Here is a 55,914-nt window from a genome sequence, read left to right as displayed (position 1 = left end):
TGCGGGGTTTCCGTACGTGGCTGAAGACGAACGACTCCAAGCGTGACGACGCCCTGGCGGGCCACGCCCTGAATGTCCGCCTCGACTACCGCTCCGGCGAGGGCGCGGGCGTCGTCGAGGTCCTCACCGACTACGGCCCCTGGGGCGAGGCGGAGGACCAAGTCGGCCCGCTGGCCCAGGCGTTCACGCAGTGGTGGGACGGCGATCCGGCGGCCGGGAGCGCGCACTTCCTCGGCCAGGGCGGAAAGACGGCGAAGAAGACGACGCTGTACGACGGCGATGAACCCTCCAACCTCCTGACGGACTTCCGCTCCTGGACCGCCGCCCACACCCCGGACGGCAAACGCCTCGCCCCGCACGTCACCGGAGTCACCATCGGATACGGGTCGAAGGGCTCCGGCGCCGTCACCGTCTCGACCGACTACCGCACGCACGAGGACGAGGGCACCCAGAAGAACGTCGACGCTCTCGGCACGGCGTTCGCCGACTGGTGGGACGGCGACGAGGGCGCGGCGACCGTCACGGTGACCAGCGAGGACCAGGGCAGCAGCGCGGAGCGGAAGCTGGCCTCGCCTCGACGCGGCTGACCCGACCCGGCTGACCCGACCCGATTGACCTCGACCTGATTGACCTCGACGCGGTTGACCTTGACACGGTGACAACCCCTTCACTGGAGCCGAGGAGGTGGTCCCCATGGCCATGTCGATGCAGGACACCGAGGTGGTACGAGGCCTCAAGGGGCTGGCGGACAGGCGCGCGTCGGCGCGCCTCCGGGCGGCGCTGGCGATCGGCACGACCCCCGACACGAGGTTCCTCGACGAGCTCGTCGAACGGTGCGCGGTCGAGCCCGACTTCTCCGTACGCGAAATGCTGACCTGGGCCCTCACCCGCCACCCACCGGCCATGACGGTCCCGCGGCTGCTCGAAGAAGTCCGCTCGGCCCGGGCGCAAGCGCGCAGCCAGGCCTTGCACACGCTGTCCAAGACCGGGGACCGGCGGGCGTGGCCGGCCATCACCCCGGCGCTGCTGTCCGACGCCGACGACGAGGTGGCGCGCAGCGCCTGGCGGGCGGCGGTCGTGCTGGTGCCCGCGGGGGAAGAGCCCGAGCTGGCGGCGGCGTTGGCGACCCAGCTCGGACGCGGCGGACGGGAGACGCAGCTGAGCCTCAGCCGCGCCCTGATCGCGCTCGGCGAGGCGATGGAGCCGACGCTGTGCGCGGCGAAGGCGGACGCCGACCCGCGCGTACGCACGCACGCCATCGCCACGGAACGGCTGTTGCGCGACCCCGACGCCGGATTCGAGTCCGCGATCGAAGAGGCGAAACGCGTCGTGCTCCTCGGCGGGCCGGGCCGGGAAGGATGACAAGCCGTGCTGATCGGTGAGGTGGCGCGGAGGTCCGGGGTCAGCGCCCGCATGCTCCGGCACTACGAGTCGCTCGGCCTGGTACGGCCGACGGGCCGCACCGGCGGCGGCTACCGTGAATACTCCGACGACGACATCCGGCGGATCTTCCACGTCGAGAGCCTGCGCTCCCTGGGGCTCTCGCTGCGCGACGTCGGGCGCGCGCTCGACGACCCCGGTTTCGCGCCCCCGGAACTCGTCGACGACCTGATCCGCCGGACCCGGGAGCGCATCGCGGTCGAGACGGAGCTGCTCACCCGGCTCCGGCGGATCGACGCGGCGGAACCCGCGGGCTGGCAGGACGTCCTGCGGACCGTCGCACTCCTTCAGGCACTGGGTTCACCGAGCGCGGGCAAGCGCCAACGCGCGGCCCTCTCCTCGGTCGACGCGGTTCCGGTGCCCGTGGAAGCACTGGTCGAGGCGGTCCTGAACGAGACGGACCCGAATGTCGCCGGAGCCCTCCGGTGGGCCCTCGCCCGCTCGGGCGGCGGCGGATGGGAGTCGCTGGCGCGGGGACTCGGCTCCGCGTCGGCCGAGGTGCGCCGACGCGCCGTCCAGTCCCTCGCCGAGATCCCGGACGACGAGGCGACCGCACTGCTGCGGGACGCGCTCACGCACGCCGACGCGGTGGTCCGCCGGTACGCGGCCCTCGCGCTCGGCGCCCGTGGAGTCGCCGACGCCGTCCCGACCCTCATCGACATGGTCGTCCACAAGACGCACGACGTCGACGCGGCCGACGCGCTGAGCGCGCTGGCGGGCAGTTCCGCGCTTGAGCACCGGATCGCCGCCGGGCTCGTCGACCGCCTCGCAGACGGCACCCTGGACCCGTCCGCGCGCCGCCGGCTCACGGAGGCGCTCGCGGACATCCCCGGAACCACGGCGGCCCGCGCACTCGTGGAGTTGTCGCACGACGAAGACCGGGCCGTCGCCCACACCGCGACGTACGTCCTCGGGATCCGCGACGCGAGGTGAGGGGCCCGAGGGACCGTATACCGCCGTACACCTGCCTCTCAGGGGCGGACCGTCTCGCCCGAGGGCCGTCTCGCCACCGGGGAGGGGAGCCGGGTGGCCAGTGCCGCGGTGTGCGCCAGGGGTGGGGTCATGATTCCGGCGACGCTGGTGCAGCCCGCGATGTAGGCGTCCGGGCGCCGCCAGGCCGGGGGCGGCCCGGCCCGCGAACTCGCCCGAGCGCAGGGCGTAGGAGATGCCTTCACTGGACCAGTGGTCAACGAGGACGGCGGCGTCCCCGGCGATCAGCACGCGTCCGCGCGCCAGCGGGGAGTCTGAGTGACGGCACCGGGTGAGGTGGCCGGTGTCGTGCAGGGGGCGGGGGCCGAGGTGTCCGTGGCGGCGGAGGAAGTCCTCCCTGTAGGCGCGCAGGGCGACCGGGTTGCCGCGGGCGGCCGCGACCCCGGCGGTGCACGCATCCCTCTTGGGAAAGAACCACCCGAAGGAGCTGGGCAACGGCCCCACCCCATCAGGGCGCGCCCCCGCCACCGGTCGGCCGTCCGTTCGTCGACCGGCACCTCCACCTCCAGAGCGAGGCCGACCTGCGCGCACCGCACCCCCACGTACCGGCTGACCGGGCCGGCGCTCCCGTCGGCGCCGGTGACGGCCCGGGCGCGCAGGGTGTCGCCGCGGTTGGTCCTCACGGTGACCGTGTCACCCTGCTGTTCCAGGGCGGTGAGCGCGGTGCCGTCGCGGACCTCCGCGTTCGCCGCGGCGGCGGCTTCGGGCAGCGCCGCGGCGAGTTCGCTGCGGCAGACCATCGCGCAGGCCGAGTCCAGTGAGGCGAGGGTGCGTTCTCTGCGGCCGTCGAGAAGGAACGTGAACCGCTCGGCGGTGTTGTAGACCTCCAGGGGCAGGCTGGGAGGCAGGGCGGCGAGGGAGGCGCCGATCAGACCTCCGCCGCAGGTCTTGCGGCGGGGGGTGCCCGGCCCTTGCCGTAGACCGCGGCCACCGCGCCGAACTCGATGGGGTCGCCCACTGCTGTGCCCGGCCCGTGCGCCATGCCGACGTCTGAGGGCTGGGCGAGTGGGCGATCCAACCGGGCGCGCGCCAACGGCCATGCCCTCAGGCCGTGGAGACTCGTCTGCACCACCACGAACGGCGGGCCGCTCGACCCCGCCGCCGTCCGCTGACGTTGCCGTCAAACAGCATGAGGCCCTCCCGAAAATACTCGAGAAGGCCTCATTCCGATGACTACTAAATTTCAGTCAGCCATTCCCATTCCCCGGGCCTGGCGCGCAGTCGTGTGAACCCTTGCTCCAGGCAGCCGCTAAGGCTGGAAGATTCGGCACGGATAAACCCCTGCTCGCCTAGGTCCGGCCCCGACATTACCAACGTCCAAGGCTCGCCACCTTCCGCCATTCTCTCATCATCCACCTTTAGGATCACGGTGATGCCAGGGCGGCCCAATTTCTCCATGAGCTGCTCGATATCCATCTCTTTCACTCCCATCAATGACCCCTCAAGGCTGCCAAGATGTCACTTACGTCATGCAGTTGACCTTTGCCTACCCTGTCGACGACACCTCGGAGGTCAGCGAAAGTGGGGCCGCTCGTGACACCGTTCCGTTGCATCAACTGCTCAACGGTAGCTTGGAGCGGTTCGTTTATTTACGTTGTTGAACATGTGACTTCCCGCAATATCCCTGATCACGGCTGCCGACTTATCCCAGAAGCTGTTATAGCGACTGGCGTTAGCCAGGGTGTTTGCTGGCGATCCGCTCAACAACGTCTCCCCACCGAAACCGCGGTTAATATCAGCGATCTCGTCCGGGCTGACGCCAACCTTGAACCCACCAGTCGGACAGTTGGAATTGTGAACCAGAATCAGGGTCTGACCCGTTAGCACATAGTGCGTGTGCTAAGCGAAGCCCTCGACCTGCTTTTCGCAGGTCAAGTGCGGTTTGCTGGTCCGGTGACGTGCGTGGGCGTCCGTGGTTGTGCGGGGGTGTTGCCGTCGCTACTGCCGTCAGGCGGTTCAACCCAGGTACGGCTTCTCGCGCTGTTCCAGGAAGTGCTGGAGCCTGAGTCGTTGGGTGTGGTGCATGGGCAGCTGCTCGATCTCGTCCGGCGGCACGAACCGGAGTTCGGTGGACTCGTCGGAGATCTCCAGCCTGCCGCCGGTGATGCGGGCGGTGAAGCAGACGTTGAACTGGCGGCGGACCTCGCCGTCGGTGTAGGCGATGATGTGTTTCGGGTCGGTGTAGGTGCCTACCAGGCCGGTGATCTCGACGTCGAGGCCGGTTTCTTCCTTGACCTCGCGGACGGCCGTGCCGGACAGGGAGTCGGTGAGGTCCATGCCGCCTCCGGGCAGGGCCCATAGGTCGTTGTCGCGGCGGCGCTGGAGGAGGATGCGGCCGTGGTCGTCGGTGACGACGGCGGAGGCGGCGACGACCATGCTGTTCGGCTTGGGGGCGTTCGGGTCGTCGTAGTACTCGGCGCGGGCCACGGTCAGCCTTCCTCTCGTACGGGGGTTGCCGTCGTCCACACGGCGTCGAAGCTCTCGGCGTAGGTGTCGAACATGCCGCCTCCCTCGTGTCGGCGAAGATGCCACAAGGGAGCGGCGTACGCATTGACGCCCCAGACATGGGCGTTGACGAGTTGCTGGTCGTCAACGCGGTAGAGGGAGTTGTAGAGCGTGGTTTCGTGGGTGCGGACTTCGATACCCGGGGTGCTGGCGAGGGGTCTGTAATGCATGAGGGCGAGGCGGCAGCGCGATTCGATGCCGTGGCCGAACCGCTCCTCCTGGCCGCGGGCTTGGACAGTGTCGCTGTCGGCGTCCCCGATCGCGATGCGGACGGTGCAGCCTTCGGCGGCACGTTCGCTGAGGAGTTCGTTCAGCCGCGGGTACGCCTCGTGGAGGAAGACGGCCGCGTAGACGAGGATGTCGATCCGTTCCCGGGCCTGGGCCATCAGGTCGGTGAACGTCGAGACGGGGAGGTCGGCCCGCTGCTCGTAGAGCGCGACCAGTTCGGGGCTGATGGCGCGGGCGGGGCGGGCCTGGCGGAGCGCCGGCCAGAGTGCGTGCACGTCTTCTCCCAGAGCTTTGGCCGCCTGGAGGGCGGTGGCACGACGTGGGACACGCCCGAGGTTCACCCAGCGCTCGACCGACTTGGGATCGACCTCAACCGCCTGGGCAAGGGTCGCGTACGTCCAGCCTCCCGCCGCCATGACGGCTCGTAGTCTCTCGTTCGGCACGAATCTCCCCCTTCGTCTCAGGACGGCACCAGGGACGTTCTACACGGTGCGGGACGTCCCGAAGTGGGGTTCGGTGGAGGTTCCTTCGTCCCGGTGACCGGCGTGAGGATCGGTGTCGACCCTGCGGCACCAACAGGCCCAGGGGCACGCATCAACGCCGCCGAGGAGCGTCACCGTGCGAAAGAGCGCCACCGCATGTGTTCCCGCCCTGCGACTGGACGCCCGGTCGCGCACCGCCTCGCCGGGGGTGGTCACGATGACGGCCCCCACCCCTGATGCCGACGGGCAGACCGTCTCGCCCGATGCCGGCGCCCTGGTGGTCGATCGGCGGAGCGGCAAGGTGGGCGTGGTGATGGGGCGTGTGGGGCCGTACGTGCAGCTTCGACCGCCGCGTGGTGGGCGGGAGTGGGACGTGCCGCCCGAGGACGTACGTACGCCGACTCCGGCGGAGGAGTTGAGCGCGAAGGTGGCCGTGGCCAACCGGAGGTGGAGACGGTGACCCCGCGCTCGGTCCTGCGCTACGAGACCTGGACGCTCCAGCCAGACCGCGAGCCGGACGCGGAGCCGGTCCTGTACGCGATGCAGTGCGCCGTGGACGGAGAGACCTCACCGATGAGCGAGGACTTCGCCGAACCGCAGAACTGGGTGCTGCGGCACTGCGGCCAGAACCCGTCCCACCACACCTACCGGGAGATCATCACCCGCCCCTGGCGGACCTGGCGCCAGACGTGACCCACCCCGCTCGCCCAGGCGCCGCACCGCGCTGACCCACCCGACTCCCGTCCCTGCCGGGCGCAGCCGATCGAGGCTTCCCCGCACTCGTCAGCCCCGGCAGGGACGGGCCCTCACGTGCGTGCCGGTCCCATGGTCATGAGCACTCAAGTCCGCCCTGGAACACGCAGTCCGCGAGGACGAGCTGCCGCGCAACGTCGACCGGAACGTCAAGACGACCACGCCCCGCCCCAGGCGTTTCCAGCCCCTCACCGCCGCCGAAGCCCCGCGATTCCTTCATGCGGCCAACAGCGACCGGCTTCACGCCCTGTATGAACTCGCCCTGCGCGCCGGACTCCACAAGGGCGAACTCCTCGGCCTCCAGTGGGAAGACCTCGCTCTCGACGACGGAACACCGCCACCATTCACCGCTCCCTCCAGCGGACCCGCAGCCAGGGCCTGACCGTCCTGAACACCAAGACCCTGGCCTCCGAAAGGCGCATCGCCCTCCCCACCGAATGCAGCAACTCCTTCAAGAATCACCAGGAACGGCAGCAGGAAGAACGCCAAGCGGCCGGAACGAGCTGGACGGACAACGGCCTCGTCTTCACCACCACGAAGGGCAAGCCACTCGACCCCACCGACCACCCACCGCTTCCGCCGCCTCCTCCACAGCGCGGAACTCCGGACGACCCGCTTCCACGACCTCCGGCACTCGCCTGCGCCCCTGCTCCTGGAACAGGGCGTCGATCTCGTCGTCATCAAGGAACTCCTCGGCCACGCCCACATCGGCGTCATCGTCGGCGTCTACGCCCACGTACGACTCCGCCTCCAGCGCCAAGCCATCGACACCCTCGGCACCATCCTCGGCCTGGCCGACGCCCCGGACGGCCCGCCTACCGCAGCCGTCGTCCGCTGACGTTGTCGTCAGCGTTGCCGTCAAACGACCGCAGAGGCCCCGCTGGAACACTCCAGCGGGGCCTCTGCATTTCATTCTTCATTCTCTCCGAGACAGGCGGCCTACTCCGGAGGAATTCGCTGAATAACTGGATTCGCAGACAATCCGGGAATTTCAGTGATCAGCCGAGAATGCGCCGCTCTCAGGAAAATGAGAATCTCTCGTACGAGTTCCTCGCGACCCACGGACGCCTGCACTGGACGCTTCGATGAGCTCACTGCGATGAGATCACCATCCTGGCGCAGGCGAATAACCTCATCGCTTTCCGTAAATCCAAACGCGGCATCCTCGCCCAACGAGATTCGCTTCGCCGCACCCGAAAGGGACAAGGCCAGGTCGACGAGCGTCACAAATCTCTTCCTTGAGACGACCTCGGTGCCATCAACCGCCAGTTCGAAGTTCACCCCGAAGTACTTGTAACGGAGGTCCATCTCCGTGGCAGCAGCAGGATCGCCCTGCTTGGCGGCGTCCCAGGTCCTAATCCAGGCTGAACCCGGCTCCGGGAGATGGAAGGAGAGATGAATCACGTTTTTCCTCACTTGCTGCACACCTAGTACGGAAACGCCGTTACGACCTTTCCGTCGTTAACGATTACGCGGACGCCAGTTAGCTCGCCGCCGCCATTTGCCGAACCAGCCCTCCCGACAGGGGTTCCGAAATCCCACTCGTAGATCTGGCCAGGGCGCGATGCACCTGTAACAGGATCCGGAGTATTGGGCTTAGGTGTTCCGCGGTTGATTGTGTCGGCTATTCGTCGGCGAACATGCTTCGCCTTGCCGGTAAAGATTCCAGCCGCGTCGTCGACCAGTCCACCTCCGGGCCGGTGACGGTCAACGATGTGCTGCCAGTCTCCATTATCCAGAGCTGCGGTTCCGCACAAGCCATTCGAGTTATGCACCAGTACCGGCGTGGTCCCCGCCAGCACATAGTACGTGTGCAGGCCCTCGATGGTGAGGTTATAGGTGCGCTGGTGGTCCAGGTACTGACGGGTGGCGGTCACGGCGACAGTGCGGTCGTCGTCCGTGCGTAGGGTCGTGCCGAGCTTGAGGTCTCCAGCCTTGACCCAGGCCTTCTGGTCGACCGACCAGAAGGGATGCTCGTAGGTGGCGGTCAGCTTTTCGGGGCCATCAGGCGTGGCGATGGTGAGTTCGGTGAACTGCTTGTCGTCGTCCGTGACGATGGCCGCGGTGACTTCACGTTCGCTGGTCTCGCCGGTTTCCGGGTCAGCGGCCAGGACCTTGTCGCCGAGTTCGACATCCTCGATCTTCTTGGTTGAGCCGTCGGCCATGAGGACGCCGGTACCGGCCAGGAAGCACTTGCAGCCGGAAGGCGTGCCCTTCCGTGCCTTGCCTGTTGCTTCCTCTCCCTTTTCCGCTTTCTTGAGGCCCTTAGCTATTTTCTCGAGTGGTTTGAGGATCTTTCCCCACGGGAGAAGATCCATTCCCGTCTCGGCGCATTCGACGGTGACCCCGGGGTGTGACCCGCAGGTTTTCCACGAGTTGAAGTCGGGAGTGAACAGATCCTTGCCCGTGTCCAGCGCGTTACCGAGGAACTCCTTCGAGGCGGGGTTGCCACGGTCCAGGAACTTGAACGGATTGAAGGGGAGGGAAGCTCCTGTCTGGACCATCCGGCCGCTTCCACCGCCGGTGTACAGGGCGTTGCTCGTCGACCCGCCACCGCCCCAGTAGCCGCCACCGATGTTCCTGCCGCCTCCGCCTCCGCCGCCGAAGCTGCTGCTGGCATTACTATCCGAGCGGAGGTATGAGACAGCTCTCTTGGCCAGCTTATTGATTGCCTTACCGATACCACCGAAGATGCCGGAGATCGAGAACTTGCCCGATGGGTCGGCATACACCAGAGGGCTGTTGTTGCCGTAGGCGTAGCCGTTCATCTGCTGGGGGTCCGTCAGGTCCATGACGGGGTCGACAGAGATGAAGCGGCCTGTGGCGGGGTCGTATTCGCGGGCACCGAGGTGGATCAGGCCTGTGGAGGCTGTGTCGTCGGTGCCGCCGACAAAGGTCTTCGTACCGGGCCAGGATGTGGGCTTTTCGCCGCGCGGTCCGCCGAAGGGCAGCGTGCGACGCTGGGTCGACTTCAAGTCCGCTGCAGCGATGGAGAGCTGGCCCGTTCCCTGGTGGTCGGCGGTGGTGAACGTGACCGTGCCGTCGTCCGCGGTGACGGCTTCGTGGCCGCCGCCCAGGGGGGTGTAGCGGGTGGCCTTGGCCTTCGAGGCGCCCTTGGGGAGGGTGATTTCGGTGTGGCCGAGGTAGAGGGTGGTCTCCATCGGAGTCCGGGCGATCAGGCGGTTGCCGTCGGTGTCGTAGAGGTACTCGGTGGTCTTGGTCTTGGCCTTGCCGTTCCCACTGGCGTCCGGTTCCGTGACCTTGGCCAGGTGGCCTTCGGCGTCCCAGCTCAGCTTCTGGGTGTCACCGCGCAGGGTGCGGGTGGTGGTGTTGCCGGTCGCGTCGTAGCCGTAAGAGTCCTTGGCCGCGGTTCCGCCGGGCTCCTGAGTGGTGACCGAGGTCAAGGTGTGCGGCTGTGGGGCGCCCGGCTTGGGGTACTCGTAGGTGCGCTTGACGGCCTTGGCGTTCTCGTCGGTCGCGCCGCTGGTGTCGTGGAGGGCTTCGGTGAGGCGGTTACCTGCCTTGTCGTAGGTGTAGGAGTGCCAGTACGGGGCCGGGCCGCCGATCTTGTCACCGGTCGGGGTGTTGGTGCAGGTCTTGTCGCCCTGGGCCCACGCCTCGGTCAGGCGGCGCAGGTAGTCGTAGTTGAAGCACTGGGTGTCGGTGCCGGTGCGGGACACATCTGAGACGGACAGGACGTTGCCCGCCTCGTCGTAGCGGTAGGTGTCGTGCTGGTCGACACCCGGCTGGTCCTCGCGGTCGACGCGGGAGGTGGCCAGGCGCTGCGTGCCCCACTCGTAGGTGTTGGTGGCCCAGGTCTTCTTTCCGTCGGTGGCACCCAGCGTGTACTGGAGAGGCTTGCCCGTCAGCGAGTAGCTGGTGTCGGCCTTGAAACCGTCGCCCAGGACAGACTGGGGACGCAGGGTCTCCTTGTCATAGGTGGTGTTGTAGCTGCCACCGGGCAGGGATCCCGCCTTGGAGTAGCTCACGCCTCCGACGAGACCGGAGGTCAGATACTGGGTGCCGGTCTGGTAGGTGCCGGCCAGGGCACCCTCCTTCTCCGGGATCACCACGGCGGTCTTCATCGGCCGGTAGAGGGAGTCGAGCATGGTGACCTTGGACGTGTACGCCGCCCCGTCCACGTAGCGCGTGGACTCGGTCAGCTGGCCCTTGGCCCCGTGGATGGTGTCGTAGACCCACTTCGCGCGCAGCTCGCCGGTGGGGCTGCCCTCACGGAGCTCGGTCTTGCGGCCGAGGTTGTCATAGACGTGGGCCAGGACGGTCTCGCGGGCGTCCTCGGTCGTGGTGACTTGGCCGCGGTCGTCGTACGTGGTGGTCGTCCTGCCCTTGTCCGGGTCGTCAGCACTTGTCTGACGGCCCAGTTGGTCATATCCGTATGACCAGGTGTTACCGGCCGGATCCGTCACCTTCGCCAGTTCGCCGCGCGGCGTGTACGTGTACTTCGTGGTGTCGAAGTCCGCGCTGGCACTGCGCTTGTGCAGATGGCGCAGCTCCGTGGTGAGGCCGCGGGCGTCATTGAGAGTCGTGGTAGCCGTGTCGCCCTCGGGAGGGAGGACCGTAGTGCGGTCGCCGCCGTAGAGGGTCTTGCTGGTGCTCAGGACCTTGCCGCCATCGCCGTTTCCGGCGATCTGCTGCTCCTGGACCGGGCGGCCCAGGCCGTCGTAGGCGGTGCGGGTCTGGGACTCGACGCTCAGCGCGTTGTCCGGCTTGAACAGGTCGCGGTTCGGGTTGCCCTCGGTGTAGTAGGGGGCGAATGTCTTGGTGGCCAGGCCGCGTGCGTCGTAGAAGGTGTCGGTGAGGATGCGGCCGCCGTCCGGGCCGACCGCCTGAGTCTGGCGCTGACGCAGGAACCCGTCGTACAGCGTGTAGGAGGGGATCTGGCCGCCGTTGTTGTTCAGGGTCTGGGTGCGGACCGCGACAGGCTTGCCTTCGTCGACGAAGTACGTGAACTCGTAGCTCGGGGTCTGGCTGGCGCGGCGGTCGGGCAGCCACACCTTGGCCGAGCGGCCGAGCGCGTCGTAGGTCAACTGGGTGCGCTTGCCGTTGGTGTCCACCTTGGCCGCCTGCTGGCCACGCAGCGGCTCCAGTTCGGTGACGGCGGTCATTGCCGAGTCGGGGTCGGCTGCCTTTGCCGGAGGCGTCGTCTCCGTCATCTTGGCCGGGAAGCCAGAGGTGGGGGTATACGCCGTGGTAGTGGTACGCCCGTCCTTGCGCAGGCTGCGGACCGGGTCGCCACTGCCGGTGACCGTGACGTCGGCCGTGAGGTCAGTGGTGGTCAGCTGGCGGCCGTAGTCGTCGAAGGTCGCGCCGGACTCCAGGTAGGTGGCCTTGGAACCGTCGTGCTTCTTCAGCGTGGCGGTCGCCGTGGCGTCGCCCTTGGTGGGGGCGTCACCATAGGTACCGCCGTCGTAGGCGGTGCGCACGTCGGAGACCACGGCCTTTGCACGGTCCGGTGTGTCAGCGCACGCGTCTGCGACCGTCTCCACGCGCGACGGCAGCATCAGGATGTTCTTGTCGGTATTGGTGGCGTATGTGGTGCGGGTGCACTGGTTGTCGGACGCCGTGGCGCTGTCACCGCGGTCGTCGACCTGCACGGGGCGTCCCGCGACGGTGTCGTACTCCGTCGACACGGACGTGGTCCGCCAGTCCTTGCCTGCACCGTCGTCCAGCGAGGTCCAGGTCTTGCTGTGGGAGACACCGGTGAAATTGGCGGTCACCGTGCCCCAGTCACGCACCTTCTTCGCCGTCTGATGGTGCCAGGGACGGTTGACCGTCTTGGACAGCACCTTGCCGCCCGGACCGGAGTAGGCGACGGTCTTGTACTCAACGCCTTGAGCGGACTCGTGATCGGTGATCGGGTCGCCCTCGTCGTCGCCGAGCGCAACGTCGACGGACCTCGTGCCGCCGGAGGGGTCCTTGCGGTCGCCGTCCATACCGCGCAGGAAGTAGGAATCCTGCTGGGACTTCAGCGCGTCGCCGCCGCCTTGGCCGCCGGTCTTCACGCGGACGTGACCGTAGCCGCGCCACTGGGACCAGGTCTTGAACTTCTTCTTCGTCAGACCGTCGTCATCGTCGTAGTGCCAGGCCGCGTCGCTCAGGTAGTCGTACGTCGTGACGGCGTCGGGTGCGCCGCCGGTGCGGTCGGTAGTGGTCGTGGAGGTAACCACGTACTTGTTGAACCACTGCTTCTCGGGGTCGTCCTCAGAGTCTCCGCCGATGTACTGGGGGAAGCAGCGTGTGGTGTTGGACTGTGGGGTGGGCAGTGCGTCCCACTTGCACGCCGGGGCCGAGTAGTTGACGTCGACCTGGCCACCGGATTCGTCAGCGATCGTGGCCAGGCGGTCCTTGATGAACGGGGCGTACCCGTCGCCTGTCTTGTCCAGGCGGTTTTCGAGCTGGGTATAGGAGAAGCTGGTCCGCGGCAGCGTCACCGCGGGCTCGGCGGTGTGGCCGGTGCGCTCGACGGAACCGAGCAGCAGCTGGTAGTCGACGTCCGCCTTGCCCCAGCGATGGCGCAGCTTCCAGGAGTCGACCTTGCTGTACGTGTCACCCTTGAGGACCTGGGTGGTCACGCCCGTTAGGCGCTTGCGGGTGAAGAAGGACGGGGCCAGGCGGCCCTTGTCGCACTTGCTGCCTGCCTTGCAGTTCAGGTCCCACGGCGTGTCGTACCAGTAGAAGGCGTCCTTCTCGATGTCCTTGCAGTCCGTCTTGCTGTCGACGATGCACCGCTCCGACGTGGTGAAGTCAACCTTGGCCAATGGCTTGCCGCCGTACATGGAGGAGGACTTCAGGCCGTACTCAATGCGCTCCAGCGAGCCGCCGCGCGTGTAGGGGGTGTCATCTTCGGCCTTCAGGTTGCGGCCGTAGGAGTTCTTCTCCTGGTCGTAGTAGTAAGCGATGGCGTTGCCGCGCGGGTCGACGACGTAGTCGAGGTTCCAGCGCCATGCCTGCTGGCACCAGGAATCGGCGAACGAGTCCTTGTGGCAGGGCTCACCGCTGTTGTTGCCGAAGACCGGCACCGTCCACGTGGAGTTGGTGGTGGCCTTGCCGTCCTTCCAGCCCGGGAGACGGTGGTAGCCGAAGTAGTAGCGCACGCCTTGGGGATCGGTCAGACGCCAGTACTCGCCGTCGTTGTCCCCGTTGTCGCGGCTGGTGGACGTGAGCTTCTTGATGCGGCTGCCGTCGTCCTGCTGGAACTTGAACTCGTCCCCGGCCGGGACGAGTTCTCCGCCCTTTCCGTTGAACGTGATGAACGCGTTGTCGTAGTCCCAGCACTGGTCGCCGGGCTTGTTGCCCTCGGAGTTCTTCTGCCCGTCGTCGGCGCACCCCTTGTAGCGGCGCTCGATGTAGCCGGGCCACAGATCGAAGCCGTCACCGACCCAGGAGCCCTGGTTGTTCGTGTTGCCCGTGCGTCCGTCCATCGAGCCCGAGGAGTACGACAGGCCCACATTGGGCTTCAGCTCACCCGGTACCTCCGGTACCGGCATGTCGTACGACCAGGAGAAGTCACCGGTACGCAGATCCGTGTCCCACTTCGCCGACGGAGACAGCGAGGTCGCCTTGTAGTCGCTGTTCTTCCCCCCTTCCTCAGCGACCGCTGCCAGCACGGTCGGACCGGAGGCGCGCAGGGTGACCGCGTTCGCGGTCAGGGTCTGCTTCTCGGTGTCGTTGACCGTGCGGACCGGCTTGGCGGTACGGCACTTGTCCTTCGAGGGGACTTCGAGGGCGCAGCTGGGCAGCTCGACCAGGGTGAGGCGGGAGGCATAGTCACCGCCGAAGGCCTCCGCGAAGCTGGAGTAGTCGACCTTCGCCTGGACCCTGCCAGCCTTGTCGGCCTTGCGCTGACCGGATTCGAGGGTGAACAGCAGGCCCTTCACTCCTGCTCGTTCGGCGGTCTTCCGGCTCAACACGCGGGCCTCGACGCCACCGCGCGCGGCGGAATCGGGCTTCGCGGCGCTACGGCGTGCGGAGCGGGCAGCAGCATCCTTCGGAGCACCGACGGACAAGGGCAGATCCTTGACCTGCTTCGGTGCACCAGCGGCCTTTGGTGCGGCATTCGGCACGGTCACCACGGCTGAGCCGGGGCGCGGCCAGGTGGCCTTCGGCTTCCGCGAAGGCGTCGCCGGCCCGTGGTCCGACGTGCGCGGCTCCATCTTGGCGCCGTCGCGGCCCTTGACAGGCCTCTCCGCAGAGGGAAGTCCGGGCCGTCCGCCGCTGTCAGCGGTCGCGGACGAAGTGGTGGCTGCTTGCAGCAGCGTGCCCACCATCACGGCGGACACCGCCACTGCCACTCTTCGCCGTAGCCTCTTGTAGCCACGACGTGGTCTGGATATGCGGCCGTTCATTGCGTGAATCAGATCCCTTGTATGCCGCCCGTAGAGCGGCAGGCCTGACTGCCCGCCGGATGGGGGGGCAGTGTCGGTGACTGTGACTGGATACGGAAATGGCGTGCGGGCGTGCGGGCGGTGGGACCCCGCATGCGGGGCCCCACCGCGCGAGCGGTCAGCTCAGCTGTCCGTGGGGACCTCAGTTGGGATGTCGGTCCAGCGGCTGGCCAGTCGCTCGATCTGCGCGTCGGACAGGGCACCCTGGAAGGTCCACACGTCGTCGACGGCTCCCGGGAAGTACTCGCCCCATGCGCCGTCGTTCTTGGTGCGGCCGACCTGGAGGGACTTGGTCGCCTTGAAGGCCAGCGTGTCCTGCGACCAGGAGACCAGGTCCTGGCAGCGGGATTCGTCTGCCTCGCCGTCGCCGTCGGCATCGCCGCACGCGACTTCCTGCAGCGCCCCGTTCACGTACAGGCTCGCTTGCTTGGAGAACCCGTCATAGGCGACCGCCAGGTGATTCCACTCCCGCGCGTCGGTGAACTCGGTGTTGGCGATGCTCTCGACCGAGGCGTTGGAACCGTCCTTGTCCGGGATGGCCAGCTCCCACCGCCCCAGCCCCTCGGGGTCCTTCTTGTCGGGCACGAACCGCACGGTGAAGGCGCTCTGCTGGTTGCCTTCGGCACTGACGAGGGCGACCTCGCGCTTGGGCAGCGCGGCTGCCTTGGCCCAGGCGGTCACGGTGTAGCTGGTGCTGGTGCCCACCGGCACGCCGCTGGTGGCCGCGTACCCGTTGGTGCCGTTCAGCTCCAGACCGTGATCGTCGACCATGCCTTCACCGGCCCTGGCGCCGCCGTGGAGATTCATCGGCTGCTCTTCGTCGGAGGAGTCCGGTGTGGTTGCCGGGCTCGTGCCACTGACGGTCTCGAAGTTCCAGCGGCCCCTGACCAGCGGGCGCTGCTTGAACATCTGCCGCACTTCCTCCGCCGAAACCGGCCGGTCCAGCAGCCGCACGTCATCGATGGTGCCGGGGAAGTGGTTCTTGACCTGCCCTTCGTAGGAACCGGCTCCGATGTACATGGACTGGTCGGCGTAGAACGCCCCGGCCAGTTTGGTCGTGCCGGCCTCGGCTCCGTTGACGTACAGGGTCAGGGTCTTGGCGACGGTGTCGTGGACGCCCACCAGGTGCGCCCACTCACCGACGTGCGCCGTGTCCTCTTCGGGCTGCGTGGCTCGGATGGGCTTGGCGTCGGCGGCATCGGAGGAGTACTGGTTGACCGCCCACCGGTTGTAGGCGGAGGAGTAGTACAGCTCGAAACCGGGAGCCTTCTTGCCTGCCTGGGCGGCGATGATCGCGGCTCCGTCCGGCTTCTTGCTGAGCTTGGCCCAGGCCGAGACGGTGAAGCTGCGTGAGGTGTTCACATGCGGTCCACTGCTCCGGCCGATCCGGGCGTAGCCGTCGTTGCCGTCGAACTTGGCCGCCTTGCCGGACACACCCCGCATACCGGTGGTGACACCGCCCTGGTACGTGGCGGGGAGGACACCTCCGTGTCCGGTGATTTCCCTGGCGTCGGCTTCTTCGTCCAGGTCGAAGGCTGCTACCGCAGGACGGCCGGGGTCACCTGCGCTCTCGTGTGCGCGCAGCTTGTCGACCTCGTCCTGCGCGAGCGGCTTGTCGAAGAGCTGCACCTCGTCGATCGCACCCGGGAAGAAGGCCGCTGGTGCTCCGTTGTAGGAGCCCGCCCCCAGCTGGAGGCCCCGGCGGGCCTCCCACGGATCGGCGTACGGAGCCTCGCCGACGAGCTTGCCGTTGACGTACAGCTCCAGGACGTCACGCACCGAGTCGTAGGAGCCCACCAGATGGGTCCACTTGTCCGTGTTCACGCCGCCGGGCTTGTCCGCCATGACCCGCGCGATGCCCGCGTCCTTGGTGTCGGACTTGTACTGGTTGAACGCCCACCGGTCGTACGTCTTGGTGTAGTACAGCTCGAACCCAGGGCTGTGATTGCCCGGCTGCGTGGCGATCACCGCGGCGCCGTCGGGCATCTTCGACAGCTTCGCCCAAGCCGAGATAGCGAAGCCACGGCTGGTGTCGACGACCGGCACGTCGGTTGCGGCGTAACCGTCGCTGCCGTTGAAAGAGACCGCCGAGCCACGCACACCGGGTGCACCCGGCGCGACCCCACCGTGCATCTGCACGGTGCGCGGCGGCGTCGATCCCTTGGCCTCCGTGGCCCCCTTGGGCTCGTCCAACTGCCAGGACGCGCGGTCGGGCTGTCCTGCCTTGACCCGGAACTGATAGGTGCGGATCTCGCTGCCGTTCCCCGCGGCATCGAAGGACTGGGCCGTGATGAAGTTCAGCCCCGGCTTACCGGGAAGCACCGACGCCGTCTTCGCGTCGCCACCAGCCGTTGTGATCTTGTTCTTCGAACTGGGGTCAGTGTTGATGCCGTACCGGTAGGACGTCACGTCCTTCTCGGCAGCCTTCAGCTCGAACGACCCGTACTTGCCCACCCCGTCGTACCACGGGTCGTCCGGATTCTCCGGATCGGAGGCCGGATACTCGCCCGAGCTCACCGTCGGCGCCCTGGGAACCTTGGTGTCGTACACGAAATAGCAGCCCGTCGGGTCTCCCGCGTACGACCACGGCGAGTACTGCGCGCCGTCATAGACCCGTGCATACCAGTTGACCTGCTTGTTTTCCGGTATCGACTTGGGCAGGCCGATAGAGAAGTCGGAGCCGGACGACTTGGCAGACGTGCGGTCGGGCTTCCAGGTGCCAGTCTTGCCGTTACCCGCGTCCCACTTGGCCTGGAACTGGACCGACACCTTGTCCTTGTCCGGGTCAGTCACGTTGTTCGCGCGAATCGGCCCCAGCGAGCGCACACGTGCAGCCTTGTCAGGCCTCTTGCACACGCCGCCGTACGTCATGGTCAGCTGGGACATCTTCAGCTGGGCCGGCGGGCGGTTGTACTTCACGCGCAGGAACGCCTTGTCCGAGAACCGCTTCCAGGCGTACGCATCGGACTCGCTGCCCGCTCGCAGGCCGAACGTCATCGTCGACGCCTTGCCGTCTGCCGCGTCCTGCACGGCCGACTTGACCGAGAACTCGGCGTCCTTGGCCGAACAGCCGTCAAATCCGTAGGCGAAGGACTTCGACGACAGCTTCTTCTTCCAGAATCCGGAGGCGTTCTGCGAGTTCCACGTCGTGGACGAGGAGATGTCCTTGGTCTGCCACAACTCCACAGAGCGGTCCGAGCAGGATGCCGACCAGGTGTTCTTCACCACGAACTCAGCCGACAGGATCGACTTGCCGGCGAACTTCGACACCGGAATACGGTAGAACAGCCGCTTGGTGTCAAGAGGCTTGCAGTAGTACCAGTTGCAGTACCCCATGCCCGCATTGTTCTCGCCGTTGAACTTCCACTGCGGCGAGGACTCCCAGTACTTCGAGGCCATCGTCCAAGCCGAAGCGCGCGGCGAGTACCACTGTGGGTCGATGAACACCGGATACTGCGTGTTCTTGCCCTTCAGTACATCCTGGTCAGGGGTGAGCACCAATTCCTTGCCGCTGTCCGGGACCTCCACGCCGACTGGGGCGAGCTTTCCGGACTCGGTAGAGACACGCTCCTGTTCCGTCTTCGGCGATGTGTCGCCGTCTGCCCTCTCGGGTGCGGCACGGCGCAGACGCGCGGTACCCCCAGCAGATGTGCCGTCGGTACCGGTGCTGGAGTCCCACATCATCGGCGCGGGAGCCTCGAACACCGTGCCCTTGGCGCCCTGGTCGGCCGCCTCCACGCCGCCCTCGGCGGTCTCCCTGACATCCATGCCGTCAGCGGCAAGCTTCAGCCTCAGCTCGGCCAGCTCCGAACTGGAAGCAGCCTTGGCCGACTTGACTACCAGCAGCTGGGTGAAGCCATCCTCCTGAGCCCCCATTCGCAGGTCTACGTCCGGCAGCACGTCCTTATACGTGGCCTTGTTCCCGTCGAGTGTGGGCTCGGGCAACTTCCCTCGCCAGGAGAGAGTCAACTCGCGGCCCGCCTTCGTCATCCGCACCAGTGGCGCATCCCCGCCGCCAGAAAACGCCAGGCCGACCGTTGTCGCCTTCGGTGCTACCGCGCCGTCCGTGGTCTTCACAAGGTCGGTGTCGACAGGCTTCCAGCCCTCGCCCACCCGAGCCCGCACGGGACGCAGATACTCCCGGGCCTCCAGATTCCCGTCAGCCGTCGCAAATACATCGCTGGCCTCACCACGCAGGGAGGTCACTTCGACCGGCTCGCCAGTGCGTTTGGCCTCGCTCTGCGCAGCCTCTGCGGTCGGTGCTCCGTCAGATGCTGCCGCCCTTGTTGCCTTTGGCGCTGTTCCGGCTCGCGGAGCCGGCTCTGCCTGTGCGGCCGGTGCGACACCCGCCAGCAGCGCCCCGGTCACCAGCCCTGCCAACGTCCCTGCAACTCCGCGCGAGCGCACGCGTCTCCACATACTCGACCTGTCTCATACATAAAGATGAAGATTCCCTTAATGGGTAATCAGACGAGGACTGTATGCAGTCGCCACGTAAAGATCGACAAGGCAAACCAGGCATAGGGGACTCGTCGGGCGATCCTGATGTGCCGTTAGTCATGGTTGCCCCTGATTTGGCGCCGACTTCATAACATTCACAAATCGTAATAATGTTGAATAATGGTGCAAGGCCTGTCGCCGGCGCGGCGTCGGTTTCTGCCGCGCCATCGAGGTCACTGCTGGCGTGCACGCAGCGACGCTGCCCTGGTGCCCGTCGTCGGCACCACGCGCACTAGAGGTTTGCGTGCCCAGGCGCCGTAGGCCGAGAGGCTTCGATCGGCAATCGAGACTGAGTCGACACTGCTCCTCGTAGCTGGTTTCCTCCTCTCCCCGTAACGTGGCACAGCATGAAGATCCTCATCAGCGCCGACATGGAGGGCGCGACGGGAGTGACCTGGCCGGCCGACGTGCTGCCCGGCACCCCGCAGTGGGAGCGGTGCCGGGCGATGTTCACTTCGGACGTCAACGCCGCCGTGCTCGGCTTCTTCGACGGCGGCGCCGACGAGGTACTCGTCAACGAAGCGCACTGGACCATGCGCAATCTGCTCCTGGAGCAGCTGGACGAGCGGACCGAGATGCTCACCGGCCGGCACAAGTCGCTCTCCATGGTGGAGGGCGTGCAGCACGGCGACGTGGACGGCATCGCGTTCATCGGTTACCACGCGGGCGCCGGCATGGAGGGCGTCCTCGCGCACACCTACCTCGCCAATCAGATCACCGGCGTCTGGATCAACGGCGTACGGGCCAGCGAGGGGCTGCTCAACTCGCACGTGGTCGCGGAGTACGGCGTGCCCGTGGTGCTCGTCACCGGTGACGACCTCGCCTGCGAGGACGCCCTCGGGTACGCGCCGGGCGCCCTGAAGGTCGCCGTCAAGGACCACGTCTCGCGGTACGCCGCGGTCTGCCGCACCCCGGCCCGCACGGCCGCCGACATCCGCGCCGCGGCCAAGGACGCCGCGGCGCTCGCCGTGCGTCACGAACCGGTGGTGGGCGGCCCGTTCACCGTGGAAGTCGAGTTCGACGCCGAGCACCTGTCCATGGCCGCGACGGTCGTACCCGGTGTGCGCCGTACGGGGGAGCGCAAGGTCGCCTACGACAGCGAGACCATGTACGAGGGAATCCGTACCTTCAAGGCGGTTACGACGATCGCCTCTGCCGCCGTGGAGGAACAGTATGGGTGACCAGTGCGGGACCAGGATCCGGGAGCGGGGCACGGAGACCGAGGGGGCGGTGGACGACGACCACGTCGACGCGCGGGCGCTCGACGAGGTCGTGACGTTCACCTCCGAGCTGATCCGCATCGACACCACCAACCGCGGCGGCGGCGACTGCCGGGAGCGGCCCGCCGCCGAATACGCCGCCGAACGCCTCGCCGACGCGGGCCTGGAGCCGACGCTCCTGGAACGCACCCCGGGCCGTACGAACGTCGTCGCCCGCATCGAGGGCACGGACCCGGCGGCCGACGCGCTGCTCGTCCACGGCCACCTGGACGTCGTGCCCGCCCAGGCCGCCGACTGGAGCGTCGACCCGTTCTCCGGGGAGATCCGCGACGGCATCGTGTGGGGCCGCGGCGCGATCGACATGAAGAACATGGACGCGATGATCCTGTCGGTCGTACGGAACTGGGCGCGCGCCGGAGTGCGGCCGCGGCGCGACCTCGTGATCGCCTTCACCGCCGACGAGGAGGCCAGCGCCGCCGACGGCTCCGGGTTCCTCACCGAGCGGCACGCCGGGCTCTTCGAGGGGTGCACGGAAGGCATCAGCGAGTCGGGTGCGTTCACCTTCCACGACGGGCGGGGCAATCAGCTCTACCCCATCGCGGCGGGCGAGCGCGGCACCGGCTGGCTCAAGCTCACCGCGCGCGGCAAGGCGGGCCACGGCTCCAAGGTCAACCGCGCCAACGCGGTGAGCAGGCTGGCCGGTGCCATCGCCCGCATCGGCGAGCACCGCTGGCCGGTGCGGCTCACCCCGACGGTGCGCGCCTCGCTCGTCGAACTCGCCACGCTCTACGGCCTGGAGGCCGACCCCGAGGCGCCCGGCTTCGACGTGGACGCCCTCCTGGAGAAGCTCGGCCCGACGGCCGACCTCGTCGCGCCGACGGTCCGCAACAGCGCCAACCCGACGATGCTGCAGTCGGGTTACAAGGTGAATGTGATCCCAGGTGAAGCAGTGGCGTATGTCGACGGCCGCTTTCTGCCCGGGGGCGAGGAAGAGTTCCGCAGCACGCTTGACCGGCTCACCGGCCCTGACGTCGACTGGGAGTTCCACCACCGCGAGGTGGCGCTGCAGGCGCCGGTCGACTCGCCGACGTATGCCCGGATGCGGGCGGCCGTCGAGGAGTTCGCGCCGGAGGGGCACGTCGTGCCGTACTGCATGTCGGGCGGCACGGACGCCAAGCAGTTCTCGCGGCTCGGCATCACCGGCTACGGCTTCTCGCCGCTGAGGACACCGGAGGGCTTCGACTACCAGGCGCTGTTCCACGGAGTCGACGAATGCGTCCCCGTCGACGCGCTGCACTTCGGCGTCCGCGTCCTCGACCGTTTTCTGCGTACGGCCTAGCAACAATGGGGGAAGAGAAGGACATGATGCAGACCCGGGCGTACGGATCATGGCCGTCGCCGATCGACGCCGAGCTCGCCGCCACCCACGACGGCGCTCCGGGGTACGTGGGCTTCGTCGGCGCCGAGACCTGGTGGACCGAGCCACGCCCCACCGAGGCGGGCCGGCGCGCGCTGGTGCGGCGGCTGCCCGACGGCGAGGAGCGCACGGTGCTGCCCGCGCCGTGGAACGTGCGCAGCCGTGTCATCGAGTACGGCGGCCGCCCGTGGACCGGCGCCGAGCGGCCCGGGGGCCCCCTCGTGGTCTTCGCCGACTTCGCCGACCAGCGCCTGTACGCGTACGAGCCCGACGCGCCCGGCGCCGCGCCGCGGCCCCTGACGCCGCTCTCGGACGTGGGGGGCGGGCTGCGCTGGGCGGAGCCGGTGATCCACCTGGAGCGGGGCGAAGTCTGGTGCGTCCTGGAGGAGTTCACCGGGGAGGCGCCCACCGATGTGCGGCGCGTCATCGCCGCGGTGCCGCTCGACGGGTCGGCGGCCGGGGACCGCCGGGCCGTCCGCGAACTGTCCGACGGCAGACACCGGTTCGTCACAGGGCCGCGTCTGTCGCCCGACGGCACCCGCGCCGCCTGGATCGCCTGGGACCACCCCCGCATGCCGTGGGACGGCACGGAGCTGATGCTCGCCGAGGTGGCCGACGACGGCACCTTCGGCACGGCGCGGGCCTTCGCGGGCGGCCCCGACGAATCGGTCGCCCAGGTCGAATGGGCCCACGACGGACGGCTGCTCTTCTCCAGCGACCGCACCGGCTGGTGGAACCTGTACCGGGCGGACCCGGACGCCGTCGGTGCCACGCCGCTCTGCCCGCGCCAGGAGGAGTTCGCCGGACCCCTCTGGCAGACCGGCCTGAACTGGTTCGCGCCACTGGACAGCGGGCTCGTCGCCGTCGTGCACGGCAAGGGCGCCACCGCGCTCGGCATACTCGACCCCGAGACGGGTGAGGTCGTCGACGCGGCGGGCCCCTGGACCGAGTGGTCCGCGACCGTCGCCGCGCACGGCTCCCGCGTGGTCGGCGTCGCGGCCAGCCCGCGCAGCGCGTACGAGGTCGTGGAACTGGACACCTGCACCGGCCGCGCCCGCGTCGTCGGCGCCGCCCACGACGACCCGGTGGACCCCGCGTACTACCCGGAACCGCAGATCCGCACCTTCTTCGGCCCGGCGGGACGCGAGATCCACGCGCACATCTACCCGCCGCACCACCCGGGGCACATCGCGCCCGACGACGAACTGCCGCCCTATGTGGTGTGGGCGCACGGCGGCCCCACCGGCCGCGCCCCGCTCGTGCTCGACCTGGCCATCGCCTACTTCACCTCGCGCGGCATCGGCGTCGCCGAGGTGAACTACGGCGGCTCCACGGGGTACGGGCGCGCCTACCGCAACCGGCTGCGCGAGCAGTGGGGCATCGGCGACGTCGAGGACTGCGCGGCCGTCGCCCTCGCCCTGGCCGACGAGGGCACCGCCGACCGCGCCCGGCTCGCCGTCCGCGGCGGCAGCGCGGGCGGCTGGACCACGGCCGTCTCGCTGACCAGCACGGACATCTACGCCTGCGGGACGATCATTTACCCCGTGCTCGACCTCGCCGCATTCGCCTCGGGCGAGACCCACGACTTCGAATCGCAGTACCTGGAGTCGCTGGTCGGGCCGCTCGACGAGGTCCCTGCGCGGTACGAAGAGCGCTCGCCGGTGCGCCACGCCGAGCTGGTGTCCGCGCCCTTCCTGCTGCTCCAGGGCCTCGACGACGTCGTGTGCCCGCCCGCCCAGGCGGAGCGCTTCCTCGCCCGGATGGAGGGGCGCGGCATCCCGCACGCCTACATCGCCTTCGAGGGGGAGGGGCACGGATTCCGCCGCGCCGACACCATGGCCCGCGCCCTGGAGGCCGAACTCTCCCTGTACGCCCAGGTGTTCAGGATCGACCTCGCCGCGCCTGTGCCCATTCTTGAGATAGCCAAGTGAGACCCCTCGTGCGACCCGCGCGCCTCACGCCCGGCGCGCGGGTGGCCGTCGTCGCGCCGAGCGGCCCCGTCCCCGACGACCGCCTCGAAGCGGGCCTGGACATCCTGCGCGGCTGGGACCTGGACCCGGTCGTCATGCCGCATGTGCGCGATGTCCATCCGGAGTTCCGGTACCTGGCGGGGGCGGACGCCGACCGCGCCCGTGACTTGGAAAGGGCCTGGTGCGACCCGTCCGTGGCCGCCGTGTTCTGCGCCCGGGGCGGGTACGGCGCCCAGCGCATGGCCGACCTCGTCGACTGGCCTGCGCTGCGGGCCGCGGGCCCCAAGGTGTTCCTCGGCTACAGCGACGTCACCGCACTGCACGAGGCCTTCGCCCGACGGCTCGGGATCGCCACCCTGCACGGGCCGATGACCGCCGCGGCCGACTTCCTCAAGAACGCGCGGGCCCAGGAGCACCTGCGCACGACGCTCTTCGCTCCCGAGGAGGCCCGGGTGATCCGGGCAGGGTCACCGCAGGCGGCGGTGACCGGGGGCCGGGCCCGGGGCGTCACGCTCGGCGGCTGCGTGTCGCTGCTCGCCGCCGAGCTCGGCACGCGGGCGGCGCGGGCGTCCGCGCGCGGTGGCCTGCTCTTCCTGGAGGACACCGGCGAGGAGGCCTACCGCCTTGACCGGATCCTCACCCAGCTCCTGCGCGCCGGCTGGCTGGACGGCGTGGCGGGGATCGCGCTGGGCTCGTGGGAGGCGTGCGGGCCCCGCGACGAGCTGCGGGCGCTCTTCGCGGACCGGCTCGGTGGCCTCGGCGTGCCGGTGGCCGATGAGTTCGGGTTCGGGCACTGCGAGGGCGCGCTGACGGTTCCGTTCGGCGTGTCGGGCGAACTGGACGCGGACGAGGGGACGCTGACGCTGGACGAGCCGGCACTGGCGTAGGGGCACTTTCCCGAAACTCCCGACAGAAACCGCTGTCACGGTCGTTGACCTCTACATGACACGTGTCACACCATGGCGTGGCAGGCTCTTACCGGTCAGTAGTCGCCGGTCGTCGGCCGTCCTCAGCGTGGAGGTCCCCCTTGTCCCGTCGCCGTGCCCTGACCCTCGCCACCGCGGCGGCGCTCGCCGCGCCGCTCGCGATCGGCGGGCCCGCCCCGGCGGGCGCGACGGGCCAGTACACCGTCACCGCCCTGAAGTTCACCGTCCAGGCGGGCGGCCGGAGCTGCACCGTCGACGCCGACCTGTACCGGCCCGCGGGCGTGGACGCCGGGCACCCCGCGCCCGCCGTGCTCGCCACCAACGGCTTCGGCGGCAGCAAGTCCGACGGGGGCACCGCCGCGATCGGCAAGGCCTTCGCCGGGCGCGGCTACGTCTCGCTCGTCTACTCCGGCCTCGGCTTCGGCAAGTCCGGATGTCTGATCTCCCTCGACGACCCCGGGATCGACGGCAGGGCGGCCGCCGGGCTCGTCGACTTCCTCGGCGGCACCCGGGCCGCCGACGACGGCACCACGGCGGACTACGTCACCGCCGACGCCGAGGGCGACCCGCGCGTCGGCATGATCGGCGGCTCGTACGGCGGCGCCGTGCAGCTGGCCACCGCCGCCGTGGACCACCGCGTCGACGCCCTCGTGCCGATGATCACCTGGAACGACCTCGCGTACTCCCTCGACCCGAACAACACGGCCGACCGCAGCGTCCCCGGCGCCGCCAAGTGGCAGTGGATGAACGGCTTCTACCTGATCGGCGAGGGCCAGCCGCTGCTCGTACCCAACCTGGACCCCTCCCGTATCAACAGACTCGGCTGCCTGCACTTCGTCACCAAGGCCTGCGAGACGATCCGCACCCTCAACTCCGGCCGCTACCCGGCGGACAAGACGGAGGCCCTCCAGACGTTCGCGCGCGGCGTCTCCCCGGTGTCCTACCTGAGCAAGGTTAAGGCGCCGACGCTCCTCGTGCAGGGCCAGGCCGACAGCCTCTTCAACCTCAACGAGGCCGAAGCGACGTACCGGACGCTCAAGGACCAGGGCACCACGGCCAAGATGATCTGGCAGGCCTGGGGCCACAGCGGCGGCGCGAACGACGCGGCCTCCGGCGAACTCGACCTTGCCGCAGGCAACCTGGAGACCTCCTACGTCGGCAAGCGCATCCTCGCCTGGTTCGGCCGCTACCTCCAGCAGGAGAAGAACACCGACACCGGCCCCGACTTCGCCTACTACCGCGACTGGATCGCCGACCCCGCCGCCCGGTACGCCACCGCAGCGAAGGTGCCCGCCCGCAACCGCACCCTGTACCTCTCCGGGGACGGCAAGCTCGTCGACAACCGCGGGAAGGTGGCGCGAGGCAGCCGCGAGTACCGCAACTGGCTGATCCCCACCAGCCATTCGGAGTCCTCGCTCGCCGGAATGATCGGCCTGCCCGACCCGGCGCCGCACGACACCGAGGGCACCTACCTCGACTGGACGACCGAGCCCCTCACCGACACGGTGGACGTGGTCGGCGCGCCCCGGGCGACCCTGAAGGTGATCTCGCCGAAGACCGAGCGCGTGCAGCACTCCGGCGACGCGGCCGACAAGCTCGTCCTCTTCGCCAAGCTGTACGACGTCGCCCCCGACGGGAAGAAGACCCTCGTCCACCGCCTCGTCGCGCCGGTACGGGTGCCGGACGTCACGAAGCCGTTCACGGTCTCGCTGCCCGGCATCGTGCACCGCTACGAGAAGGGCCACCGGTTGCAGTTCGTGGTGGCCGCGAGCGACGGCGCGTACGGCGGCAACAGGGGCGTCAAGCCCGTGACGGTGACCAGCGCCCCCAAGGACACCGGCGTCCTGAACCTGCCGGTCGTCCGCCCCTGAGAGCGGCTCTGACGTCACCCGTTCGGCCCACCGACCCGCCCCGGAGGGACCCCCGCCGCGCGCTCCGCTCCCCGGCTGCCCATGCTGGGGAGCGGGGGAGGCCCGCGTACCTCCGATGGAAGGGTCCACATCATGAGCCCCAACACCTCCACGGGCGGCTCCCAGGGCGGCGGCTCGGGCGGCGGGCTGATGACGCCCGGCAGGGTGGCCGTCGCCGCGGTCGCCGTCCTCACCCTCGTCTTCATCTTCGAGAACACCCGCAGCACCAAGATCCGGCTGCTCATCCCCGAGGTGACGGTGCCCCTCTGGATGGCGCTGCTCGCCACGGGTCTGATCGGAGCCCTGTGCGGGGCCTACTTCATGCGCAGGCGCAGGTGAGGGAGCGGTCGACGGGGCGTCCCGCGCGGGTGGGCGCGGCGACACCCCACGGGCCCGGAGCCCACGGCTGCGGATAGCGTGGGCGGATGCCCGATCATGCCGCCCCGCTCGCCGAAGGCCCCCACGTGGGGATACGCCCCCTCACCGGCGCGGACAGCGCCGAGTTCACCGCACGCGCGCGCGAGAGCCGGGAGCTGCACCACCCCTGGCTCTTCCCGCCGCGCACGGACGACACCTACCGCGCCTACGCCCGGCAGCTCGCCGACGACCCCGCCAGGGCCGGGTTCCTGGTGTACGAGCGGGGCAGCGGCGACATCGGCGGCTTCATCAACATCAACAACATCGTCCGTGGCGCGTTCCGCAGCGGCGCCCTCGGATACGGCGCCTTCGCCCACGCGGCCGGGCGGGGCCTGATGAGCGAGGGGCTCGGCCTCGTCCTGACGTACGCGTTCGGCGAACTGGGCCTGCACCGGCTGGAAGCCAACATCCAGCCGGGCAACGCCCCCTCGATCGCGCTGGTCCGCCGCGCCGGATTCCGCCTCGAAGGCTTCTCGCCGGACTTCCTCTTCATCGACGGGGCCTGGCGCGACCACGAACGCTGGGCGGTCACCGACGACATGGCGCGGGTGACGGACACCGGTGACGCGACGGGTTCCGGTTGATCTCCATGGCGGGTCTCTGTACGGCGGGCGGCCGTTTCGGTGCGAACTCCATTTGCGCCAAACCGTACGGGGCGGCTCCGGCGGGCAACCCGGCCCCCGAAACCTCCGTCAGCGGGTCCCACCTGCCCCGGGCGATCACCCGACAGGCGCGCCGCGCATGCGAGTTCCGCCCCGCACCGCCCGCCCGCGCGACGACGGAGTTGAAAGCCTCGGCGTGCGTCGCCCAGGATGGGCGGCATGCGGAATATCGTGGTCGTCGACGCACCCTCCAACCTGGGCCTGCGCCCGCCCGCCCCCGGCACCGTGCCCGGCTGCCACAAACTGGCCGGCGCCCTGCGGGAGCGAGGCATCCTGCGTCGTCTCGGCGCCTTCGAGGGTGGCGTCGTCGTACCGCCGCGCTACGACCGCGGCGACTGGCAGGAGGGCGACGGCGTCTTCAACGCGGCGGCCATCGCCTCGTACACCCGTAAGCTGGCCGACCGCATCGAACACCACGTGCGCGGCGAGGACTTCGTCGTCGTGCTCGGCGGGGACTGTTCGATCCAGCTGGGCGCCGCCCTCGCGCTGCGCCGCATCGGGCGGTACGGCATCGTCTCCCTCGACGGCTCCGCCGACTTCCGCCACCCCGGCAACTCCGACGGGGTCGGCGCCGCGGGCGGCGAGGAGCTCGCCCTCGCGACCGGCCGCGGACAGGACGACCTCACCGACATCGAAGGGCTGCGGCCCTACGTGCGCGACGAGGACGTGACGCTCTTCGGGCTGCGGGACGGGGACGAGGACCGGGCGGAGTTCACCGCGCTGAAGATCGCCAACGCCACCGTCGGCGAGCTCAGGAAGTGGGGCCCCGAGAACATCGCCCGCGCCGTCACGCAGACCCTCGAAGTGCCCGAGCTCGACGGCTTCTGGGTGCATCTGGACGCGGACATCCTCGACCCCTCGGTGATGCCCGCCGTCGACAGTCCCGAGCCGGATGGCCTCTTCCCCGACGAACTCCTGGAACTACTGCGGCCGTTCGTGCGCTCGCCGCGCTGCGTCGGCCTCAACGTCACCATCTACGACCCCGATCTCGACCCCGACGGCAAGGCGGGCGACGTGTTCACCGACGTGATCGTGGAGGCCCTCACCCCGTCCTGACCGCGGGCCGGGCACTCTCGGCGGCCTTTGCACAATCCTGACCTGGGTGTGCTCTGGCCGACGCCCCGCCGAACGTGTTCCATGGTGATCGTGAAGACCACCGTGCGACGCGACGTACTGACCCTGCCCGCTGCCGAGCCGGGGCCCGAGAACCCGCTGCCGCCGCTCCTTCCGCTGCGGGCGACGCACGTCCTCGAGGAGCGCGCGAAGGACGGGCTGCCGCGCGACATGGCACGCCAACTCGGGTACGAGCCGCTGAGTTCACCGCTGCCCACCCGGGTCCTCGACGCGTACGGGCGGACGCGCACCGAGACGGCGCTCGACGTGCTCGTCGTCGAGAACGACCTGCTGCGCGCCACCGTCCTGCCCGGGTACGGCGGCCGCGTCCACTCGCTCCTGCACAAGCCGACAGGGCGCGAACTCCTCTACACGAACCCCGTGTTGCAGCCCGCCGCCTTCGCGCTCAACGGCGCCTGGTGCTCCGGCGGCATCGAGTGGAACATCGGCGCCACCGGCCACACCACCCTGTCCTGTGCCCCCGTGCACGCGGCGCGGGTACGGGCGCCCGACGGCGGCGAGATGCTGCGCCTGTGGGAGTGGGAGCGGCTGCGCGACCTGCCCTTCCAGGTGGACCTGTGGCTGCCGGAGGACTCCGACTTCCTGCACGTCGGCGTCCGCGTCCGCAACCCGCACCAGAGGCCCGCACCCGTCTACTGGTGGTCGAACATGGCCGTGCCCGACGCGCGCAGGGTGCTCGCCCCGGCCGACGAGGCCTGGCAGTTCGCGTACACCGGCGCGCTGCGGAAGGTGCCGGTTCCGGAGTTCGAGGGCGTGGACCGCACCTACCCGCGACGCAGCGAGTACCCGGCCGACTACTTCTACGACGTGCCCGACGGCGCCCGGCGCTGGATCGCCGCGCTCGACGACGCCGGGCACGGCCTCGTCCAGACCTCCACGGACCTGCCGCGCGGCCGCAAGCTCTTCGTCTGGGGCACGGGGTCCGGCGGCCGGCGCTGGCAGGAGTGGCTCACCGAACCCGGCACCGGCGGCTACGCCGAGATCCAGTCGGGCCTCGCCCGCACCCAGCTGGAGCATGTACGCCTGGACGCCGAGGCCGAGTTCAGCTGGCTGGAGTCGTACGGGCCGCTGTCCGCGCCCGCGGACCGGGTGCACGGCGACTGGGCGGGCGCCCGCGAGGAGGTGGCGGCGCGCCTCGCCGACGCGCTGCCGCGGGAGTCGGTCGACGCCGCGTACGGGGCGTGGCTGGCCTGCGCCGACCACGAACCCGGCGAGGTGCTCGCCGTCGGCTCCGGGTGGGGCGCGCTCGAAGTCCTGCGCGGCGAGTACAAGTTGCCCGGCACGCCCTTCGCCGAGTCGACGCTCGGCCCCGAGCAGGCGCCGTGGCTTGAGCTGCTGCACACGGGCGCCGTCCCGGAGCCGCGCAAGGTCGCTCCGCCCGGGCCGACGCTGGTCGCCAGGCACTGGCGGGACATGCTGGAGACGGCGCCCGCCAGACCGCTCGCCGAGTACCACCTGGGCATCGCGCAGTGGCACGCGGGCGACCGGGCCCAGGCCGTCCGCAGCTGGGAGCGCGGCCTCGAACTGGCGCCCTCGCGCTGGCCGTTGCTGCGCTGTCTCGCCGTCGCCGACCGAGCGGAGGGCAACACCGAACGGGCCGCCGACCGGTACACGGAGGCCTTCGACGACCTGTGCCAGGAGCGGCGCGACGACGGCGCCGTCTGGACCGCGGCGACGGCCGCCCTCGGCCGCGAGGCGATCACGGCGCTGCTCGCCGCAGACCGCCCCGACGCGGCCCGCGCGGTATGGACCCGCCTCGGCGAGACCACCCGCGCCGAGGGCCGCTTCCGCCTCCTTGAAGCCCAACTCCTCTATGCAGAGGGCGATCTGGCGGCGGTGCGCGCCGTCTTCGAGTCCGGCTTCGAGGCGGCGGACCTGCGCGAGGGGGCGGAGACCCTGGGCGAATTGTGGACGGCGGCGACGGGCGAGGAGGTGCCGGAGCGGTACGACTTCCGGATGCGTCCGGCGGAGAGCTGAGCCCGGTGAAGGGGGGGCGATGGCTGCGGAGCGCGGGCGTCACACCAGTTCGCCGTCGCGTGCCACCACCCGGCCGCCGCGCACCACCAGATCCCGCTGTGGCACGTCGACGACCGCCTGCGGCAGGCCTTCACCGCGTACGAGGAGGAAGTCGGCCGGGGCGCCCGGCGTGAAGTCGGCGTGGTCGAGGCCCATGACGTCCGCGCCGCCGTGGGCGCCCACGCGGTAGCAGTCGGCAAGCTCCTCGTCGAGGCGGACGTCGGTGACCCAGCCCAGGATGTGCGTGCGGGGGAGCATGTCCGCGTTGCCGAACGGGCTCCACGCGTGACGCACGCCGTCGGAGCCGAGCCCGACGCGCACCCCGTGCTCGCGCAACTTCGCGATCGGCAGGACCAGCGGCTCGTTCGGGGCGACCGTCTGCGGGAGTGGGCCGCAGGGCGTGACCTCCTGGCGGGTTGTCGCGTTAGCGATCTTGTTCCTGGCTTTCCGCCCGGATCCGTCTTCTGTAAGGAGTCTCGATGAAGCCCATGATCAAGATCGGTATCGCCGCCGCCGCGGCCTGTGCCGCCGTGCTCGGTGCCACCGGTATCGCCGCCGCCGACGCCGGCGCTTCGGGTGCCGCCCAGAACTCGCCCGGCGTGATCTCCGGCAACGTCATCCAGGTCCCGGTGCACGTCCCGGTCAACGTCTGCGGCAACAGCATCGACATCGTCGGCCTGCTCAACCCGGCCTTCGGCAACACCTGCGTCAACGACTGACAGCAGTCGACGACCGACCGCACGGTCACGACCGACCACATGGTCACGACTGACCACTCGGTCGCCACTGACCGCACGGTCGCGACCGGCCTCCGGTCGAGATGGGTCTCACGGTTTCCTGTGCCGTGACAGGCCGGGTCGGCTTTCCGGTTCTTCCCTTCCGGAAGGGCGGCCCGGCCCCCGCGTTTCTGGCGGGGGCGCGACGCCCGCCCGTGCGCGGCGGAGCCGCAGAGCCGCGGAGCCGCGGAGCCGACGAAGGTCGCAGAGGAAGCCCTCGACCTCATCCCGCGCACCGCGCAGGGCCTTTGGCCAAACGGCCGTGCGACGTCTGTTCATGTCGGATGCATGCCAATAGGCTGAGCGGCCTTCGCGGACTGGGGAGGTCCCGTGAACGGTCTCCGTGCGCTTGTCGTCTGCCTGGTGATCGCGTGTGCCGCGGTGGTGTCGCCGGTCGCGGCGCCTGCTTCGGCACCCGCCCCGGCGCCGAGCTGGGCGGCGCTCACCGTCCCCGCGGCGGCCCCGCCCGTGACCGTGTCCGACCTCGCCGCACGCGGGCCCGGCGAGGCGTGGGCCACCGGGTTCGAGCAGGTCCCCGACGGGCTGCGGCCGATGCTGTACCGGTGGGACGGCGAGGCGTGGAGCCGGGACGCCACATTCCCCGGCGCCGGTGAGCCGGGCTGGCTCGGCACGGTGCAGTTCGTCGGCAAGGAGATGTGGGTCCTCCACAACCGCGCGGGGCAGGGCGAGATCCTGCGCCGCTCGGCGACGGGCACATGGCGCGCGATCCCGCTGCCGCAAACCCTGTGGACCTACCAGGACTTCGCCGCCGTACCGGGTGCCGCCTGGGTGGTCGGTGAGGACGACACCGGGCTGAAGGTGCTGCACTACGACGGTTCCGGCTGGACCACGCAGTCCACCCCGGACGGTGTGCTGTACCTGATGGGGATCACCGCGCGTACGGCCACCGACGCCTGGGCCTGGGCGGACACCACCACCGGGTCCACCATCCTGCGCTGGGACGGCACGGCCTGGCGCGACGGCAAGGTGCCGCTGCCGCCCAACAGCAACGTGCACACGACCCTGCTCGAACCGTCGGGACGGGTCACCATCGGCGGCAGCCAGTACACCGACGGCGTGGCCCGCACCTACCTGATGACCTTCAACGGGCATGCCTGGCGCACCGCTTACCCCCCGCTGGGCGACACCTACACCGAGGGCATGGTGCGCGGACCGGACGGCGCGCTGTGGCTGCCGATGCGCGGCGACCGCGCGTTCCAGTCGAAGTACGCACGCGTGAACGGCTCCCGCACCACCTTCTCGTACGGTCCGGAGCGCACGAACGCGATCGCCGTCAAACCGCGTGAGCTGACGAGGGCCGGATCCGCGCTGCTCTCCTTCGGCACCGTCGAGATCTACGGCTCCAAACCGAACCTGATGAGCGAGCGGCTGGGAGGCTGACCATGGCACGCAGACTTCTCGTCGCGGCCCTCGCCGCCGTCCTGACCCTCGTGGCCGTCATGGCCGCGGCCGCGGCGGAGACACGGTCCTGGCAACACGTTCCCGTCCCGGCCCAGGTACGCCCGCAAGCCGGGCTGAGCGAGGCCGTGGCGTTCGGCCCCGACCGGGCGTGGGCCGTCGGCGCCGACGCGGTCGGGCGCGAGGCGCCGGGCTTCCCGCTGTTGCTGCGCTGGGACGGCACCGCCTGGCAGCACCAGAAACTGCCCGGGTCCGGCTGGCAGGGGGAGCTGGTGTCCATCGCCGCGACCTCACCGACCGCGGTCTGGGCGGCGGGCCGTGACGCGTCGGGCGGCGCCCGCCTGCTCCGCTTCGACGGCAAGGCCTGGGAGGAGAGCCGCCCGCCCCGCGGTGTCATGCCGACCAAGGTCGTCGCGGGCGGCGGCGAGACCTGGCTCATGGGGACGCGGGAGGGCGCGCAGGTCCTGCTGCGCAGGGACGGGCGCGGCTGGCGGGACCTGCCGGTGCCGCCCGGAGCCGTGTACGGACTGCACGTCCTGGCGGCCGACGACGCCTGGGCCGCGGGCGCGACCGGATCGGGTGCGGCCGTGTCGCACTGGAACGGGCAGGCGTGGCAGCAGACCATCGTGGACGGATTCCCGCGGGCGACCGTGACCACCGTCCTGGCGACCTCGCCGACGGAGGTGTGGGCGGGTGGCACGGCCGGCTTCATCGGCGGCCCGGTGGGCAAGCCGATCCCGCCCCTGCTTGTCCGTTGGGACGGGCAGTCGTGGAGCCGGGTGGCCGTGCCCACCGACTTCGGCGCGATCACCTCGATGGCGCCCGCCACGAACGGCAAGCTGGGCTGGGTCTCGGTGGCCCGCTCGCAGAAGTGGGGCCCGCCGGGCAGCTATCCGCCGCTCGTGCCCGGACCGGACTTCCTCGCCTGGAACGGAGAGTCGTTCACCGGATACAGCGAACCGGAAGTGGCAGGGGAGGGTGACTCCGCGCTGCTGCGCCTCGCGCCTGTGCCGGGTACGGAGACGGTGTGGGCGGTCGGCCGCGCCGCCGGACCGGAGGGGGCGTTCGCACCGCGCATCCTGCGGTTCGACTGAGACACCCTCAGGCGTATTGACCACGAGCGTTGTTGCCACGGGCGGGCGAGGTGACGGGGGAAGACGTCCTCCGCTCCTCACTCCCGCGGAGATCCGTCAGAAGGACCCTGGTCGGGGCGGTAGCTGGCCTTGATGTGGACGCGTTCACCTTGCGGACCGAGGATGCTGAGGAACTCCACGGGATGGTGGTCGGCGTTGCCGAACCAGTGGGGGAGGTGGGTGTCGAAGTCGGCGGCATCGCCCTCGGTGAGGATGAAGTCGTTGTCACCGAGAACGACGCGTAGGCGGCCTCGCAGGACATAGAGCCAGTGGTAGCCCTCGTGGGCGCGAGGGTCGGGTTCGCGACCGTCGGTCAGGCCGGCGGGCAGGATGTGCTTGAACGCCTGCAGCCCGCCGGGGGCGCGCGAGAGCGGGACGACGGTCATGCCGTTCCGGGTGAAGGGCTGCGGATATACCCGGGGATCCAGATCGGTGGGGGCTCCGATCAGCTCCTCGACAGGCATCCGGTAGGCCCGGGCCAGTGGCAGCAGGAGTTCCAGGCCCGGTTTGCGCCGCCCGGATTCGAGCCGGGACAGGATGCTGATCGGGATGCCGGTGGTCTCCGACAGGGCGGTCAGGGTGGCACCGCGGCGGCGGCGCAGCTCGCGCAGCCGGGGGCCGACGGCAGCCAGCACTGCCTCGAAGTCGTCGCTCACGCGTCCAACCTGCCTGCTCTTTTCACTTTCCGCAAAGAGCTTTGCCCGATGGTCGAAGCAGGGGCACTGTGACCATCACGGCGTTCGTTCCCGGCGCTCTCACCTGCGGACTCCTCGTCCGGCCCGGTGGGCGGCCGGAGCCGCAGGGCGACGACATCACAGCTTTGGCAGCGATCTGAGCCCGCCCGCATGGCAGCGGTCTGAGCCCGCCCGCACACCGACCACCCGAGAGACCGAGGAGGACCGAGCCCATGGATGCCCAGCACTGGGACGACATGTACCGCAGTCGAGATCACGTGTTCAGCGGCGAACCCAACCCCGTACTCGTCAGCGAGATCGCCGCCCTGACACCGGGCCAGGCTCTCGATGTCGGCTGCGGTGAAGGGGCCGACGCACTCTGGCTGGCCCGGCGAGGCTGGCAGGTCACCGCCGTCGACATCTCCGCCACCGCCCTACGACGCGCCGCAGCCGCCGCTCCCGGCCGCCAAGCCCGGGTGGCCTGGGCGCGGGCCGACCTCACCGTCACACCACCCCCGGCGCACAGCTTCGACCTGGTGTCCCTGCAATACTTCCCGCTCCGCCGTCAGCCCGGCCACACCGCGCTGTACCGCCTGCTCGACGCGGTCGCCCCCGGCGGCACCCTGCTCCTCACCACCCACGCCCGCACCGACCTCACCCCGTCCGGCGACTTCGATCCCGCCGACTACTACCAGCCCGACGACATCGCCCCACTCCTCGCCCCCACCTGGAACGTCCTGGTCAACGAGACCCGCCCGCGCACCGGACCCGCCCCGGCCGGCACACACCACACCCACGACACCGTCCTGCGAGCCGTGCGCCAGCGGTCCGCCACCGAACCAGCCTGACCCAGCGACACCCTCATACGCCGTCCCTCGTCCGCCGGGTCGATCCTGGGGCTGCCCACCTCGACCGTGCACCGCGTTCTGACCCGCGGCCTGGGCCCCACCAAGCGATCAGGAACGGAGAAGCGCGGCGGAAACGGGCGGCTATAGCGTGACGGCATCCACCTCGAGCACCTCAAGGAGAAGCCATGCCGTTGCAGATGAACACCGTGATGCTGGGCGTCGAGGACCTGAACCGAGCCAAGAAGTTCTACGTCGAAGGACTGGGGGCCGAGCTCGACCAGGACTTCCCCGGGTTCGTGAGGTGCGGCCTGGGGCCCGACTCCTCGATGCTGGCGCTGTACGAGTGGGAGGCGGCCGCCAAGGACGCCGGAGTGCCCTCCGAAGGGTCCGGGTTCCGTGGCGTCTCGCTGCACTTCGTCACCGACTCGCGGGACGAGGTGGACGAGACCCTGCAGGCGGCGGAAGCCGCCGGCGCCACCGTCGTGAAGGCCGCGGCCGCCTCCGAGTGGGGCGGGTACTTCGGCTACTTCAGCGACCCCGACGGCCACCTGTGGAAGGTCGCCACCACCGCCTGACGGCGGGTCCGGCTCAGGCCCGCCCGTTCTCGTCCCGGTCCTCGTCGCTCTCCTCGAAGTCGCTCTCCTCGAAGAGCGACTTCAGGGCCACGGCCTGGCTGTCCCGCACGTGGAGCAGGGTGCTCGCCGCCGCGGTGTGCGCGGCCACCTCACGCGCACCGTCGTCCGCGTCGGGCGCCCGGTCCGCGTGGCCCAGGGTGGCCCGCAGCGCGGCGAGACCCGGCGGCTCCTCGGGCGCGCTGCGCGCCACCCGGCGCGCGGAGAGCCGGGACGCCTGTACGGCGAGGGGCTCCCACACCTCGTACAGGTGGCGCACGTCGGCACGCCCCAGGCGGCGGACGCGGACACCGCTGTGCGGAAGGAGTTCGAGCAGGCCCTCGGCGACCAGGGAGCGCAGCGCCTCGCGGACGGGGACACGGGACATCCGCAGCTCCTCGGCGACCTCCCGCTCCACCAGGCGTGCGCCGAGGGCGTAGCGGCGGTCGACGATGCGCTGCCGGACGGCCTCGCGGGTCTGGGCGCTCAGCGACGTCCGTTCGGCACCGCTCGCCGTGCGGTCCTTCGTGCCGTCCGCCGAGCCGCTCGCCGTACTGCCCGCCACGTGCACCGTCCTCGGTTCGCTCCGGGCCCGCGGGCCCGGGGGACGCCTGCCCCGCCGCGGAGGATACGGGTCAGCCGTCGGCGGCGCGGCGGTCCACGTACTCGAAGACGGCGCCGTCGGGGTGCATCGCGATGAGATTGCGGCCCACGGGGGTCGGGACCGGGCCCGCGACGATCCGCGCGCCGGAGGCGGTCAGGACGGCGAAGGCCTCGTCGACGTCCTTGACCGCGATGGTCGCCGCGACCTTGCGGAGCACTTCCAGCTCCTGTTCCGGGCCGCTCATCAGCAGGAAGCAGCCGATCGCCGCGACGGACACGCCGCCGCGCTCGAAGCGCATGGCCGTGCCGCCCGCCAGCCGTTCGTAGAACGCGACCGAGGACTCCAGGTCCTCGACGCAGATCCGCAGCGTGGTTCCCAGAATCTCCATGGTTGGAACGCCCTCACCTCTTTGACCTGCCACCGGCTCCGCAACGATTTCATGATGGCCCGCTCGCCCGCCACCGTCTCCGGCGAGAAGCTCTTCCGGCTCCGGCCGGTCAACTCCCGTACGCCACAAGCACACCGGAGGGCGGGCCCCGAAGGTGGCCCCCCACCGCCACACCCACCCGGGCGGGCGCCACCGTACGGTGCCGCCCTCCGGTGTGCTTCTGCCCGCCGTCAGGACTGGGGACGGCTGCCGTGATTCGCGCCGTTCTTGCGGCGGGCCTTCTTCTTACGGCGTCGCTTCGAGGACATGGATACCTCCGTGGTTCCGATGGTGCTTCCCGGGTGCGAACCCGGGCGATCATGCGCCGCCTACCCCGGTGTGCACCTCGTCATGGCGTGGCCTGGGTCACGTGCGGGCGGCGGGCACGGCCTGCCGTTAAGCGTCCGCGGGCCCGGGTACCCGGGCGCCATGACTGGCCCAGACAAACCATTGACCGTCCCCGAGAAGCCCCTGACCGACCCCGATACACCGCTGACCGACCCCGGGAAGCCCTTCACCGACCCCGGGAAACCGTTGGGCGGCCTCGACAAGGGTCTGACCGACGAACTGGTCCGGGCGATCCGCGCCGAGCTGCGGGAGGAGTTGCGCGAGCAGACCAGGAAGCAGCGGCGCAAGGCCACGCTGTACGCCGCGTCGGGCGCCGCGGCCCTCTACGCGGGCGCCGCCGTCGCGCTCGCCCTCGGCCTCGCCATCGACCTCGGTCTGCCCGCCTGGGCGGCGGCCCTCATCGTGAGCGCCGTGCTCGGCGCGGCGGCGATCGTGCTGCGCAACGCCGCACGGCCGGGGCGCGGGCGGGACGCCGGGGCTCCCGCGGCCGGAGCGCTGCCGGAACCGGGCGGCAGCGGGCTCACGGCTCCCGGCGGTGTCCCGGCCCCCAGCAGGGCCCCGGCTCCCGGCGGACTCGCGGCCCCAGGCGGACCCACCTCGCCCGGCGGACCCGCCTCGCCCGGTGGACCCACCTCGTCCGGCGGCCCCAAGGTGCCCGCACCCGCGCCCCCGCCCATGCCGCCCACCACACCCGCCCCCGGCCCCGGCCACGGCAGCGCAGGCACCCCCGACCCCGAGGCGCCCTCCCGCCGGGACGGATGAGCCGTACCGCCGCGTCACTCCCACCCCGTCACCCGCACCACCTCCGCCGCGATCTCCCGTAGGCCGCGGTCGTCCGTGGCGATGCGGTGGGTGCCGGGGCCCACGTGGTCGTCCAGGTGGCGGGCCATGTACGCGCTGCGGCGCAGCTGCTGTTCGAGCTCCGAGCCCACCTCGCGTGCGGTGAGACGCTGTTCGGCCGTCGCGTCCGTCGCGGTCAGCAGGACGCGGATGATGCGCGGACCGTCCATCGCCTTCGCGAACAGTTGCTCCTCGGAGGGGAGGACGCTCGCCGTGTTCGTGTAGACGAGCCGATGGCAGCCGAGCGCACGGTAGTTGGCCCAGACGGCCGCGAGATTGCGCTCCGTGATGCCTGAGCGGTCCGGGTCGCCCGTCGGCGCGGGGTGGACCGCGTCCAGGAGGTCGCCCTCGATCAGGGCGTGGCCGATGTCCGCGGCCCGCAGCCGCGCCGCGACCTCCCAGCCGACCGACGACTTGCCGACGCCGGACCGGCCCCCGATGAGCAGCACCTCCGCTCGCTCGCCCGCGTTCTCGATGGCGTTCCCGGTGGTGTTGTCGTTCCCCGTGAGGTTGTCCATGACGCGAGCCTGGCAGGGCTCCCCGGCCTCGCGCGATCGTATTACGGCGACGGCGACGGCGACGGCGCGACGACGACCGGGGTCGGCGGCCGTTCACACGACCCGGAACTCCGCCACCTCGTCCGTGCGCAATTGCAGTCCGTGCCCGATGCCGTAGCCCGGACGGACCACGCCCCCGGTCGGGTCGAGCGCGCCGTCGAAGAACATCGACTCGATCCGCACATGGTCGTGGAACCACTCGATGTGCCGCAGATTCGGCACGCACGCGGCGACCGCGGCATGCGCGTGCGGCGCGCGGTGCGCCGAGAGCTCCAGGCCGTGTGCCTGCGCGAGGGCCGCCGCGCGCAGCCACTCCGTGAGACCGCCGCAGCGCGTCGCGTCCACCTGGAGGCAGTCCACGGAGGGGATCATGCGGCTGAAGTACGGCAGGTCGTACCCGTACCCGCCCGCCGTGACGTCGCACACCAGCGCGTCCCTGACCTGCGCGAGCCCTCGCAGGTCGTCCGAGGACACCGGCTCCTCGAACCAGCCCACGCCGTACTCGGCGAGCACCCTGCCCACGCGTACCGCCTGCTTGCGCGTGTAGCCGCCGTTCGCGTCGACGTACAGTTCGGCCTGCGGGCCGATCACGTCGCGGGCGGTGCGGACGCGGGACACGTCGCGGGCGGCCGCCCGGCCCCACTCCTCGCCGACCTTGATCTTGACGCGGGGAATGTGCTGCCCGTGCACCCAGCCGTTCAGCTGCGCCGCCAAATGGGTGTCGTGGTACGTCGTGAAGCCGCCGCTCCCGTAGACGGGAACCTCCTCGCGGGCCGCCCCGAGCAGCCGTACGAGAGGGAGCTCCAGAAGCCGGGCCTTGAGGTCCCACAGGGCGATGTCGACCGCCGAGATCGCGCACGCGGCGACGCCGGGGCGGCCGGTGTCCCGGACCGCCTTCGTCATCGCGTCGTGCGCGGCGGGGATGTCGAGGGCGTCAAGTCCCCTGATCGCCGGGGTGAGTTGTTCGTCCACGAGGGCGGCCGTGGCGGCGGGAGCATAGGTCCAGCCGGTCCCCGTCGCGTCGCCCGCGGTGATCTCGACGACGATGACGGTCGTGGTGTCCCAGGCGAAGGTGCCGTCGGCCTCGGGTGCGTCCGCGGGCACCGTGAAGGCGGAGACGGCGGGCCGTTCGAGGGAGACTTCGTGCTTCATCGCATCGTTCCTAGGTCGTGGGGGAGGCGGGCGCCGCGTCCTGAATCTGCGGCAGCACCTTGGTGCGGTAGAAGTCGAAGAAGCCCCGCTGGTCCGGGCCGATCTGGCTCACGTACACCCGGTCGAACCCGGCGTCGGCGTACGCGGTGAGCGCCCCCACGTGCTCGTCGACGTCGGCGCCGCACGTGAAGGACGAGGCGGCCATCTCGTCGGTGACCAGCGGTCCCAGTTGCTCGAAGTGGCGTGGGGTCGGCAGGATCTGGCCCGCCTCGCCGGGCAGCAGCTGATTGCCCCACAGCTCGCGTGCCCGGCGCGTCGCCGCCTCGCGGTCGAGGCCGTAGCAGACCTTGAGGCCGCCGCTGACCGGCTTTCCGCCCCCGCCGCCCTTGCGGTAGTGGGAGACGAGCGTCTCGTCGGGGGCCATCGTGACGAAGCCGTCGCCGACGCGGGCCGCGAGCGCGGTCGCCTTGGGGCCGAAGCCGGAGATGTCGATGGGGACGGGCTCGTCCGGCACGGTGTACAGGCGGGCGTTCTCGACCGTGTAGTGCGTACCGTGGTGGCTGACCTCCTCGCCGGTGAAGAGGTTCCGCATGACCTGGACCGCCTCCTCCAGCATCTCCAGGCGGACGTGGACCGGCGGCCAGGGGTCGCCCAGGATGTGTTCGTTGAGTGCCTCGCCCGTACCGACGCCGAGCCGGAAGCGTCCGTCCGTCATGACCGCGCTCGTCGCCGCGGCCTGCGCCACGACCGCCGGGTGCATGCGCACGGTCGGGCAGGTCACCGCCGTCTGGACGGGCAGGGACACGGCCTCGGCGAGCGCGCCGATCACCGACCACACGAAGGGGCTCTGTCCCTGCGCCGCGTTCCACGGGTGGAAGTGGTCGGAGATCCACAGTGCCTGGAACCCGGCCTGCTCGGCCATGCGGGCCTGTTCGAGGAGTTCGGCGGGGCCGAACTCCTCGGTCGACAGGAAGTATCCGTACTCGGGCATGGGGGTGCACCTCCGAAACGGCGTGCGGAGCTGGACGGATACGACTGCGGGTAACCCCGGCGCGCGGCGGCAAACGGCGCCGGAGCGGTGTCCACCCTTCCGGCACCGGAGTTTGGCGTCCGCCGCACAGGGGCACGTGGGGGGTCCCTGCCCACCGGGCCGACGCCGGGCGGACCGCAGCACCCGCAGTACCCGCAGTACCCGCAGTACCCGCAGTACCCGCAGTCCAAGGAGGATCCTCATGTCCAGCAGCAACGAAGAACTGGACGCACTAGCACGGCAGTTGCGCGTCGACTCCGTCCGGGCCGCGGCCGCCGCGGGCTCCGGGCACCCCACCTCGTCGATGTCCGCGGCCGACCTGATGGCGGTGCTCATCGGCCGCCACCTCCACTACGACTTCGAGCGCCCCGACCACCCCGGCAACGACCGTTTCATCCTCTCCAAGGGCCACGCTTCGCCGCTGCTGTACGCCGCGTACAAGGCGGCGGGTGCGCTCACGGACGACGAGCTGCTCACCTTCCGCGAGCAGGGCAGCCGCCTCGAAGGGCATCCCACGCCGCGCACCCTGCCCTGGGTGGAGGTCGCCACGGGATCGCTGGGGCAGGGGCTGCCCGTCGGCGTCGGCATGGCGCTGTCCGGCAAGCGCCTCGACCGGATCCCGTTCCGCGTCTGGGTGCTGTGCGGCGACGGCGAGCTGGCGGAGGGCTCCGTCTGGGAGGCCGCCGAGCACGCCGGGTACGAGCACCTGGACAACCTCACCGCGATCGTCGACGTCAACCGCCTCGGCCAGCGCGGACCGACCCGCCACGCGTGGCAGCTGAGTGCCTACGCCGACCGCTTCAAGGCCTTCGGCTGGCACGTCGTGGAGACCGACGGGCACGACGTCGACGCCGTCGACCGCGCCTGCCAGGAAGCGCGCTCCACCGCCGGGCAGCCCACCGTGATCCTCGCCCGCACCGTCAAGGGCAGGGGCGTCGCCGCCGTGGAGAACCGCGAGGGCCTGCACGGCAAGCCGCTGCCGGACGCCGAAGCGGCCGTCGAGGAGCTGGGCGGCGTGCGCGACGTGCGCGTGGAGGTGCGCAGGCCGGCCGCCGCGCGGACCATGCGCGCGGTGCGCAGCGGCCACCTCGAACTGCCGCGCTACGAGAAGGGCGAGGCCGTCGCGACCCGGGACGCGTACGGCCGGGCGCTGACCGCGCTCGGCACCGCGCGCGGCGACGTGGTGGCCCTGGACGGCGAGGTGGGCGACTCGACCCGCACGGAGTACTTCGCCAAGGAGCACCCCGACCGGTTCTTCGAGTGTTACATCGCCGAGCAGCAACTCGTGGCCGCCGCCGTGGGGTTGGCGGCGCGCGGCTGGGTGCCGTACGCGTCGACGTTCGCGGCGTTCCTGACCCGCGCGCACGATTTCGTACGGATGGCCGCCGTCAGCGGCGCCGAGATCAATCTCGTCGGCTCGCACGCGGGCGTCGCGATCGGCCAGGACGGCCCGTCCCAGATGGGTCTGGAGGACCTGGCGCTCTTCCGCGCGGTGCACGGCTCCACGGTCCTCTACCCGTGCGACGCCCACCAGACGGGACAGCTGGTCGCGGCGATGGCCGGGCTCGACGGGATCTCCTACCTGCGTACGTCGCGTGGCGAGGCGCCCGTCATCTACGGGCCCGACGAGGAGTTCCCGGTCGGCGGCTCGAAGGTGCTGCGCTCCAGTGACGCGGACCGGCTGACCGTGGTGGCCGCGGGCGTGACGGTGCACGAGGCGCTGGCCGCCGCGGAGTCGCTCGGCCGCGAGGGCATCCCCGTACGCGTCGTCGACCTGTACTCCGTCAAGCCCGTCGACCGCGACACCCTGCGCGAGGCGGCCGAGCGCACCGGCTGCCTGCTGACCGTCGAGGACCACCGCGAGCAGGGCGGCCTCGGCGACGCGGTCCTCGACGCGTTCACCGACGGCAGGCCGGTGCCGCGGCTCGTACGGCTCGCGGTGCGGACGATGCCGGGCTCGGCCTCGCCCGCGGAACAGCTGCACGCCGCGGGCATCGACGCCGAGTCGATCGCGGCCGCGGCGCGCCTCCTGGTGGAGGAGGCGGTGGTGCGGTGAGCGCGGCTCTCAGAGCCTGTCTTTGAACCCGCGGCGCCCGGCCGACCTGAACCAAGCGTTGGCCGCGGGACGGAACATCAGCACCGTCGCCATGAGTACGGCGGCCAGGAACAGCACACGGGCGCCGCCGACCAGGACGTCGAGGACTCCCGCATCCCGCACGGCGTCGCCGATCGCCGGACGGTGGACGGCACCCGCCACCAGGGGTGGTGCGCCGAGCGCGCCGAGTCCGCCGGCCAGTGCCGGACGCGCCCAGCCGGCGCCGCGGCGCATCCGCACCGCGACGAGGACGGCCGCCGAGAACACCGCCATGCGCAGCGGCACGCCCCAGGCGAACCCGTCGGTGACCCCGTACGTGGAAGAGCCCTCCCCGGCGACGGCGAGCACCGTCTCGAAGACGCCCGCGGCGACCGCGGTGAGCCAGAGCGCGAAGGCCGTTCTGACGATGCCCGGCGCCGGTGGCTCGTCGCCGCCGGGCAGCACGCGGGCCAGCAGCCACGGCTCGTGCGAGTGGGGCCGGGGCCGGGGGAGCCGGTCCTGCTCGGAGTGGGGCGCGGGACCGCGCCGCGCGGCGGAAGTGGGTGGCGCGTCGGAGCTGTGCGTCATGGCATGCCTCACAGGAACGGGACGGCCGGCCGACCGGCTTCGGTCGCTTCGACGGCTTCGGTCGCTTCGACGGCCTCGGCCGTCTCGACGACTCCCGGCGGTCCAGCGGCCTCGGCGGATTCGGTGTCTTCGATCCTCGCGGCTCGCACGCCGCCGGGCACGCCCGCCGTCCCCCCAGTTCCCGGTGGTGCCAGCCACCCTCCCCACCAGGGTGAACACCACCGTGCCCGGGGGGCACGTACCACTGCGGACGACTACCGGAGGCGGCCCCGGGTACCCGTCGGTGACGTAGGGAGCCCCGGTGGCCGTACCGCTCGCGAGGGGCGCTCGGACCGGCCCGCCGCAAGCTGCGGGCGCTGCGGGGCTGAGCGTCCCGAGGGGCCCGGAGGGATACCCAGCGATCACGTTTGGCCAAGGCTCAGCGGGTAACCCGGTGGAGGAGGTGAACATGGCCAATACGACGCGTAAGACGACAGACAGCAACGCATCAGGTGAAAAGGGATCTGAGGGCGAAAAGGGATCCGAGGGCAAGTCGCCGGACGCTAAGACCCAGGACGGCGGCGCGAACGCGCGGCCGGGCCCCATGGTCGTTCTCCGCGGCGCACGCGAGCAGCTCGCCGAACTGACCGGCATGACGCCCGAATCGGTGTCGTCCTTCGAGCGCACCGAGGACGGCTGGCTGTTGGAGATCGAGGTCCTCGAACTGGCCCGTGTCCCCGACACCATGAGTCTCCTCGCGAGCTACGAGGTGCAGCTGGATCCGCACGGTGAGCTCACGGGCTACCGACGGCTCCGCCGCTACGAGCGCGGACGCTCGGAACCCCGCGGCACCGGCGGCTAGACCGCCGCCTCCCGCGCACCCCCGGAGTCCGGACGAAAGCCCCGGACGAGGAACCGGACGAGAAAGCAGAGATCGAGAGCCAAGAACCCAGCACGACCCAAGGAGGCAGAGTCGGCATGACCGTAGTCCCGGCACAACAGTCCGGCGGCGGAGGCGGCACGAGTGGCCTGTACGACGTCGTGGAGCTCATCCTCGACCGAGGACTCGTCATCGACGCCTTCGTACGCGTATCGCTCGTCGGCATCGAGATCCTGAAGGTCGATGTCCGTGTCGTCGTCGCGAGCGTCGACACCTATCTCAGGTTCGCCGAGGCCTGTAACCGCCTCGACCTGGAAACCGGCCAGAAGAAGGACCCCGGGCTGCCCGGGCTCGTGGGTGAGATCACGGAGTCGGGCGCCAAGGGCAAGTCCAAGGGCGCGCTCTCCGGAGCGGCCGAGACCATATCGGACGCCTTCAAGCAGTCCCGTGACGAAGGCCAGCGTGAGAGCGAGGAGCGGCCGCGGGCCCGACGCTCCACCGCGTCCCGCCGGAAGGAGGAGAAGGAGTGACTACGTACGTCTACGGCATCGCGAGCAGCTCCCACCCGGCGCTGCCGGACGGCATGGAGGGCATCGGCCGGCCGGCTTGCCCCGTGCGCGTCCTGAAGAACGGTGACCTCGCCGCCATCGTGAGCGACGCTCCCGAGGACCTCAAGCCGAAGCGGCGCGATCTGCTCGCGCACCAGAACGTCCTGTCGGAGGCCGGTGCCGCGGGCTCCGTGCTCCCGATGCGGTTCGGCAGCCTCGCCCCGGACGACGAGACCGTCGTGTCCGTCCTCGGGGAGCGCGCCGAGCACTACGTCGAGCGGCTGCACACCCTCGACGGCAGGGTCGAGTACAACGTGAAGGCGACCCACAACGAAGAGGCCGTGCTGCACCAGGTTCTCGCCGACAATCCGGAACTGCGCGCCATGGTCGAGGCCAACCAGCGCCAGGGCGGCGGCAGTCACGAGCAGAAGCTGCAGCTCGGCGAGAGGATCACGGCCGCCGTGCGGGCCCGCGAGACGAGCGACGCCCACGAGGTGCGGCGCGCCCTTGAACCGGCCGTCGAAGCGGTCGGCGACGGCCCCGAGGGCACCGGCTGGCTGGCGAACATCTCGTTCCTGGTGGACCGCAAGTCCTCCGAGGGCTTCCTCGCCGCGGTCGAGGAACTCAAGTCCGCCCAGCCGCACCTGGAGCTGCGGGTGCACGGCCCGCTGCCCCCGTACAGCTTCGTCGACCCGGGGCCGGCCGAGCCCTCGGAGTGACGCGAGTGATGCAGGGGACGTGACGCATGGGACTCATCGGTGAACTGCTGATGCTGCCTCTGGCCCCGGCCCGCGGCTCCCTCTGGGTGCTCCGGCAGGTGGTCGACGAGGCGGAGCGGCAGTACTACGACCCCTCGGCGATCCGTCGTGAACTCTCCCGCCTCGAGGAACTCCTGGAGGCGGGAGAGATCGACGAGGCCGAGTTCGAACGGCGCGAGGACGAGCTCCTCGACCGACTGCAGCACAGCACAGGACGGGAATTCTGAGAATGAACCGAATGGCAGTGGGCCTCGCCGTGGGCGCGGGATACGTCCTCGGACGCACGAAGAAGGCGAAGTTCGCGTTCGCCGTCGGCACGATGGTGGCCGGCAAGCGGCTCAACCTGAGCCCCAAGGCGCTGGGCCAGTTGGTGACCCAGCAGCTGGAGAACAACCCGCAGTTCAAGGAGATCGGCGACCAGCTGCGCCAGGATCTGCGGGGCGTGGGCAAGGCTGCCACGGGATCGCTGCTCAACCGGCAGCTCGAAGGCCTCGCCGACCGGCTGCACGACCGCACCCTCGGCGTCCAGGACCGCATCTCCGGTGTGGCGCCCGACGACGTCAAGGGGGCCGTCAAGAACGAGGACGACGAGGAGGAATCCTCGGACGCCGAAGGCCGCCGGGACGACCGGGAGGACCGGGACGACCCGGACGGCCGGGACGGCGAGGAGCAGGACGCGGAGTCCGAGCGGTCCGAGCCGCGCAGGAAGGCGCCTGCGAAGCGGTCCGCACCGAAGACGGACGCGAAGTCCGCCCCGAAGGCGGCCAAGAAGACCGCGGCCAAGAAGGCCCCGGCGAAGAAGACCGCGCGGAACACGGCCCGCAGCACGGCCCGCAGCACGGGCAAGACCGCCCAGAAGAAGTCCACCGCGGCGGCCCGCAAGGCGAAGGGAGGCAGCGACCATGGCTGAATCGCCCCTCAGCAACATCGCGCGCGGCCCGGCCGTCGACCGCCTGAAGGAAGAGGCGCAGGCCTACCTCATGGCGCAGGCCGAGCGCATGCTCGTAGGCGTCGGCCACCGGCTCGGCGACGCCACCGTCAAGCTGAACGACATAGCGGAGGGCAACAGCCCCGGCTTCGGCAAGCTGGCGGCGCAGGCCGGCAAGAAGGTCACCGAGGGCAAGGGCCCGGTGCGCAGTGCGCTGGAAATCGGCGGCGGCCACCTGAAGGACAAGGTCACCGACGCCGTCAAGGGCCTCGGCGGCAAGCGGAAGAAGGGCGGCGCGGGCCAGAAGCCCACCGTCATCCTGGAGTACGTCGACGTCGGCGTCCCGGTCCGCGAGGCCTACGACCAGTGGACGCAGTACCAGGAGTTCTCCACCTTCGCCAAGGGCGTCAAGGGCGCCACCGTGGCGAACGACACGGAGTCCGACTGGAAGCTCAAGGTCTTCTGGTCCAACCGGAGTTGGAAGGCGCACACCACCGAACAGGTGCCGGACCAGCGGATCACCTGGACGTCGGAGGGCGCCAAGGGCACGACCAAGGGCGTCGTCACCTTCCACGCGCTCGCCGAGAACCTCACCCGGGTGCTGCTCGTCATCGAGTACTACCCGAAGGGCCTCTTCGAGAAGACCGGCAACATCTGGCGCGCCCAGGGCCGCAGGGCCCGGCTCGACCTCAAGCACTTCGCCCGGCACATCACGCTGCGCGGCGAGGCGAGCGACGGCTGGCGCGGCGAGATCCGCGACGGCGAGGTCGTCCGCAGCCACGAGGACGCGGTGGCCGAGGAGGAGGACGAGCAGGCGCAGCAGGACGAGGCGGCGGCCGGGACGGACGAAGAGGACGAGCCGGATGCCGAGTACGAAGAGGAGGACGAGGGCGACGAGGAGGAGAGCGGCCGCGAGCCCGAGCCGGCCGAGGAGTACGAGGACGAGCCCGAGCCCGAGGAAGAACTCGAGGACGAGCCCGAGGCCGAGTACGAGGACGAGGAAGAGCCGGTCGAGGAGTACGAGGACGAGGAAGAGGCCGGCGCCGACGAGGAGAAGCAGCGCGAGTACGCCGAGTCGGCCGGCGGCGGACGGGACCGTCGATGACAGCCTCTCCGGGTGGCGGACTGCCCGGCCCCTACGGCAGCAACGGCGGTGGGGCCAACCTCGCCGACATCCTCGAACGTGTCCTGGACAAGGGCATCGTCATCGCGGGTGACATCAAGATCAACCTGCTCGACATCGAACTCCTCACCATCAAGCTCCGCCTCATCGTCGCCTCCATCGACAAGGCCAAGGAGATGGGCATCGACTGGTGGGAGGACGACCCGGCGCTCTCCACGGGGGCGCGCCGCGCCGAGCTCTCCCGGGAGAACGCCGAACTGAGGCAGCGTCTGGCAGAACTGGAGGACAGGCAATCCCTGGAGCCGGCCGAGAAGGAGAACAATGAACGCCGTCAACGATGATCCGAACGGCGACGGCCCGCACCACGACGGCCCGCACCACGACGACCTGCGCTACGTCTACGCGGTCTGCCGTCCGCTCGCCGCACCGCTCGCCGCCGACCTCACGGGGGTCGGCGGCGTCCCGCCCCGGCAGCTCACCCACGCGGGCCTGGTCGCCCTGGTCGGCCCGGTGCCGGAGCGGGACTTCGCGGAGGAGCCGCTGCGCGCCCACCTCGAAGACCTGGACTGGCTCTCCGAGACGGCCCGCGCGCACCAGCGGGTGATCGACGCCCTCACCTCCGTCACCTGCCCGCTGCCGCTGCGGCTCGCGACCGTCTTCCGGGACGACAGCGGCGTGCGCGCCATGCTGGAGGACGGGGCGGAGCGTTTCCACCGCGTCCTGGAGCGGATCGACGGGCGGGTGGAGTGGGGCGTGAAGGTCCACATGGAGAGCGAGGAGTCCGCCGCACCGCGGGCCCCCGCCGACGCGCCGCGGCCGAGCGGCCCCGGCAGCGGACGCGACTACCTGCGCAGGCGGCGCAGCCAGCGGACGGCCCAGGAGGAGAGCTGGCAGCGGGCCGAGGCCTTCGCGCGAGAGCTGCACGAGACGCTCTCGCAGCGGGCCGACGACTCCCGGCTGCACGCGCCGCAGAACACGGAGCTGTCCCGCGCGCCGGGCCGCAACGTCCTCAACGCGGCCTACCTCGTGACCCGCGCGGACTCCGAGGAGTTCGTCGAGCTGGTGGACCGCACCAAGGACGAGGACCAGGGGACGAGCCGCCTGCGGGTCGAACTGACCGGGCCGTGGGCCGCGTACTCCTTCACCGGCGATGAGAAGGACCGTGCCGAATGACCGTCGTCGAGCGCCGGGAAATAGCCCTCGTCGACCTGCTCGACCGGCTGCTCGCGGGCGGCGTCGTCATCGCGGGCGACATCACCCTGCGGATCGCGGACGTCGACCTCGTGCGCATCGATCTGAACGCGTTGATCAGCTCGGTGAACGAACGCGTGCCCGCGCCGTGGCCGGAGACGGAGTGAACGATGGAACCAGAACGCCGCAAGCGCATGGACCTCGACCCCGACACCGTCGAGCGGGACCTGGTGAAACTGGTCCTGACCGTCGTTGAACTCCTCCGTCAGCTGATGGAGCGCCAGGCGGTACGGCGCTTCGACACCGGTGAGCTGACCGAGGACCAGGAGGAGCGGGTCGGTCTCACGCTGATGCTCCTGGAGGACCGGATGGCCGAACTCCGGGACCGGTACGGGCTGCGGCCCGAGGACCTGAACCTGGACCTCGGGCCGCTGGGCCCGCTGCTCCCGAGGGAGTGAACGCCCCGGGCGGCCCTGCCCCGCCTCTGCCTCACTTACGGCAGAGGATCTCCCCGTGCAGCACCGTGAACCAGGCGTCCTCGTGGGTGCCCCACTCCCGCCACGCCGCCGCGACGTCGCGCAGCTGCTCGGGGTCCGCATGGCCGCCCGCCACCGCCTGCTCGGCGTACGCGGAAGCCAGTGTGCGGTCCGCCCACAGCCCGCTCCACCAGGCCCGCTCCTCCTCGGTGCTGTAGCACCAGGTGCCCGCGGTCGTGGTGATGTCCGTGAAGCCGGCCCTCCGCGCCCACGCCTTGAGACGGCGCCCCGCGTCGGGCTCGCCGCCGTTGGCGCGGGCCACCCGCCGGTACAGGTCCAGCCAGTCGTCCAGGGCGGGCGCGGCCGGGTACCAGGTCATCGCCGCGTAATCCGCGTCGCGGACGGCGACGAGGCCGCCCGGCCGGCACACCCGCCGCATCTCGCTCAGCGCCCGCACCGGATCGCCCACGTGCTGCAGCACCTGATGGGCGTGGACGACGCAGAAGGTGTCGTCGGGGTAGTCGAGGTCGTGCACGTCGGCGACGGCGAACTCGACGTTCTCCAGGCCGCGTTCGGCGGCGGTGGCGCGCGCCGCGTCCAGGATGCCGGGCGCCCGGTCCACGCCCGTGACCCGGCCGTCCGGAACCAGTTCGGCCAGGTCCGCCGTGATGGTGCCGGGGCCGCAGCCGATGTCGAGGACCCGCATGTGCGGCTTCAGTGAACCGGCCAGGTACGCGGCCGAGTTGGCGACGGTGCGCCAGGTGTGTGAACGCAGCACGGACTCATGGTGCCCGTGCGTGTAGACGGCGGTCTCCTCCGGCATGGTGGAACTCCTTCGATGCGTGTATCAGGCACCGTACGCCGCCATGCCGGATGATGAGACCGCCGTATCAGTATGTGGTCACAGAGATCGTGAAGTGGTCAGCGTATGGGGGACAGCGGGCGGTAGACCGTCAGCGCCTCGGGCAGCTTGTCGACCGTCAACGTGCCCTGGATGCGCGTGACTTCACCGTCGTACGCCACGGCCGTGTCCGCGCCGAGCCCGTCCACCCGCAGCCGCGGCAGCCGCACGGCGGCCTGCGCGGGGGAGCGGACCTCGGAACCCGTCAGCGCGGCCGCGAGCAGCCGGGCGCCCGGCCTGCGGCCGCCGTGCACGATGCGCACGTCGAGCAGTCCGTCCGCCAGGTCGAGCCGCCGGCCCGGGGTGAAGCCGGGGCGGTGGTAGGTGCAGTTGCCCGCGAAGAGCAGCCACAGCGCCCGCTCCTTGCCCCGGAACTTGCCGACCATCGGCCGCTCGTCGGACCGCAGCACCTTCCAGGCGGCGAGCACCGACGCGGGCTTGCCGCCGATGCGCTTCGCCCAGTGCTCGCGCAGCCGCACCAGCTCCGGATACACACCCAGGCTGAAGGTGTTGAGGAAGTACTTCTCCACCCGCTCGCCGGCCCCGGCCCCGTCGCAGGCCGTGAACCGGCCGACGTCGACGGCGACCGCGTCGCCCGCCTCCACCGCTCCGGACAGGTCGCGGGCGTCCTCGATCCCGAGGTCGTACGAGAAGTGGTTGAGCGTGCCGCCGGGCAGCACCGCGAGCGGCAGCCCGTGCTGCAGGGCGACGGTGGCCGCCGCGTTGACGGTGCCGTCGCCGCCGCACACGCCGAGGACCCTTGCGCGGGCCGCCGCCTTCTCCAGCTCGGCGCCCAGGTCGGCGGGTTCGGCCACTATGACCTCCGCCTCGGGCAGGGCGTCGTGCAGCGCCTTCACCCGCTGCGAGGTGCCCGCCCCCGCGTTGGCGACGAGGACCAGACCCTCGCCGCCCGGCAGCGCGGGCGCCGTCACCCTCGGGCGTCCTGGCGGGGCCAGCTGCGCCCGCGTCGGCACCAGACCGCGCACCGCGAAGGCCGCGCCCGCGCCCAGTGCCCCGCCCACCAGGACGTCGCTCGGGAAGTGCGCGCCGGTGTAGATCCGGGACACCGCCACCGCCGCCGCGAGCGGCGCGACGGCCGCGCCCCACGCCCGCGACTCCAGCGCCACACCCGTGGCGAAGGCGGCGGCGGACGCCGAGTGGCCCGACGGGAAGGAGGTGGTGATCGGCTGCCGCTTGAGCTGCCTGATCAAAGGGACCGCGTCGAGCAGCGGCCGGGCCCGGCGCACCGAGCGTTTGCCCAGCGTGTTGATGGTCGCGGAGGCCAGCGCGAGGGAGGCCACGCCGCGCACGGCGGCCCGCCGGGCCCGTGGGGTGCGCGTCGCGGTGATCCCCGCGGCCACCGTGAACCACAGCACGCCGTGGTTGGCGCCCTGGCTGAGCCGGGGCAGCACCCGGTCGGCGCCGGGCCAGTGCCGCTTGGCGACCGCGTCGAAGAGGCGGCTGTCGAGAGAGACCACGCGGGCCTTGAACGGGCGGTGCCCGGCCGCGGGCCGGGACAGGTCGAGGCCGGAGACGTCCGGGATGTCAGCGCTCATGGCGCCCGTGTACCCCGCGCCTCGTGATTCAGCCTCCAGGGCGCCGAAACCGCAGGTGGGGAGCGGTGCGCCTGGCCCTTCCCGGCCCCGGAAAGGAAACGGTTTGCCCGGGCGGCCATCGGCCACGGACAATCCGCACATGGGACATCTGGAAGCCGCACACCTCGAGTACTACTTGCCGGACGGGCGGGCGCTGCTCGGTGATGTGTCCTTCCGGGTCGGCGAGGGTTCCGTCGTCGCCCTTGTCGGGGCGAACGGCGCGGGCAAGACCACGCTGCTCCGGCTGATCTCGGGCGAGCTCCAGCCGCACGGCGGCACCGTCTCGGTGAGCGGCGGCCTCGGCGTGATGCCGCAGTTCGTCGGCTCCGTGCGCGACGAGACCACCGTGCGCGACCTGCTCGTCTCGGTCTCCCACCCGCGCATCCGCGAGGCCGCGAAGGCCGTGGACACCGCCGAGCACCTGATCATGACGGTCGACGACGAGGCCGCCCAGATGAAGTACGCGCAGGCGCTCTCCGACTGGGCGGAGGTCCAGGGTTACGAGGCCGAGACGCTGTGGGACATCTGCACCACGGCCGCGCTCGGCGTCCCGTACGACAAGGCCCAGTTCCGCGAGGTCCGCACGCTCTCCGGCGGCGAGCAGAAGCGCCTCGTGCTCGAAGCGCTGCTTCGCGGCACCGACGAGGTGCTGCTCCTCGACGAGCCGGACAACTACCTCGACGTCCCCGGCAAGCGCTGGCTGGAGGGGCAGCTCAAGGAGACCCGTAAGACCGTCCTGTTCGTCTCCCACGACCGGGAGCTGCTCGCCCGCGCCGCCGAGAAGATCGTCAGCGTCGAGCAGAGTCCCGGGGGCGCCGACGCCTGGGTGCACGGCGGCGGCTTCGAGACGTTCCACGAGGCCCGCAAGGAGCGCTTCGCGCGCTTCGAGGAGCTGCGCCGCCGCTGGGACGAGAAGCACGAGCAGCTGAAGAAGCTGGTGCGCACGCTGCGTCAGGCCGCCGATGTCAGCCACGAGCTGGCCTCGCGCTACCACGCGGCGCAGACCAGGCTCCGCAAGTTCGAGGAGGCGGGCCCGCCGCCCGAGCCGCCGCGCGAGCAGGACATCACCATGCGCCTGCACGGCGGACGCACCGGCGTACGGGCGGTGACCTGCGAGAACCTCGAACTCACCGGCCTGATGGACCCCTTCGACCTGGAGGTGTTCTACGGCGAGCGGGTCGCCGTCCTCGGCTCCAACGGCTCGGGCAAGTCGCACTTCCTGCGCCTGCTCGCGGGCGAGGACGTGGCGCACACCGGCGCCTGGAAGCTCGGCGCGCGCGTCGTGCCGGGACACTTCGCGCAGACCCACGCGCACCCCGAGCTGATGGGCCGTCCGCTCCTGGACATCCTGTGGCGCGAGCACGCGCAGGACCGCGGCGCCGCGATGTCCCGGCTGCGCAGGTACGAACTGACGAACCAGGCCGAGCAGAAGTTCGAGCGGCTCTCCGGCGGTCAGCAGGCCCGCTTCCAGATCCTGCTGCTCGAACTGGAGGGCTGCACGGCCCTGCTGCTCGACGAGCCCACGGACAACCTCGACCTGGAATCCGCCGAGGCCCTGCAGGAAGGCCTGGAAGCCTTCCAGGGCACGGTCCTCGCCGTCACGCACGACCGCTGGTTCGCCCGCTCCTTCGACCGCTATCTGGTCTTCGGCAGCGACGGGCGCGTACGGGAGACCCCGGAGCCGGTGTGGGACGAGCGACGGGTCGACCGCGTGCGGTAGACCCGCCGCCCGCGCCTGCGGGGGATCAGCCGAACGCAGGGGATGCCGGTTTTGTCAGCTTGCGGCCGGGCACCGCCCGGCACGTCACGTCCTTGCCCGGCAGCACGCCCGTGACCAGGTACGCCGTGGCGGTGTCCTGCGCACAGCGGTTGGCGGGGCCGGGGGCCATGCCGTACGCCACGCCGTGCCCCTCGCCCTCGTCGACGGTCACGAGGCGGGAGCCCTTGAGCGCCCGGTGCATGCTCCGCGCGGCCGTCAGCGGGGTCTGCGGGTCCCACTCGTTCTGCAGGATCAGCGTGCCGACCCTGTTGTCCACGGTGGTGGCGGGCTCCGCCGGGCGGTCCCAGAACGCGCACGGCGCGATGTTGGAGACGAAGTCCCCGACCAGCGGGTGGCGGGCGGCGTCCCGGACCGAGTCGCGGTAGTACGTCTGCGGATCGCGCGGCCACGCGTTGTCGCCGCACACGACGGCCCAGAGCGCCGACACGCCGTTGTCCCCTTCCTCCGGCGCCGTCGGGAACTCCGGGACCGGCTTGCCCGCCGCGGCGTCCCGGAGCAGGGCGACGAGCTCGGCGCCGCTGCGGACGGTGAAGAACTCGCGGCGCAGAATGAGACGGATGTCGCTGCCGGTGACCTTCTCGGTGCCCACGACGATCGGGTCACGGTCGGCCCGCTTCACCAAGCCCCAGAAGGTGGCGCGCACTTCGGCCGGGGTCTTCCCAAGGCGGTAGGCGCCATCGTGCGCCGCCGTCCACCGCGACCACCGCCGGAAGGCGGGCTCGACCTCGGGCGCCCACATCTGGAACATCTTGCGCCACATGCGCGCCGGGTCGACGGCGCTGTCCAGGACGAAGCGGTCGGCGCGCCCGGGGAACAGCTGGGTGTAGACGGCCCCGAGGGCGGTCCCGTACGAGACGCCGAAGTACGAGATCTTCCGCTCGCCGAGGACGGCCCGCAGGACGTCCATGTCCCGCGCGGTGTTGCGGGTGGTGATGTGCGCCAGCGTGCTGCCCGCCTTCGCACGGCATTTGTCCGCCACGGACCTGGCCGTGCGGACGCTCTCGCCGAACGGCAGGTAGTGGCGCGGCCACTGCCGCTCCGCCTCGGCGAGCCCGCAGTGCACCGGCGTGCTGCGGCCGATCCCGCGGGGGTCGAAGCCGATGAGGTCGTACCGGTCCGTCACCGCCTTCGGCATGTCCTTGGCCAGGGCGAGCGGCAGGTCGAGCCCCGGGCCGCCGGGACCGCCCGGGTTGGACAGCAGTACGCCGCGCCGCTTTGCCCCCTCGCCCGCCTTGATCCGGGATATCGCGAGGTCGATGGCGGTGCCGCCGGGGGAGCGGTAGTCGAGCGGCACCTTGATGGTGGCGCACCGCAAGCGCGCGGGCGTGTCGGCGTCGCACCGCCGCCAGTGCGGCTTCTGGTGCGTGAACCGGTCGAGCGGGTCCGTCGCGGTGGTGTCCTGCCGGGGTGCGGCCGAGGCGGAGGCCGCGGCGAGGCCGGGGGCCAGCGTGACGGTCATGGCGAGGGCGAGGAACGGTAAGAGGCGGCGTCTGGATGCGTTGGGGGGCACGTGGGCGGTCCTTCCGGTCGGAAATTGCTCTGCCGACCGGGGGGACGCGGAAACAACGCCCCCTGCCTCCTCCCGTGGAACCCTCGTTTCAGGACATTTGCCGGTGCTCTGTAGGCGCCGGTTGCGCCGTGCGGTGCGCGCGCGGACCCCGCGCGGTGCATCCTGGGTAGTACGGGCCGAACGGGCCCC

The 55,914-nt window shown here is 70.6% G+C and carries 51 protein-coding genes and 2 pseudogenes (1 of these 53 cut by a window edge); 33 read left to right on the top strand and 20 right to left on the bottom strand.

Features of this window, described 5'->3' with window-relative positions; translation table 11 throughout:
* The 3 genes from ACFVYL_RS01975 to ACFVYL_RS01965 all read left to right on the top strand — a co-directional run.
* Positions 1 to 587: the 3' portion of a hypothetical protein gene (locus ACFVYL_RS01975; protein WP_389712324.1), read on the top strand. Its footprint begins 163 nt before the window's first position; 587 of the gene's 750 nt are visible here — the last part of the coding sequence; the start codon falls outside the window, past its left edge; its stop codon occupies positions 585 to 587.
* A gap of 106 nt (positions 588 to 693) precedes the next feature.
* Positions 694 to 1,362, top strand: coding sequence for a HEAT repeat domain-containing protein (locus ACFVYL_RS01970; protein ID WP_389712323.1), 669 nt, complete (start codon positions 694 to 696; stop codon positions 1,360 to 1,362).
* Positions 1,363 to 1,368: 6 nt separating this feature from the next.
* Positions 1,369 to 2,373, top strand: coding sequence for a HEAT repeat domain-containing protein (locus ACFVYL_RS01965; RefSeq protein ID WP_389712322.1), 1,005 nt, complete (start codon positions 1,369 to 1,371; stop codon positions 2,371 to 2,373).
* A gap of 281 nt (positions 2,374 to 2,654) precedes the next feature.
* Here the strand turns inward: ACFVYL_RS01965 and ACFVYL_RS01960 are convergent, their stop codons facing one another.
* The 5 genes from ACFVYL_RS01960 to ACFVYL_RS01940 form a co-directional block, all read right to left on the bottom strand.
* Entirely contained in the window at positions 2,655 to 3,188 is a 534-nt protein-coding gene (locus ACFVYL_RS01960; RefSeq protein WP_389712452.1) for an FAD-dependent monooxygenase, read from the bottom strand.
* A 110-nt stretch (positions 3,189 to 3,298) separates the two neighbouring features.
* Entirely contained in the window at positions 3,299 to 3,499 is a 201-nt protein-coding gene (locus ACFVYL_RS01955; protein ID WP_389712321.1) for a hypothetical protein, read from the bottom strand.
* A gap of 107 nt (positions 3,500 to 3,606) precedes the next feature.
* Positions 3,607 to 3,846 carry a hypothetical protein gene (locus ACFVYL_RS01950; protein WP_389712320.1) on the bottom strand — a complete coding sequence of 80 codons (240 nt, stop codon included), beginning with the start codon at positions 3,844 to 3,846 and terminating at the stop codon, positions 3,607 to 3,609.
* A 540-nt stretch (positions 3,847 to 4,386) separates the two neighbouring features.
* On the bottom strand, positions 4,387 to 4,857 hold the full coding sequence (locus tag ACFVYL_RS01945; RefSeq protein WP_389712319.1) for an NUDIX domain-containing protein: 471 nt from the start codon (positions 4,855 to 4,857) through the stop codon (positions 4,387 to 4,389).
* A gap of 2 nt (positions 4,858 to 4,859) precedes the next feature.
* A complete protein-coding gene (locus ACFVYL_RS01940) occupies positions 4,860 to 5,579 on the bottom strand; it encodes an XRE family transcriptional regulator (RefSeq protein WP_389712451.1) in 720 nt (239 codons plus the stop codon).
* A 274-nt stretch (positions 5,580 to 5,853) separates the two neighbouring features.
* On the opposite strand from ACFVYL_RS01940, the gene ACFVYL_RS01935 reads away from it, so the two are divergent.
* The 3 genes and pseudogenes from ACFVYL_RS01935 to ACFVYL_RS01925 all read left to right on the top strand — a co-directional run.
* Positions 5,854 to 6,105: a hypothetical protein gene (locus ACFVYL_RS01935; protein WP_389712450.1), complete on the top strand. Its 252-nt coding sequence runs from the start codon at positions 5,854 to 5,856 to the stop codon at positions 6,103 to 6,105.
* Positions 6,093 to 6,338, top strand: a complete 246-nt coding sequence (locus tag ACFVYL_RS01930; RefSeq protein ID WP_389712318.1) for a hypothetical protein — start codon at positions 6,093 to 6,095, stop codon at positions 6,336 to 6,338. The genes ACFVYL_RS01935 and ACFVYL_RS01930 overlap by 13 nt, the downstream gene beginning before the upstream one ends.
* A gap of 145 nt (positions 6,339 to 6,483) precedes the next feature.
* A pseudogene (locus ACFVYL_RS01925) lies at positions 6,484 to 7,236 on the top strand (tyrosine-type recombinase/integrase); the annotation flags it as partial.
* A 101-nt stretch (positions 7,237 to 7,337) separates the two neighbouring features.
* On the opposite strand, the gene ACFVYL_RS01920 reads toward ACFVYL_RS01925, so the two are convergent.
* From ACFVYL_RS01920 to ACFVYL_RS01910, 3 genes are all read right to left on the bottom strand, one after another.
* Positions 7,338 to 7,814 carry a hypothetical protein gene (locus ACFVYL_RS01920; protein WP_389712317.1) on the bottom strand — a complete coding sequence of 159 codons (477 nt, stop codon included), beginning with the start codon at positions 7,812 to 7,814 and terminating at the stop codon, positions 7,338 to 7,340.
* Between the two features lie 11 nt (positions 7,815 to 7,825).
* Positions 7,826 to 14,686 (bottom strand): polymorphic toxin-type HINT domain-containing protein, encoded by a 6,861-nt coding sequence (locus ACFVYL_RS01915; RefSeq protein WP_389712449.1) that lies wholly within the window; start codon positions 14,684 to 14,686, stop codon positions 7,826 to 7,828.
* Between the two features lie 240 nt (positions 14,687 to 14,926).
* Positions 14,927 to 19,222 carry a LamG-like jellyroll fold domain-containing protein gene (locus tag ACFVYL_RS01910; protein WP_389712316.1) on the bottom strand — a complete coding sequence of 1,432 codons (4,296 nt, stop codon included), beginning with the start codon at positions 19,220 to 19,222 and terminating at the stop codon, positions 14,927 to 14,929.
* A 428-nt stretch (positions 19,223 to 19,650) separates the two neighbouring features.
* Between ACFVYL_RS01910 and ACFVYL_RS01905 the strand changes: the two genes are divergently transcribed.
* From ACFVYL_RS01905 to ACFVYL_RS01865, 9 genes are all read left to right on the top strand, one after another.
* Positions 19,651 to 20,484, top strand: a complete 834-nt coding sequence (locus tag ACFVYL_RS01905; RefSeq protein WP_389712315.1) for a M55 family metallopeptidase — start codon at positions 19,651 to 19,653, stop codon at positions 20,482 to 20,484.
* A complete protein-coding gene (locus ACFVYL_RS01900; RefSeq protein WP_389712314.1) occupies positions 20,477 to 21,862 on the top strand; it encodes a M20/M25/M40 family metallo-hydrolase in 1,386 nt (461 codons plus the stop codon). The genes ACFVYL_RS01905 and ACFVYL_RS01900 overlap by 8 nt, the downstream gene beginning before the upstream one ends.
* A gap of 26 nt (positions 21,863 to 21,888) precedes the next feature.
* Positions 21,889 to 23,871, top strand: a complete 1,983-nt coding sequence (locus tag ACFVYL_RS01895) for an LpqB family beta-propeller domain-containing protein (protein WP_389712448.1) — start codon at positions 21,889 to 21,891, stop codon at positions 23,869 to 23,871.
* On the top strand, positions 23,868 to 24,797 hold the full coding sequence (locus ACFVYL_RS01890) for an LD-carboxypeptidase (RefSeq protein ID WP_389712313.1): 930 nt from the start codon (positions 23,868 to 23,870) through the stop codon (positions 24,795 to 24,797). The genes ACFVYL_RS01895 and ACFVYL_RS01890 overlap by 4 nt, the downstream gene beginning before the upstream one ends.
* A gap of 140 nt (positions 24,798 to 24,937) precedes the next feature.
* Complete coding sequence (locus tag ACFVYL_RS01885) at positions 24,938 to 26,707, top strand: CocE/NonD family hydrolase (RefSeq protein WP_389712312.1); 1,770 nt, start codon at positions 24,938 to 24,940, stop codon at positions 26,705 to 26,707.
* Positions 26,708 to 26,839: 132 nt separating this feature from the next.
* Positions 26,840 to 27,085, top strand: a complete 246-nt coding sequence (locus ACFVYL_RS01880; protein WP_389712311.1) for a DUF1049 domain-containing protein — start codon at positions 26,840 to 26,842, stop codon at positions 27,083 to 27,085.
* A gap of 86 nt (positions 27,086 to 27,171) precedes the next feature.
* Positions 27,172 to 27,747: a GNAT family N-acetyltransferase gene (locus tag ACFVYL_RS01875; protein ID WP_389712310.1), complete on the top strand. Its 576-nt coding sequence runs from the start codon at positions 27,172 to 27,174 to the stop codon at positions 27,745 to 27,747.
* 237 nt (positions 27,748 to 27,984) lie between these two features.
* Positions 27,985 to 28,881, top strand: a complete 897-nt coding sequence (locus tag ACFVYL_RS01870) for an arginase family protein (protein WP_389712309.1) — start codon at positions 27,985 to 27,987, stop codon at positions 28,879 to 28,881.
* A gap of 81 nt (positions 28,882 to 28,962) precedes the next feature.
* On the top strand, positions 28,963 to 30,936 hold the full coding sequence (locus tag ACFVYL_RS01865) for a DUF5107 domain-containing protein (protein ID WP_389712308.1): 1,974 nt from the start codon (positions 28,963 to 28,965) through the stop codon (positions 30,934 to 30,936).
* A gap of 39 nt (positions 30,937 to 30,975) precedes the next feature.
* On the opposite strand, the pseudogene ACFVYL_RS01860 reads toward ACFVYL_RS01865, so the two are convergent.
* A pseudogene (locus ACFVYL_RS01860) lies at positions 30,976 to 31,353 on the bottom strand (amidohydrolase family protein); the annotation flags it as partial.
* Between the two features lie 110 nt (positions 31,354 to 31,463).
* Between ACFVYL_RS01860 and ACFVYL_RS01855 the strand changes: the two are divergent.
* The 3 genes from ACFVYL_RS01855 (at position 31,464) to ACFVYL_RS01845 (ending at position 34,264) form a co-directional block, all read left to right on the top strand.
* The gene (locus ACFVYL_RS01855) at positions 31,464 to 31,694 is read left to right on the top strand and encodes a chaplin (protein ID WP_389712447.1); all 231 of its coding nucleotides are present in this window, start codon (positions 31,464 to 31,466) and stop codon (positions 31,692 to 31,694) included.
* A gap of 387 nt (positions 31,695 to 32,081) precedes the next feature.
* Positions 32,082 to 33,152 (top strand): hypothetical protein, encoded by a 1,071-nt coding sequence (locus ACFVYL_RS01850; RefSeq protein WP_389712307.1) that lies wholly within the window; start codon positions 32,082 to 32,084, stop codon positions 33,150 to 33,152.
* A gap of 2 nt (positions 33,153 to 33,154) precedes the next feature.
* The gene (locus tag ACFVYL_RS01845; RefSeq protein ID WP_389712306.1) at positions 33,155 to 34,264 is read left to right on the top strand and encodes a hypothetical protein; all 1,110 of its coding nucleotides are present in this window, start codon (positions 33,155 to 33,157) and stop codon (positions 34,262 to 34,264) included.
* 77 nt (positions 34,265 to 34,341) lie between these two features.
* Here ACFVYL_RS01845 and ACFVYL_RS01840 read toward each other — a convergent pair whose 3' ends face one another.
* Entirely contained in the window at positions 34,342 to 34,959 is a 618-nt protein-coding gene (locus tag ACFVYL_RS01840; RefSeq protein ID WP_389712305.1) for a helix-turn-helix domain-containing protein, read from the bottom strand.
* Positions 34,960 to 35,210: 251 nt separating this feature from the next.
* Here ACFVYL_RS01840 and ACFVYL_RS01835 point away from each other — a divergent pair, with 251 nt between their 5' ends.
* Together ACFVYL_RS01835 and ACFVYL_RS01830 are read left to right on the top strand one after the other, a co-directional pair.
* Complete coding sequence (locus ACFVYL_RS01835) at positions 35,211 to 35,825, top strand: class I SAM-dependent methyltransferase (protein WP_389712304.1); 615 nt, start codon at positions 35,211 to 35,213, stop codon at positions 35,823 to 35,825.
* 185 nt (positions 35,826 to 36,010) lie between these two features.
* Positions 36,011 to 36,400, top strand: a complete 390-nt coding sequence (locus tag ACFVYL_RS01830; RefSeq protein ID WP_389712303.1) for a VOC family protein — start codon at positions 36,011 to 36,013, stop codon at positions 36,398 to 36,400.
* A 13-nt stretch (positions 36,401 to 36,413) separates the two neighbouring features.
* On the opposite strand, the gene ACFVYL_RS01825 is transcribed toward ACFVYL_RS01830, so the two are convergent.
* The 3 genes from ACFVYL_RS01825 to ACFVYL_RS01815 all read right to left on the bottom strand — a co-directional run bounded on the left by ACFVYL_RS01825 (position 36,414) and on the right by ACFVYL_RS01815 (position 37,736).
* Entirely contained in the window at positions 36,414 to 37,001 is a 588-nt protein-coding gene (locus tag ACFVYL_RS01825; protein ID WP_389712302.1) for a GntR family transcriptional regulator, read from the bottom strand.
* 70 nt (positions 37,002 to 37,071) lie between these two features.
* Complete coding sequence (locus ACFVYL_RS01820) at positions 37,072 to 37,428, bottom strand: VOC family protein (protein ID WP_389712301.1); 357 nt, start codon at positions 37,426 to 37,428, stop codon at positions 37,072 to 37,074.
* Positions 37,429 to 37,658: 230 nt separating this feature from the next.
* The gene (locus ACFVYL_RS01815; RefSeq protein ID WP_370443954.1) at positions 37,659 to 37,736 is read right to left on the bottom strand and encodes a 50S ribosomal protein bL37; all 78 of its coding nucleotides are present in this window, start codon (positions 37,734 to 37,736) and stop codon (positions 37,659 to 37,661) included.
* A gap of 160 nt (positions 37,737 to 37,896) precedes the next feature.
* Here ACFVYL_RS01815 and ACFVYL_RS01810 point away from each other — a divergent pair, with 160 nt between their 5' ends.
* Complete coding sequence (locus tag ACFVYL_RS01810) at positions 37,897 to 38,577, top strand: phage holin family protein (protein ID WP_389712300.1); 681 nt, start codon at positions 37,897 to 37,899, stop codon at positions 38,575 to 38,577.
* A gap of 14 nt (positions 38,578 to 38,591) precedes the next feature.
* On the opposite strand, the gene ACFVYL_RS01805 is transcribed toward ACFVYL_RS01810, so the two are convergent.
* The 3 genes from ACFVYL_RS01805 to ACFVYL_RS01795 form a co-directional block, all read right to left on the bottom strand.
* Entirely contained in the window at positions 38,592 to 39,173 is a 582-nt protein-coding gene (locus ACFVYL_RS01805) for a hypothetical protein (RefSeq protein WP_389712299.1), read from the bottom strand.
* Between the two features lie 93 nt (positions 39,174 to 39,266).
* Positions 39,267 to 40,364, bottom strand: a complete 1,098-nt coding sequence (locus tag ACFVYL_RS01800) for an enolase C-terminal domain-like protein (RefSeq protein ID WP_389712298.1) — start codon at positions 40,362 to 40,364, stop codon at positions 39,267 to 39,269.
* Positions 40,365 to 40,374: 10 nt separating this feature from the next.
* Positions 40,375 to 41,355 carry a TIGR03557 family F420-dependent LLM class oxidoreductase gene (locus ACFVYL_RS01795; protein WP_389712297.1) on the bottom strand — a complete coding sequence of 327 codons (981 nt, stop codon included), beginning with the start codon at positions 41,353 to 41,355 and terminating at the stop codon, positions 40,375 to 40,377.
* A 241-nt stretch (positions 41,356 to 41,596) separates the two neighbouring features.
* Here ACFVYL_RS01795 and ACFVYL_RS01790 point away from each other — a divergent pair, with 241 nt between their 5' ends.
* Complete coding sequence (locus tag ACFVYL_RS01790) at positions 41,597 to 43,450, top strand: transketolase (protein WP_389712296.1); 1,854 nt, start codon at positions 41,597 to 41,599, stop codon at positions 43,448 to 43,450.
* A gap of 9 nt (positions 43,451 to 43,459) precedes the next feature.
* Here ACFVYL_RS01790 and ACFVYL_RS01785 read toward each other — a convergent pair whose 3' ends face one another.
* On the bottom strand, positions 43,460 to 44,056 hold the full coding sequence (locus ACFVYL_RS01785; protein ID WP_389712295.1) for a hypothetical protein: 597 nt from the start codon (positions 44,054 to 44,056) through the stop codon (positions 43,460 to 43,462).
* 448 nt (positions 44,057 to 44,504) lie between these two features.
* Between ACFVYL_RS01785 and ACFVYL_RS01780 the strand changes: the two genes are divergently transcribed.
* The 10 genes from ACFVYL_RS01780 to ACFVYL_RS01735 all read left to right on the top strand — a co-directional run bounded on the left by ACFVYL_RS01780 (position 44,505) and on the right by ACFVYL_RS01735 (position 49,921).
* Positions 44,505 to 44,897 carry a gas vesicle protein gene (locus ACFVYL_RS01780; RefSeq protein WP_389712294.1) on the top strand — a complete coding sequence of 131 codons (393 nt, stop codon included), beginning with the start codon at positions 44,505 to 44,507 and terminating at the stop codon, positions 44,895 to 44,897.
* Between the two features lie 116 nt (positions 44,898 to 45,013).
* The gene (locus ACFVYL_RS01775; RefSeq protein WP_389712293.1) at positions 45,014 to 45,445 is read left to right on the top strand and encodes a gas vesicle structural protein GvpA; all 432 of its coding nucleotides are present in this window, start codon (positions 45,014 to 45,016) and stop codon (positions 45,443 to 45,445) included.
* Entirely contained in the window at positions 45,442 to 46,182 is a 741-nt protein-coding gene (locus ACFVYL_RS01770; RefSeq protein WP_389712292.1) for a GvpL/GvpF family gas vesicle protein, read from the top strand. Before ACFVYL_RS01775 ends, ACFVYL_RS01770 begins: the two co-directional genes overlap by 4 nt.
* A gap of 26 nt (positions 46,183 to 46,208) precedes the next feature.
* Positions 46,209 to 46,448 (top strand): gas vesicle protein GvpG, encoded by a 240-nt coding sequence (locus tag ACFVYL_RS01765; RefSeq protein WP_389712291.1) that lies wholly within the window; start codon positions 46,209 to 46,211, stop codon positions 46,446 to 46,448.
* Between the two features lie 2 nt (positions 46,449 to 46,450).
* The gene (locus tag ACFVYL_RS01760) at positions 46,451 to 47,131 is read left to right on the top strand and encodes a DNA primase (RefSeq protein WP_389712290.1); all 681 of its coding nucleotides are present in this window, start codon (positions 46,451 to 46,453) and stop codon (positions 47,129 to 47,131) included.
* Positions 47,124 to 48,254 carry an SRPBCC family protein gene (locus ACFVYL_RS01755; RefSeq protein WP_389712289.1) on the top strand — a complete coding sequence of 377 codons (1,131 nt, stop codon included), beginning with the start codon at positions 47,124 to 47,126 and terminating at the stop codon, positions 48,252 to 48,254. Before ACFVYL_RS01760 ends, ACFVYL_RS01755 begins: the two co-directional genes overlap by 8 nt.
* Positions 48,251 to 48,613 (top strand): gas vesicle protein, encoded by a 363-nt coding sequence (locus ACFVYL_RS01750; protein WP_389712288.1) that lies wholly within the window; start codon positions 48,251 to 48,253, stop codon positions 48,611 to 48,613. The genes ACFVYL_RS01755 and ACFVYL_RS01750 overlap by 4 nt, the downstream gene beginning before the upstream one ends.
* Positions 48,594 to 49,445, top strand: coding sequence for a GvpL/GvpF family gas vesicle protein (locus tag ACFVYL_RS01745; RefSeq protein WP_389712287.1), 852 nt, complete (start codon positions 48,594 to 48,596; stop codon positions 49,443 to 49,445). The genes ACFVYL_RS01750 and ACFVYL_RS01745 overlap by 20 nt, the downstream gene beginning before the upstream one ends.
* Positions 49,442 to 49,630 carry a gas vesicle protein gene (locus tag ACFVYL_RS01740; protein ID WP_361733827.1) on the top strand — a complete coding sequence of 63 codons (189 nt, stop codon included), beginning with the start codon at positions 49,442 to 49,444 and terminating at the stop codon, positions 49,628 to 49,630. Before ACFVYL_RS01745 ends, ACFVYL_RS01740 begins: the two co-directional genes overlap by 4 nt.
* A 3-nt stretch (positions 49,631 to 49,633) precedes the next feature.
* Positions 49,634 to 49,921 carry a gas vesicle protein K gene (locus ACFVYL_RS01735; protein ID WP_389712286.1) on the top strand — a complete coding sequence of 96 codons (288 nt, stop codon included), beginning with the start codon at positions 49,634 to 49,636 and terminating at the stop codon, positions 49,919 to 49,921.
* Positions 49,922 to 49,952: 31 nt separating this feature from the next.
* Here the strand turns inward: ACFVYL_RS01735 and ACFVYL_RS01730 are convergent, their stop codons facing one another.
* A complete protein-coding gene (locus tag ACFVYL_RS01730) occupies positions 49,953 to 50,762 on the bottom strand; it encodes a methyltransferase domain-containing protein (protein WP_389712285.1) in 810 nt (269 codons plus the stop codon).
* A gap of 98 nt (positions 50,763 to 50,860) precedes the next feature.
* Entirely contained in the window at positions 50,861 to 52,396 is a 1,536-nt protein-coding gene (locus tag ACFVYL_RS01725) for a bifunctional phosphatase PAP2/diacylglycerol kinase family protein (protein WP_389712284.1), read from the bottom strand.
* A 139-nt stretch (positions 52,397 to 52,535) separates the two neighbouring features.
* Between ACFVYL_RS01725 and ACFVYL_RS01720 the strand changes: the two genes are divergently transcribed.
* Complete coding sequence (locus ACFVYL_RS01720; protein ID WP_389712283.1) at positions 52,536 to 54,155, top strand: ABC-F family ATP-binding cassette domain-containing protein; 1,620 nt, start codon at positions 52,536 to 52,538, stop codon at positions 54,153 to 54,155.
* Positions 54,156 to 54,180: 25 nt separating this feature from the next.
* Here the strand turns inward: ACFVYL_RS01720 and ACFVYL_RS01715 are convergent, their stop codons facing one another.
* Complete coding sequence (locus tag ACFVYL_RS01715) at positions 54,181 to 55,725, bottom strand: alpha/beta hydrolase (RefSeq protein ID WP_389712282.1); 1,545 nt, start codon at positions 55,723 to 55,725, stop codon at positions 54,181 to 54,183.
* Between the last annotated feature and the right edge of the window lie 189 nt (positions 55,726 to 55,914).

It is taken from the genome of Streptomyces sp. NPDC058308 (assembly GCF_042880275.1).
GTDB lineage: Bacteria > Actinomycetota > Actinomycetes > Streptomycetales > Streptomycetaceae > Streptomyces.
Note: the sequence above shows the minus strand (reverse complement) of the source record. Positions and strands in the feature narration are given on the sequence as shown.

What these genes read in the sequence shown, in the direction of transcription:
- ACFVYL_RS01970 (WP_389712323.1), top strand. Translation starts at nt 694, where the DNA reads ATGGCCATGTCGATGCAGGACACCGAGGTGGTACGAGGCCTCAAGGGG.
- ACFVYL_RS01950 (WP_389712320.1), bottom strand. Translation starts at nt 3,846, where the DNA reads ATGGATATCGAGCAGCTCATGGAGAAATTGGGCCGCCCTGGCATCACC.
- ACFVYL_RS01940 (WP_389712451.1), bottom strand. Translation starts at nt 5,579, where the DNA reads ATGGCGGCGGGAGGCTGGACGTACGCGACCCTTGCCCAGGCGGTTGAG.
- ACFVYL_RS01915 (WP_389712449.1), bottom strand. Translation starts at nt 14,686, where the DNA reads ATGGTGGGCACGCTGCTGCAAGCAGCCACCACTTCGTCCGCGACCGCT.
- ACFVYL_RS01910 (WP_389712316.1), bottom strand. Translation starts at nt 19,222, where the DNA reads ATGTGGAGACGCGTGCGCTCGCGCGGAGTTGCAGGGACGTTGGCAGGG.
- ACFVYL_RS01905 (WP_389712315.1), top strand. Translation starts at nt 19,651, where the DNA reads ATGAAGATCCTCATCAGCGCCGACATGGAGGGCGCGACGGGAGTGACC.
- ACFVYL_RS01900 (WP_389712314.1), top strand. Translation starts at nt 20,477, where the DNA reads ATGGGTGACCAGTGCGGGACCAGGATCCGGGAGCGGGGCACGGAGACC.
- ACFVYL_RS01895 (WP_389712448.1), top strand. Translation starts at nt 21,889, where the DNA reads ATGCAGACCCGGGCGTACGGATCATGGCCGTCGCCGATCGACGCCGAG.
- ACFVYL_RS01880 (WP_389712311.1), top strand. Translation starts at nt 26,840, where the DNA reads ATGAGCCCCAACACCTCCACGGGCGGCTCCCAGGGCGGCGGCTCGGGC.
- ACFVYL_RS01875 (WP_389712310.1), top strand. Translation starts at nt 27,172, where the DNA reads ATGCCCGATCATGCCGCCCCGCTCGCCGAAGGCCCCCACGTGGGGATA.
- ACFVYL_RS01870 (WP_389712309.1), top strand. Translation starts at nt 27,985, where the DNA reads ATGCGGAATATCGTGGTCGTCGACGCACCCTCCAACCTGGGCCTGCGC.
- ACFVYL_RS01865 (WP_389712308.1), top strand. Translation starts at nt 28,963, where the DNA reads ATGGTGATCGTGAAGACCACCGTGCGACGCGACGTACTGACCCTGCCC.
- ACFVYL_RS01855 (WP_389712447.1), top strand. Translation starts at nt 31,464, where the DNA reads ATGATCAAGATCGGTATCGCCGCCGCCGCGGCCTGTGCCGCCGTGCTC.
- ACFVYL_RS01845 (WP_389712306.1), top strand. Translation starts at nt 33,155, where the DNA reads ATGGCACGCAGACTTCTCGTCGCGGCCCTCGCCGCCGTCCTGACCCTC.
- ACFVYL_RS01835 (WP_389712304.1), top strand. Translation starts at nt 35,211, where the DNA reads ATGGATGCCCAGCACTGGGACGACATGTACCGCAGTCGAGATCACGTG.
- ACFVYL_RS01830 (WP_389712303.1), top strand. Translation starts at nt 36,011, where the DNA reads ATGCCGTTGCAGATGAACACCGTGATGCTGGGCGTCGAGGACCTGAAC.
- ACFVYL_RS01820 (WP_389712301.1), bottom strand. Translation starts at nt 37,428, where the DNA reads ATGGAGATTCTGGGAACCACGCTGCGGATCTGCGTCGAGGACCTGGAG.
- ACFVYL_RS01815 (WP_370443954.1), bottom strand. Translation starts at nt 37,736, where the DNA reads ATGTCCTCGAAGCGACGCCGTAAGAAGAAGGCCCGCCGCAAGAACGGC.
- ACFVYL_RS01810 (WP_389712300.1), top strand. Translation starts at nt 37,897, where the DNA reads ATGACTGGCCCAGACAAACCATTGACCGTCCCCGAGAAGCCCCTGACC.
- ACFVYL_RS01805 (WP_389712299.1), bottom strand. Translation starts at nt 39,173, where the DNA reads ATGGACAACCTCACGGGGAACGACAACACCACCGGGAACGCCATCGAG.
- ACFVYL_RS01800 (WP_389712298.1), bottom strand. Translation starts at nt 40,364, where the DNA reads ATGAAGCACGAAGTCTCCCTCGAACGGCCCGCCGTCTCCGCCTTCACG.
- ACFVYL_RS01795 (WP_389712297.1), bottom strand. Translation starts at nt 41,355, where the DNA reads ATGCCCGAGTACGGATACTTCCTGTCGACCGAGGAGTTCGGCCCCGCC.
- ACFVYL_RS01790 (WP_389712296.1), top strand. Translation starts at nt 41,597, where the DNA reads ATGTCCAGCAGCAACGAAGAACTGGACGCACTAGCACGGCAGTTGCGC.
- ACFVYL_RS01785 (WP_389712295.1), bottom strand. Translation starts at nt 44,056, where the DNA reads ATGACGCACAGCTCCGACGCGCCACCCACTTCCGCCGCGCGGCGCGGT.
- ACFVYL_RS01780 (WP_389712294.1), top strand. Translation starts at nt 44,505, where the DNA reads ATGGCCAATACGACGCGTAAGACGACAGACAGCAACGCATCAGGTGAA.
- ACFVYL_RS01775 (WP_389712293.1), top strand. Translation starts at nt 45,014, where the DNA reads ATGACCGTAGTCCCGGCACAACAGTCCGGCGGCGGAGGCGGCACGAGT.
- ACFVYL_RS01765 (WP_389712291.1), top strand. Translation starts at nt 46,209, where the DNA reads ATGGGACTCATCGGTGAACTGCTGATGCTGCCTCTGGCCCCGGCCCGC.
- ACFVYL_RS01760 (WP_389712290.1), top strand. Translation starts at nt 46,451, where the DNA reads ATGAACCGAATGGCAGTGGGCCTCGCCGTGGGCGCGGGATACGTCCTC.
- ACFVYL_RS01755 (WP_389712289.1), top strand. Translation starts at nt 47,124, where the DNA reads ATGGCTGAATCGCCCCTCAGCAACATCGCGCGCGGCCCGGCCGTCGAC.
- ACFVYL_RS01750 (WP_389712288.1), top strand. Translation starts at nt 48,251, where the DNA reads ATGACAGCCTCTCCGGGTGGCGGACTGCCCGGCCCCTACGGCAGCAAC.
- ACFVYL_RS01745 (WP_389712287.1), top strand. Translation starts at nt 48,594, where the DNA reads ATGAACGCCGTCAACGATGATCCGAACGGCGACGGCCCGCACCACGAC.
- ACFVYL_RS01740 (WP_361733827.1), top strand. Translation starts at nt 49,442, where the DNA reads ATGACCGTCGTCGAGCGCCGGGAAATAGCCCTCGTCGACCTGCTCGAC.
- ACFVYL_RS01735 (WP_389712286.1), top strand. Translation starts at nt 49,634, where the DNA reads ATGGAACCAGAACGCCGCAAGCGCATGGACCTCGACCCCGACACCGTC.
- ACFVYL_RS01730 (WP_389712285.1), bottom strand. Translation starts at nt 50,762, where the DNA reads ATGCCGGAGGAGACCGCCGTCTACACGCACGGGCACCATGAGTCCGTG.
- ACFVYL_RS01725 (WP_389712284.1), bottom strand. Translation starts at nt 52,396, where the DNA reads ATGAGCGCTGACATCCCGGACGTCTCCGGCCTCGACCTGTCCCGGCCC.
- ACFVYL_RS01720 (WP_389712283.1), top strand. Translation starts at nt 52,536, where the DNA reads ATGGGACATCTGGAAGCCGCACACCTCGAGTACTACTTGCCGGACGGG.